The organism is Microbacterium sp. WHRI 7836 (assembly GCF_040223885.2).
In the GTDB taxonomy this organism is placed as follows: domain Bacteria; phylum Actinomycetota; class Actinomycetes; order Actinomycetales; family Microbacteriaceae; genus Microbacterium; species Microbacterium oxydans.
This window is the reverse complement of the sequence record NZ_CP168171.1, coordinates 3314357-3371227: the sequence shown is the minus strand read 5'-3', so window position 1 is coordinate 3371227 and position 56871 is coordinate 3314357. Positions and strand designations below refer to the sequence as shown.

Sequence of the window (56871 nt, the reverse complement as noted above, 5' to 3'; positions counted from 1 at the left end):
GATGACAACGACCGACGGCACCCAGTACTACTTCGGTCTCAATCAGCTCCCCGGGTGGTCCGCGGGCAAGGCGACGACGAACTCGACCTGGACGGTGCCGGTGTTCGGCAACGATGCGGGGGAGCCGTGTCATGCCTCGACGTTCGCGGCGTCTTCCTGCTCGCAGGCGTGGCGGTGGAACCTGGACTACGTCGTCGACGTGCACGGCAATGCGCAGACGATGTACTACACGGCGGAGACGAACAAGTATGCCAAGGGCGGTTCGGGAGCGACCGCGTACCAGCGTGGCGGTGCCCTCACGCGCATCGAGTACGGGCTGCGGGCCACGGACCTCTTCGCATCGAAGGCCGCGGGGTACCGCGTTCTCTTCAGCTACGACGGGAAGGGCCGATGCAACGACGCCACCGGGTCATCGTGCACGGCTGCGGCCCTCGACAGCGCGGTGATGCCGGCGAATCCGGCCAAGTATCCCGACGTGCCGTTCGATCAGCTGTGCACCGGAACCTCGTGCAGTGCTTCGCAGATCGCACCCTCGTTCTTCACGAACGCGAGCCTCGTGAAGGTGGAGTCGCAGGCGAAGGTCTCGGGCGAGTACTCGACCGTCGACTCCTGGGCGCTCGGGCACTCGTACCCTGATCCCGGCGACGGGACATCGGCCGCGCTCTGGCTCACGCAGGTTCAGCGGACGGGCACAGCGGCAGGGCAAGCGGCGATCGTGGAGCCGGCGACGGTGTTCTCCGGCGTCACGATGCAGAACCGGGTGTGGGTCGTCGATGGTCTGGCCCCGCTCGACAAGTGGCGGTTGAGCTCGATCAAGACGAGTCTCGGCGGCGTGATCAGCGTGAATTACCAGGGCCAGCAGTGCACGCCGGCTCAGGCTGCAGGAATCCTCGGCGACCTGCCGAACAACACGAACTGGTGCTTCCCGGAGTGGTGGGTGCCGCAGTCGACCATCCCGCTCGGCGGACGGCAGGACCTGTTCCACAAGTACCCGGTCTCCTCGATCCTCGTCAACGGTGTGACGGGGGGCCCGCTGAGCCAAGTGCAGCAGACGCAGTACTTCTACGGCACGCCGAAGTGGCGGTACAACGATTCGCCCCTGACAGTGGCGAACTCGCGCACGTGGAACGTGTTCGCGGGGGTGAACACCGTGGAGGTGCGTGAGGGCGACCCGGCCGTACCCGCGGCCCAGAAGGTGTCGAAGTACACGTACTACCAGGGCATGAACGGAGACAGGGCGGCTGCCGGCGGAGGCACGAAGACGGTGAACGTCACCGGCACCAGCATCCCGGACGACCGCTGGTTCGCCGGACAGCCGTATCAGCAGCAGACGTTCAACGGTGTCGGCGGAGCTCTGGTGTCGACGCAGGTCAGCACGCCGTGGGCCTCGAACGTCACCTCCAACGACGGCGCGCGGCAGGCGCGGATGGGTGGCGTGCAGAGGACAGTCGTCACCGAGCCACTGTCGACCGGTGGTAACCGCACGCTCGAGACCCGTACGACGTTCGACGGAACCTACGGCTATCCATTGACGGTGTCGACGATCCCGTCGGATGCCACGGGCAAGTGCGTCACGACGACATACGCCGCCGCGAACACCTCCGCCTGGATCATCGGTCTCCCGAGCGAGGTGCGCACGGTCAACGTCGCGTGCGACGGCGTGGCCGGCGCGCAGTTCCCGCGCGACCTGGTCAGCGACGTGAAGACCAGCTACGACGGCCTGGCCTGGGGTGCGGCCGCAACGAAGGGGCTGCCGACGTCCGTGCAGGTGGTGGACAAGTACGACAACGGTCAGCCGCATTGGGTCACGAAGGAGTCGTCGACCTATGACTCCCTCGGACGCCTGCTCACGAAGACGGATCCGCTGGGGCGTTCGACGTCGACGGCCTACACTCCGGCGACGGCCCTACCGCTGCTGTCCACGACCGAGACGAACGCGGCGCCGTTCTCCTGGCAGACTGTGACGACGCTCGAGCCGACGACCGGCGCGAAGACGAAGATCGTCGACCCCAACGGGTCGACCACGACGATCGCGATCGACGGTCTCGGGCGTTCGACGAAGGTCTGGCTGCCGCTGCAGCCGCAGGCCGCGAACCCTGCGGCGCCATCGATGTCGTTCTCGTACACGTTGTCGCAGACCGCTCCGAACGCGATCAAGACCGACACCCTGACCGGTGGTGGCATCGTGTCGAAGTACCAGCTCTTCGACGGTCTCGGGCGAGAGACCCAGACGCAGAGCCTCGCCGTCGGAGGCGGCACGGTCGTGAAGACCACGAACTACGACAACCAGGGTCGGGTGCACTTCGTCGACAACGACTACTGGACGGCATCCATCACTCCGGGAACAGCGTTCTTCACGCCGGTGACGGAGAACAACATCCCCTCGCAGGTCATCACGGCGTACGACGCCGTCGGGCGCGCGCTGACGTCGACCCTCAACACCACGGGGTCCGTGCACTCGCAGACGGTCAACGCCTACCCCGGTGCAGATCGGGTCGACACGGTTCCGCCGGTCGGGGGCACCTCGACGAGCACGTTCACGAACTCCCTCGGGCAGAAGACCAAGCTCATCCAGTACCTCGCGGCCGGCATCACCGGCACCGGACAAGCGACGACGTTCGCCTACGACGGTGGCGATCGGATGACGAAGATGACCGATCCGGCTGGCAACGATTGGACCTGGACGTTCGACCTGCTCGGCAACCGTATCGGCCAGGACGACGCCGACTCGGGCGTATCGACTGCGACATACGACCTCGCCGGGAACATGACCTCGACGACGGATGCCCGTGGCAAGACCGTGACGACGACCTACGACGAGCTCAACCGCAAGACGGCCTCGTACGCCGGTACATCTTCGGGGTCGATGCTCTCATCGTGGACGTACGACACGGTCAAGAAGGGTCTCGTCACGACGTCGACCGCCTACACGGGGTCGACTCCGGGCACCCCGGGGCTTGCGTACAAGACCACGGTCGGCTCGTACGACGCGGCGGGCAATCCGCTCGATTCGACGCTGTCGATCCCGGCAGGTGCACCCGCGTTCGCGGGCACGAGCTACAAGACGACGCTCTACTACAACGCGGACTCGTCGTTGCTGGCGAAGCAGATGCCCGCCATGGGCGGCCTTCCGGCGGAGACGATCCGCTACAGCTACGACTCCTGGGGCAAGCTGAGCGGAGTCCGTGGCACCTCGATCATCCTCGCGAACACCGTGTACTCTCCGATCGGGCAACTGTCGCAGTTCAACCGGGTCAACGGCTCCACGAGCACCGCATACTCGACCTACGGCTACGACGCCGCGACGGGGGCGGTGCTGTCGATCAAGGACAACGCGGTGTTCGGCGATCTGGGGCACTATGTGGCCGATCGGGCGTATACCCGCGACGCGGTCGGCAATGTGACCTCGGCGACGATGAGCTCCGTGCTGCCGACGGAGGGGACGCAGAAGGCCTGCTATTCCTACGATTCGTTGCGGCAGCTGACGCGGGCCTGGACTCCGAACGCATCGACGGAGTGCGGGGCCACGCCGTCGGCGAGCGGGATGGGTGGGCTCGAGCCGTATTGGCACGAGTACACGTACGACAACGCCACCGGAAACCGCACGGGGCTCGTGAAGCGTTCCTCGATGGGGACGGCCACGACCGCGACCTACACCTACGCGGCAGCGGGCGGCGACCGTCCGCACGCGGTCAACGCTGTGACAGGCCCGGCCGGAGTGGGGCCGGGTTCGTACTCGTACGACGCGGCCGGCAACATGACCGGGCGCCCCGGCCAGACGATCACGTTCAACGACGCGGGCAAGGTGTCGAAGGTCGTGGCCGGGTCCACGACGCAGGACACGGTCTACAACGTCGACGGCAGCATCCTGCTGCGCACCAACACGACGGAAGGTTCAACGCTGTTCGTAGGTGACACCGTGCTGAAGCAGGCGACGGGATCGACGGTAATGGCGGGCGTACGGACGTACAGTGGTGCCGAGGGCAAGCCGATCGCGGAGAAGTCCGCGAAGACCGTAACCGCCGGCACAACGCTGACGTGGTTGTTCTCGAACCTGGAGGGGACGGTGGACGTGCAGACGGTGGCGAACGCGACGGGTACGACCACGCGCATGCTCCGTGATCCGTACGGTGCCCCGATCGGATCGTCCGGAGTGTGGGGCAGTGGGACCGGGTACATGAACAAGCCCGTGACCGCGTCGACGGGCCTGACCACGGTCGGTGCGCGCACCTACGACCCCGTGCTAGGGAAGTTTCTGTCCGTGGACCCTGTGATCGACACGAACCTGCCGCAGCAGAACACCGGTTACACGTACTCGGGCAACAACCCCACCACGTACATGGACCCGAGCGGGATGAAGTTCGCCTTTGAGATGGCTTCTTCGAGCCCGAGCGCTTGGAAATACGACGCCGGATTCAAACCTGGTTCAAAACTGAATGAGATGTTCGGCCAGCCGTGGACGTTCAAAAAGCCCAAACTGGCGACCTCGCCGAAGACGATGCTCGAGAAGAGAACGCGAGCCATCGTTCCTCCGTCGCCATGGGCTCCCCGAGGTGGCCCTTACATTGCCATCAATCCCGATTGGAAGCCGCCCACACCCGAGGTGGGCGTCGCCGGAACTGTTTGTGTGATCCTTTGCGTCGGGTACCAACGAGGGATCCGAGGGAGCCATGCGATTAACGTTTCAGCAGGCCTTCGGGTAGAGGCCAGCTTCGGAGTTCAGACCACTATGGAAGAGTCTGCGGGGCAAATCGGGCCCTACATCGTGGGTGAGTGCGGAGCCACTGGTGGGATCGGCCCGACTGCCTCCGTTGGTCTAGGTTTCACGACTCAGCAGGATAAGCCTGACGGGTTTCGTATGAACACCACGAGTTCGGGCGGTATAAGGTTCGGAGGTGGTGGTGGGTGTTCAGCTGGACTGAGTTTCCCCCTGCCTTGAGCGAGAGGGGCAACCACGGGGTTGTATCTGAGCGAGACGAAACTGCACGTGTCTGCTGAGTCAGTGATTGGGCCGATACTGATCGTGATCGGGCTTGCCCTGATGCTCTTTCGCGGTCCTGTTTCACAGATCTTCCATCACGGCATGGAGAGGATGTACGGAGAGCCGCTGGCGGATGATCTAACGTCGCCCGAGAGGACACCGCGGAGGATGCTCATCGTGGGGATACTCTTCATCGGCTTCGGCATTTTTACTCTCGTCGGCGCACTTCTGCGGTAGCGGTGGCTGCGATCGATATCGTTCAGGCAGCGCTGTGCCAGGCCCCTGCTCGGCATGCGAGCCAACGCGCGGCCGCTCCGGGTGCTTGGTGCCGTTTGTGGCGTCTTCCTAATCTGACTGTTCGTGTGAGCCTGACTTCAGGCCATTCGGTCGTCGTGGCGTCAACGGGAAAGCAAGGCACCCCGTGGGCCGCGCGTGCTGATTCCTAGGTGAGAAGACGCGTGCTGAATCATAGGTGAGAGAACTGAGAGCGCGAGAGCGTTTCCCTCCGAGAAGCGCTCTCGTGCTCAGTCGGTGAACGGCAGCTCGAAGGCGTTGAGCCGGGCGAGCTGGACGTGATTGATGACGCCGGGGACCATGACGGGGTTGGCGATGAGACCTTCGAATCGTCCTGTCATGGGGGCGGGGCCGAAGACGAGGGGTCCGCTGGCTGAGCGGTCGCCGGCTCCGTTGATGTGTGAGTTGACGGCGACCGGCGTGATCGAGTTGCCGACGAGGAGTCGGAGCTGCTTGTTCGTCGCATCCCAGATGCCGGTGAGCATCTGCCACGATCCGGGCGTCGCGGCTCCGCCGGTGGCGCAGTTGCTCGTCGGTGTCGTGCTGGCGGAGTTGACGGGGTAGTCGCCGAGGCAGAACGCGTAGGTGCCTGCACTGGTGACCTGAAGCTGGACGGAGCCGCTCGAGCCTCCTCCCTGCATCGCGATCTTCTGGGAACCTGTGGCAGGCAGATACCGGGTCTTCACCCACACGCTGAACGTGAAGCTGTTCATCGCGTTCACGGCGGGATACATCGTGCTCACCTCCATGGCGCTTCCCCCGGCGGTCGACAGCACCGGGGTCTCGATGGGCGGGTCGGGCAGATCCGTCGAGGTGGTGGAGCTGGTCTCGGGTATCAGCAGGTCGATGCCATCAGCGCCGATCCACGGGTTGGAGTCCGGGATCGTGTTCGGCAGCGGGGTGGACATCTGCGTGACCTGCCACGCGTGTCCCGCGTCGAGGTTCGCCGCAGCAGCGGGGGTTCCGGTGTTGCCGCCAGGGTAGAGCGGCCGGCCGACCGCGGCGGACTGATTACCTGCCTTGTCGTAGGCCGACACCCAGACGGTGGACAGTGCGTCCGTCGGCGCGACGGTCAGAGTGGTCGCTCCGGACGGGGCTTTGCATGCCCAGCGCACGTTTCGGGTGATCGCGGTGGCGCAGTCGGGGAGCGCGGCCGCGATGGAGACCGTCCCGTCGGCGGGTACGGGCGGGGCGGGCGCGACGAGCTGGGTGGGAGTCACCCAATAGACGTATCCGGCGACGTCGGCCGCCCCGGTCACGGCCAGGTTGAGGCCCGTCCCGACGGTGTAGGAGGCGTTGGTCGGCGCGGTGACGGTGGGAGTGGCCGGCTTCGTCTTGTCGACGGTGAAGTAGCACCAGGCTGTCGGGGCGACGCCGTTGCTGCGGTGATCGCTGCCCCAGGCGCGCCACGCGTATGTCTCACCATCGGTCAGTGTGGTGAACGTGACCGACTTGTACCCCTGCGCACCGAGCCCTCCGGGCTTGTCCTGAACGGCAGCGTTCAGGTTGGAAGCCTTCATGAGGTGGAAGTTGGTGTCGACATTGCCGGGGTCGGGGTCGGTCTGGTGCACGCGAACGGTGACGTCGCTCTGCCCGATCGGGGTGGGGGCCGCGGCGGTTCCGCACTGTCGGCTCGGCGACGTGAAGACCGGGTCGGTCGGGGCGTTGGGGCGTGTGTTGTAAGACACGGTCAAGGTCGCGGCGCGGCTGAAGTGGCGTCGCGAGACGACCGTCTCGTTCTGGGGCGCGAGCCCGAGCTGGAACCAGGTCTGTCCGACGTAGGCCTGAACGCCTGCCGTGACGTTCCAGCCGACGGCCTCTGGTCCGCTGCTGCACGATCCCGGGTTCTGAGTGTCCAGAACCGGTCCCCACAGCGAGTGGTTCTGCTGGTTCCACGTGAACCCTCCGGCCTGTGGGCCGAAAGCACGCACCTGGACGGGGCTGTTCGGGCAGGAGGCCCATCTGATCTGCGTCGCGCCGAGCTGGGCCCCGAGGATGTCCTTGCCGGCGAGCGGGCTGATGATGAACTGGTAGAAGATGTTGCCTCGGAAGTTCTGGTACCGGCCCATGCGGAGCACATCCGACGTGCTCGCGTTGAGGTACAGCTGGTCGGGATAGGCGGCGTCCGTGTACCAGGATGCCTGAGCGCCGGCCGACCAGTCGGGGTCGATGAAGATCGGGTAGGTCACGTCCTGGCCCGAGTCCTTCTCATGAGTAGCGACGGAAGCTCCGACGTCGAGCATCACGCGATCCTCACCGACGTCGTGCGTGACCGGCAGCACCGGCTCGGTCGCTCCGGGCTCGCGGAAGTCGCCTCCCGAGGAGGAATCCCACCAGAGGGGCTGCCCCGCGACGATCTGCGAACCGTCGGCCGCCTCTGCTTCGACGGAGCCGTTCTTCTTGGTGGTCAACGCGGCGTCCTGGATCACGACATGAAGATCGTCGAGCGCCGCCGACCGCGCGGCTTTCTCCGTCTTGACTACGTAGACCGATGCCTGCCCGGTCTTGGTGGCCACCATCTTCAGGTCAACGTCGGGCAGCACGTTCGCGTAGGTGGCCGTGTCGCGGTCGACAGTCGGGGCGGGGAGGGTGCCGTAGGGCCAGGTCTCGGTGACCCACTCTCCGGAGGCGGTCTGCACCTGTGCGAGTTCGTTGTTCCCGCCGGCGGAGAAGCGGACGGGTGCGGCCGACGCGATCGGTTCCCACCACCCATCCGTGCGAGCGAGTGTCGTGTCCACCGGGACCCACGTGGAATCCTGCTCCACTCTGACGGGCACTGTCGACGTCTCGTAGCGCATCGTCCCATCGGGCATCGCCACGTGCTGCTGGGTGGGGGTGATCATCCCGTCCACGGGGACGGGCTCGCCGGTCGCCTGCGCGGTGGAGATCGCCGCCGTGACCGCAGCCTGTTGGGCAGCTCGGAACGACGTGGCGGACAGGGCCTTCCCCACTCCCGGCCCCACTGCCGGGGGTGCCGCACTCGCGGAGAGCGACCCGCCGCCGAAGACGATCGCGGCAGCGCACACGCCGCCGAGGAGAGCCAGGCCTCTGCTGCGGCGGTCTCTGGCGGGAATGGATGCGGGATAGCGGGTGCGCGCGGCGCGGGGGAGCTTCACAACCGCAAACTATGGGCGTCGTCTGCCGCCCCGCAATATCGATTCACTCGATGAATCCGATTGTCAGGTATTCGCTCGACGTGCAATAGCGGCTCAGCCGAGCAGGCGCTCGATCACCCGCGCCACACCGTCCTCGTCGTTCGAGGCGGTCGTGTCGTCGGCCGCATCCTGCACCAGGGGTTCGGCGCCTGCCATCGCGACGCCGTGCCCTGCCCAGCGGAGCATCTCGACATCGTTGAGCGCATCGCCGAAGGCCACCACGTCAGCGCGGTCGATGTCGAGATGCTCGCAGAGTCGCGCGAGGCCGGTGGCCTTGGTGACGCCCTCCGCCATGACCTCGACGAACGGGGCGCCCGACAGCGTCGCCTCGAAGCCGGTGAGTCCGAGCGAGCGCAGGGTGTCGAACAGGGCGGCGGGGGCGAGCTCGGGGTGGCGGATCACGAACTTCAGGCTCGGCGCGGACAGCACCTGCTCCAGGGGAACGCCTCCCATCGCGGCGGGGTCGCGCTTGTGGTCGGAGAGGGCGGCGATCGCGGCGTAGCCGTCCTGGGCCACGAACGTCTCTCCGGCATCGCGCACACTCGCGAACAGCAGGCCGGGGATGCTCGCGCGCAGAGCTTCGGCGAGCGCGCGGATCGTCTGGGGCGGCAGCTCCTCGGCGAACAGCATCCGCCCGTCGTCGAGGCGCACGGCATAGGCGCCGTTGCTGCACAGCGCCCACCCGTCGAACCCCGCGTCCGCAGCGATGGCACGCAGGCCGATCGGCTGGCGCGCGGTGACCGGGACCACGTGGATCCCGCGGGCTCGGGCGGCGTCGAGCGCGGCGCGGGTGCGCGGAGTGACGGCCGACGACGAATCGAGCAGGGTGCCGTCGAGATCGGTGGCGATCAGCCGCACGCGCACGTGATCGGCCCTCAGGAGAAGATCATCGGCATGTCGTCGTCGTCATCGGCGCCGCCCGTCCCGAGACGACGGCTGTCGAGGTCGACGACCACTGGGACATGGTCGCTGGGCTGCTCGCCCTTGCGCTCGTCGCGGTGGATGGACGCGCCCTGCACGGCCTCGGCCAGGGTGCGCGAACCGAGTACGAAGTCGATGCGCACACCCTCGTTGCGCGGGAACTTCAGGCGCTGGTAGTCCCAGTAGGTGAAGCCCTCCGGGATCAGCGGGCGCACCACGTCGGTGACCCCGGCATCCTGGAACGCGAAGAACGCGTCGCGCTCCTGCGGGGACACGTGGGTCGAACGGCCGACCACGATGTCGGGGTCGCCGTTGTCGACGTCGAACGGGATGATGTTGAAGTCGCCCACCAGCGCGAGGGGCAGATCGGGGTTCGCCGACAGCTCGGCCGCCGTCGAGTTCTTGAGCTGCTCGAGCCAGTGCAGCTTGTAGAGGTAGTGCGGGTCTTCCAGCGAGCGGCCGTTCGGCACGTACAGGCTCCACACCCGCACGCCGTCGACCATCACGCCGAGCGCACGTGCTTCGAGCGGCGCATCCGGCCCCTCATGCCCCTTCGCGAAGCCCGGCATGCCGTCGAACGAGGTGCGCACGTCGGTGACCGGGAGGCGGCTCGCGATCGCCACGCCGTTCCACTGGTTCAGCCCGTGCACCTCGACGTGGTACCCGGCCTCCTCGAACGGTCCGTAGGGGAACTGTTCCGGCTTACACTTGATCTCCTGCATCGCCAGCACGTCGATGTCCTCTCGGACGGCGAACTCGACGGTGCGGGTGACACGGGTGCGGATGGAGTTGACGTTCCAGGTGGCCAAGCGCATGCGTCAAGCCTAGTTGCGTCATCCGACACCCGAGCCCGCGCTGGGTCCGTCGCCCGCGACCTGTGTGGCGGCCACCTGCATGGCCACCACCTGCATGGCCACCACCTGCATGGCCACCGAACGGATGCATGAGCCGCATGGCCGGACGTTCATGCATACGGTCAAACCTCATGCATCCGCGCAGTGCGCCCCAGGCTCCTACACTGGATGCCGTGACCGCACTCGACGCAGACCGCCAGACGCTCCTCGACCTCATCAAGGACGAGGCGGTGTTCCACGGCGACTTCACCCTTTCCAGCGGCAAGAAGGCGACGTACTACGTCGACATGCGAAAGCTCACGCTGGACCACCGCGCCGCTCCCGCGATCGGTCGCATCATGCTCGACCTGATCGGCGACCTCGACGTCGTGGCCGTCGGTGGCCTCACGCTCGGTGCCGATCCGATCGCGAACTCGGTGCTGCACGCTTCGGTCGCAACCGGCACCCCGCTCGACGCGTTCGTCGTGCGCAAGGAGCCCAAGGACCATGGGCGCGGCCGCCAGATCGAAGGCGCCGACGTCAAGGGCAAGCGTGTCGTCGTGCTCGAAGACACCTCGACCACGGGGCAGTCGGCGCTCAAGGCCGTCGAGGCCCTGCGCAAGGAAGGTGCAGAGATCGTTGCCGTTGCCGTGATCGTCGACCGCAAGACCGGGGCGCAGGCCGCGATCGAAGCCGAGGGTCTCGAGTGGCGCGCCGCCTTCGACCTCGACGACCTCGGACTCGACCCGCAGTGACGCGCTACGCCCTGGCCGTCGACGTCGGCGGAACGAAGATGGAAGCCGCGCTCGTCGGCGAAGACGGCCGGCTCGTCGAGGGAAGCCGGAGTCGACAGGCGACGGGTCGCGAAGCCACTCTCGATTCACTCGATGCGTCGGTGGTCGCGATCGTCGAGCACGCGCTGGCGGCTCTACCCGCGGACGCCGAACTCGTCGGGGCCGGCGTCGGCAGCGCCGGACCGATCGACCGCACGGTCGGGGCGATCATGCCCGTGAACATGCCCCTGGCACGCGGGTTCCGTCTCGAGGACTCGGTGCGCGCGGCGGCGTCCACGGTGCTGGGGCGCGACGTGCGCACTCTGCTCGGTCACGACGGCGGTGCGCTCGCCCTCGCCGAATCCTGGCTCGGGGCCACGCAGGGCGCCGGTGCCTCGCTGTCGATCGTCGTCTCGACCGGCGTCGGCGGCGGGTTCGTCGCGAACGGCGCCTATATCCCCGGGGCCACCGGCAACGCCGGCCACCTGGGTCAGGTGCGTCGCGAGGGTGGTCTGACCCTGGAGGAGATCGCCTCCGGGCCGGCGAGCGCCGCCTGGGCGCAGACGCAGGGCTGGAGCGGTGCCACCGGGGAGGATCTGGCCCGTGACGCAGCCGCCGGAGACACTGTCGCTCGTGCGGCGATCGAGCGCTCCGCCCGCGAAGTAGGCGGTGCGTTGGCGGATGCCGCGACCCTCGTCGACCTCGACGTCGTCGCGATCGGCGGCGGATTCTCGCGGGTGTCCGAGGACTACATCGACCTCGTGCAGACAGCGCTCACTGCCAGCGCGGCGCACGAATACTCGCGGCGCGCCCGAGTCGTGCGCTCTGGGCTGGGCGACGAGGGGCCGCTCATCGGCGCCGCCGCGCTCGTGCTGCGGTAGCCGCCGCCCTCGTGCTGCTGTAGCTCCCTCCGACTGCGCAGCTCAGCTCAGCTCAGCTCAGCGGTGGGCGCTGAGCAGGTGCCGGGGTGGCCCTTCGAGGCGGGCCACGGAGATCTTGAGATCGGTGACGTCGGCGGCAACGGCGTCGATGCGGGTGCTGAGCTTCTCCTCGACGGCGTCGATACGGTCGTCGATGCGGCGGACCATCCAGGCGCCCGCGGCGAACAGGCTCGTACCGAGGGTGAGCACGACGCCGATCGCGCTGAGGACGATGGTGACGGTCTCCGTGCTCACTGTCTCATCCTCGTCCCGCGGTGAGCAGGTGCCGGGGTGGCCCTTCGAGGCGGGCCACGGAGATCTTGAGATCGGTGACGTCGGCGGCGACGGCGTCGATGCGGGTGCTGAGCTTCTCGTCGACGGCGTCGATGCGGCGGACCATCCAGGCGGCGCCGACGAACATGCTCGTGCCGAGCGTCACCACGACGCCGACGGCGCTCATGATGGTCGCGAGGGTCTCCGTGGACACGCGTGCTCTCCTTGCTCGGCCGGGTACATCGACGACGTTACGCCGCTCATCCCGGTGTGCGCGCCGGTATTCCAGCATCTGTGACGATGTCGCGGAGGTTGCGCGATGTGGAGAAGAGGTCAGTGCGCCGCAGGCGTCTTCCGCGGCGCCCGGCCGGCGACGAGCATCAGCACCGGCACCAGCGCGCACAGCACCGCCGACACGAAGAACGTCGCGCTCGACGCGGGGTCGCGTCCGATCAGGAGGATCGCCGTCGGCACGAACGTGCCGCCGACGGCGCCGCATGCGACGAGAGCACCGGTCGCGGCGGCGCTGCGAGCGGGATCGAGGCGGTCGAGCGCGAGGCCGAGGATGAGCCCGTAGCTGGGGGCCAGCAGCACGACCACCACAGCCAGCGCGATGAGCGCGCCCCCGGCGGCGGACTCCACCAGCATCCCGGTGACGGCCATCAGCACCGCAGCGGTGCTCGTCGCGGCGACCAGGATCACCACCGGCGACACCGCGAGTCGGCGCAGGGTGGCGGCACCGAAGCGCCCGATCGCCATGAGCGCCCAGAACGCCGAGGTCCCCAGGGCCGCCACACCGGGGTCGAGCGCGAGCGTCCGTGCCGGGATCACGGCCGACCACCCCGAGAGCACGGTCTCCACGCCGACGTAGAGCGGCAGCGCCACCGCGAACGGGAGCAGCGCGAGCAGGCCACGCGCATCGCGATGGGTCGGCTTCTCGGAGCGCGTGAAGGCGGTCGCCGGCCCTGCGAGCATCACGACGGTCAGGAGGGGTACGAGTGCCAGCACTCCGAGCACCGGCCGGATGTCGGATCCGGCGGCGACAAGCAGTGGCGTGACGGCCGCGCTCACGGCGACCGTGCCGAGGAGGGCGCTGAGCAGACCCGTCGCGCTGCCGACCGCCGCGGACTTCGCCGCCACGGATCCCGAGGCCTCCACCAGCCCGAAGCCGAACCCGGCGACGGCGGCTGCGGTGATGAACATCACCGGCGTGCCGGCCAGAGCCACCACGACGATGGCAGCGGCCTGGAGCGCGCTGCCGAACATCAGAGCGCTGCGCGGCGGCCGGTGCATCAGCAACGGCCCGGACACCAGCACTCCGACGAGGAGCCCGGCGAACAGTGCGGGCACCGCGACGCTGAGGTCGGCCGCCATCGCCCGTTCGGCGGAAGGCAGGATCGCCGGCAGGAAGGCGGCCGTGACGCCGAGTCCCGCGAAGGCGGTGAACAGCCCGGCCCGTGCGCGTCGGGCGTCGTCGATCACGCCCCGGTCGTCCGCACGCGGTGCACGGCGGCGAAGGTGTCGCGCAGCGCCTCCATCGAGCGATCGTAGTTCGACTGGGCGACACCGATGAAGATGCAGTCGACCACCATCAGCTGGGCGATCCTGCTGCCGAGAGCTCCGGAGCGGAAGCCGGTCTCGCGCGCGGCGGTCGTGAGCACGATGTCGGCCTGATCGGCCAGCGGAGCGCCGGCGTGGTTGGTGATCGCGATGGTGGTCGCTCCCGCCTGACGGGCCAGCAGCAGGAACTCGATGGTGTCGGTCGTGGCACCGGTGTGGGAGACCGCGATCGCGACGTTGCCCGGCCCGAGCGTCGCCGCCGAGGTCCAGGCGGCATGCGGGTCAGACCACTCCAGAGCGGTGCGCCCGATGCGGGTGAGCTTGCGCTGCAGGTCGAGCCCCACGATGGAGCTGGCGCCGACACCGAAGATGTCGACCCTGGTCGACGAGGTGATGGCGTCGACGGATGCGCGCAGCGATTCGGTGTCGAGCACCTTGGCGGTGTCGGCGAGGGAGAGGGTCTCGGCGAGAGAGACCTTCGCGACGATGTCGGTCAGGGTGTCGTTGCGATCGATGTCTCCGGAGACGGCGGGCAGCGCGGCCGTGTCGAAGGTCTCGCGCTCGACGTCGCGCAGCACGTGATTGCGGAGTTCCCGCACGTGCTCGTAGCCGAGGCGCTTGCAGAACCGGACGACCGAGGTGGTGGACGTGTCGCAGCGCTGGGCGAGCTCGGCGACCGAGAGGCCCGCGGTTCCCGCGGGGTCGGAGAGGAAGAGATCGGCGATGCGCTGCTCGCTCGGACGCAACTCGGGGCGGATCGCCCGCATGCGGACGAGCACGGGGTGTGCGCCGGCTTCGTCGCGGGCGGCTTCATGAGGCATGGGGTCTCCGATCACTGTTCATAACAGTAGAGGAACTTCTGTTACATCTGTAGTGACGTTCGTGTACTTTTGGTACCAACCAAGACCGACGACGTTCACGGGGCGGCAGGCAACAGCGCCTGACCCGACGCCACGGCGGCCGTCACACTCAGGAGGATCCAGCAATGAGCACAGCACGCTGGGCGTCACTCGGCGCTCTCACGGCGACGGGCCTCGCCTTCGCCCTCGTCATCACCGGGTGCTCCGCACCCGCATCCGACCCGAAGCCCTCAGAAGGCGCTGCCGGAGGCGACCTCGTCATCGGCGTCACCAGCGACCCCGACACCCTGTTCCCCTGGAAAGCCACCCAGTTCCAGGCCGTCAACGTGCTGCAGAACCTCTACGGCACGCTGACCGAGTTCGACGAGGACCTGAACGTGGTTCCCGGCCTGGCCGAGTCGTGGGACGTCTCCGAAGACGGCCTCACCCTGACCTTCCACCTGCGCGAGGGCGTCACGTTCGCCGACGGCAGCACGTTCGGTTCGGAAGACGTGAAGTACTCGCTCGATGCGATCGCGGCCGAGGCCACGGCTGCCGTCGCGCGCAGCTCTCTCGCCTCCGTCGCCGCGGTCGAGGCCACGGACGAGAACACCGTCACCCTCACGCTCAGCGCTCCGGACGCCGCCCTGCCCGCCAACCTCGCCGTGATCAACATGGCGATGCTGTCCTCGGACGACACCGAGGAGGGTCTGAACACCACGCCCAACGGCACCGGGCCCTTCATCCTGGATGACCGCAAGGCGAGCCAGTCGCTCACGCTCGCCAAGAACGAGGACTACTGGGGTGACGCCGCACTGCTCGACACCGTCGAGTTCCGCGTGATCCCCGACGAGTCGTCGATCGTCTCGGCGATGCAGTCCGGCAATGTGCAGCTGGCCGTGTTCGACGACCCGCTCGTCGCACAGACCGCCGAGGGCGCCAACGTCGAGGTCGCCACGACCCCGCAGCTGAGCTACCACGCCCTGCAGCTGAACGCGCAGCGCGGCGACCTCGCCGACGTGAACGTGCGCCTCGCCATCCAGTGCGCGATCGACCGCCAGGAGGTGCTCGACACCGCGGCCCTCGGCGAGGGCGAGGTCACCGGCCCCATCACCTCTCCCGCATACAAGTCCGACCCCGATGCACGCCCCTGCCCGGAGCGCGACCTCGACAAGGCCGCCGAGTACCTGAAGAAGGCGGGCAAGGAGGACGGCGTCACCATCAAGACGATCGTCTCCCAGGGCGAGTACGCCACCTCGGTGAACGAGGCGCAGAACCTGAAGGCGCAGTTGGCCGACGCCGACATCACCCTCGACCTCGAGGTGCTCGAGTCCGGTGCGTTCGTCGACCGCTGGATCGCGGCCGACTTCGATGCCGCGGTCGCCCTCAACGGCGGTCGTCCCGACCCCGACGGCATGTACGGCCGCTACTTCACCAGCACCGGAAACCTGAACAAGGTCGCCGGCTACTCCTCGCCCGAGCTCGACGCGCTGTTCGCGGAGGGACGCCAGACGGCCGACCCCGACAAGCGCAAGGACATCTACGCGCAGGTCTCCGAGAACCTCGAGGACAACGCGGCGTGGATCTGGCTGTTCACGAGCTACACCTACACGGCGACCGCGTCGACCGTCGACGGCTTCGTCCCGATGGTGAACGGCTCGCTGCAGTACCTGCGGACCACCTCCATCAAGTAGCGGATCGAGGGGGCGCGGCCGCCCCGCGCCCCCTCCTTCCCCGACGACAGGCACCCACACACGCGCATGTTCAGACAGCTCCTCCGCAACAGCGTGCTGCGACGCATCCTCGCAGCCCTCGGCACGCTCCTCGGCGTCGCCATCTTCGTCTTCCTGATGCTGCGCGCCATCCCCGGCGACCAGATCAGCTCCGGCCTCGGCACCGAGGCAGCCGCGCTCACGCCCTCGCAGCGCGCCGCCCTCGAGGCGTACTACGGCCTCGACCAGCCGCTCATCGTGCAGTTCTTCTCCTGGCTCGGCAACATCTTCACGGGCAACCTCGGATTCTCCTCCCGGGCACAGACGAGCGTCCTCGACCTCACGGCTGCAGCCCTGCCCGTGACGTTCGAGCTCGCGATCATCTCGATCGTGATCGCGCTGGCCATCGGCATCCCGCTCGGCATGCTCTCCGCCTCGAAGCCCGACTCGTTCCGCGACGGCGTCGGACAGGTGGTGGGTCTCGCCGGTCTCTCGATCCCCGCGTTCCTGCTCGGCACCGCGTTGCTCGCCATCCTCGCCCAGTCGTTCGGATTCAACCCCAACGGGCAGGCGTACGCGACGCTCTTCGAGGACCCGCTGCTGAACCTGCAGCAGATGCTGCTGCCCTCGATCGTGCTCGGCTTCGGCATCGCCGCGCCGATCATGCGCACGACCCGCACCGCGGTGCTCGAGATCCGCTCCAACGACTTCATCCGCACCGCCAGGGCGAAGGGCGTGCCCCCGCGTCGACTGCAGGTGCGCCATGTGCTCGGCAATGCCCTGGTGCCGATCGTCACGATGACGGGTCTGCAGTTCGGCTACCTCCTCGGAGGTGCGGTCGTGGTGGAGCAGATCTTCTCGCTCCCCGGTATCGGACGCCAGGTGCTGCTGGGCATCCAGCAGAAGGAGTACGCGCTCGTGCAGAGCACCGTGCTCGTGATCGCCCTCGCCTTCGTCATCGTCAACCTGCTCACCGACCTGCTCTACCGGGTCATCGATCCTCGGGTGCGTGCCGCATGACCGACATCTCTCAGACTCCGACCATCGCGCCCGGCGGCGGGCGCACCATGGAGCGCGTGCGTCTCCTGCTGCGCAGCCGGAGCGGTCTCGCCGGCCTCATCATCGTCGTGCTGCTCGCGGTGCTGAGCCTCGTCTCGGCGTTCGGCCTGCTGCCGTTCGATCCGCTCGCGCAGGATCCGCCGTCCCGTCTGCAGCCGCCGTCCGCCGTGCATTGGTTCGGCACCGACCAGTTCGGCCGTGACGTGTTCTCGCGCGTCGCAGCCGGCGTCGCCAACTCGGCGCTCATCTCCGTGGTCGCCGTGGCGTTCGCGACCGTCGTCGGCACGGTCTGCGGACTCATCGCCGGGTTCTACCGCGGCTTCTCCGACGGCGCGATCACCGCGATCACCAACGTGCTGTTCGCCTTCCCGCCACTGCTGCTCGCCCTGTCGCTGGCGTCCGTCTTCGACCGCAACTGGTTCACCATCGCCGTGGCCATCGCGATCGTCTACGTGCCGATCTTCATCCGCGTCACGCGCGGACCCGTGCTGTCGCTGCGCGAGGTGGAGTACGTCAAGGCGGCCAAGAGCACGGGGCAGAGCCGCATGGCCACCATGTTCCGACACGTGCTGCCGAACATCACCTCGATCATCATCGTGCAGGTCACCCTCTCCCTCTCGTGGGCTGTGCTGACCGAGGCCTCGCTGAGCTTCCTCGGACTCGGCACGCCGCCGCCGGCGCCCTCGCTCGGGTCGATGATCTTCGAGGCGCGGACGCTCGTCACGATCGCCCCGTGGACGATGATCGCGCCGGGCGTGATCGTCGTGCTCCTCGTGGTCGGTCTGAACCTGCTCGGCGACGGCCTGCGCGACAGCCTCGACCCTCGGAACAGAGGAAAGCGATGACCATGGAGGATCTCGGCGCACTGGCCACCGAGGCCAGCGACCCCCGTTACGCGGAGCTCGACCGGATGAGCGTCGCCGAGCTCGCGCAGACCATGAACGAGGCGGATGCCACGGTGCCGGCCGCGGTGCAACGCGCTCTGCCGCAGATCGTGCCGGCGATCGAGGCGACGGCCGCCCGCATGGCGCAGGGCGGACGCCTGGTCTACGTCGGCGCAGGAACTCCCGGACGCATCGGCGTGCTCGATGCCTCCGAGTGCCCACCCACGTTCAGCACCCCGCCTGAGCTCGTGTTCGCGATCATGGCCGGCGGTCCGGGTGCGATCGTGAACCCGGTCGAGGGTGCGGAAGACGACGCGGAGGCGGGAGCTGCGGCCATCGACGCGGCGGGGATCGGTCCGCTCGACACCGTGATCGGCATCGCCTCCAGCGGACGCACGCCGTACGTGATCGCGGCAGTGCGCCGGGCACGCGAGCGCGGAGCACTCAGCATCGGCCTTTCGTGCAACGTCGACACCGCGCTGAGTGCCGCCGCCGAACACGGCATCGAGGTCGAGGTCGGTCCGGAGGTGCTCTCCGGCTCCACCCGTCTCAAGTCGGGTACCGCGCAGAAGCTCGTGCTCAACATGTTCTCGACCATCTCGATGGTCCGGAACGGCAAGGCCTACGGCAACCTGATGGTGGATGTGAAGGCCACCAACCACAAGCTGCGCGAGAGGGCGATCCGGATGGTGCAGACCATCGCGGACGTCGACCGCCCCGCCGCCGTCGCCGCCCTCGAGGCCGCGGCCTACGACGTGAAGCTCGCGTCGATCATGATCCGCCGCGGTGAGGACCTCGCCGCGGCCACCGCACGACTGGACGCGGCCGATGGTCGGCTGCGCACCGCACTGGAGGAGAACTGATGCGCGTCCTCGGACTGATCTCCGGCACCTCGCACGACGGGATCGATGCCGCCGTCGTCGACTTCACGACCAGCGGAGGGTTCACCGACCACGGCGTGGATCTGCGCGGGAGAGTGCTCGCGGCGACGAGCGTGCCCTACGCGCCCGAGCTGCGGGCACGGCTGATCGCGGCACTGCCGCCGGCGCAGACCACCCTTGCCGAGGTCGCCGAGCTCGACACGCTCATCGGCCAGGCGTTCGCCGAGGTCGCCGCCGACATCGCCGCAGAGGTCGGCGGCGTCGATGCGGTCTGTTCGCACGGTCAGACCGTGTACCACTGGGTCGACGGCGCCCACGCGCTCGGCACCCTGCAGATCGGTCAGCCCGCCTGGATCGCCGAGAAGGTCGGCGTGCCCGTGGTGTCCGACATCCGCATCCGCGACATCACCGCGGGCGGACACGGAGCTCCGCTGGTGTCGTTCCTGGACGAGCTGCTGCTGCGCGGCCGCGCCGGCGTCTCGGCGGCGCTGAACCTGGGTGGCATCTCGAACATGACCGTGGTGCGGCCCGACGGCCTGGTCGCCTATGACATCGGACCGGCGAACGCGCTGGTCGACGCGGTCATCGTGGAGCACGGCCTCAATCCGCTCGGCTACGACGACGACGCCGCGATCGCCCGCACCGGACAGGTCGATGAGGCGCTCCTGGCCGCGCTGCTCGACGACCCGTACTACGCGCTCACGCCGCCGAAGAGCACCGGCAAGGAGCACTTCCACCTCGGCTACGTGCACGAGCACCTGGCAGCGCAGGGCCGCGAGATCGCGGTCGCCGATGTCGTGCGCACGCTCACCGAGCTGACCGTGCGCACCGTCGCGCGCGACGTGGAAGCCGCCGGGATCGGATTCCTCGCCGTGTCAGGTGGCGGCTGCCGCAACCCGCTGATCCTCGAGGGGCTGCGCGCCGCGCTCCCCGGGACCGAGGTCGTGCTGGCGGACGAGCTGGGGGCTGCGGCCGACAGCAAGGAGGCGATCCTCCTGGCGCTGATCGGCTGGTCCACGATGCACGGCGTGCCCGCGATCGTCCCCGGCGGCACGGGAGCGCGCGAGCCCCGGATCCTCGGCACCATCACGCCGGGCGTCGGCCCGCTGCAGATGCCGGAGCCCGTCGCCGCCATCGACTCCCTCGTGCTCACGGAGGCCCCGGCATCGTGAGTCTCCAGGTGCGCCCCGCCACCCCGGATGACCTGTCCGGGGTGCTCGGCGTGTTCCTCGCCTGTTGGCGGGAGAGCTATCGCGGCGTGCTCTCGGATGCGGCGATCTACGCGATGACCGACGAGCGGGCGGAAGCGCTGTGGCGTCGGGTGCTCGCCGACCCGCGGGGCGTCGTGCTGCTGGCCGAACGCGAGGGCGAGATCGTCGGGATCACCCGCTACGCCGCCCCCACCGGTGACGCCACCACCGGTGATGACACCACCGCAGACGACGACCGTGTGGACGGGGCCGTGCACTCGCTGTACGTCTCGCCCCGAGCCCACGGCGGCGGGATCGGCGGCGCACTGCTGGCACGCGCGTCCGACGACCTGAGGGCGGCGGGGGCCGAGGCGGCGACGCTCTGGGTGTTCGCGGCCAATGCCCCCTCGATCGGGTTCTACGAGTCGAAGGGCTGGCACGCAGACGGGGCCACCCGCACGCAGCCGGAGTTCGGCGAGCCGGAGCAGCGTATGCGCAAGGAGTGGGCATGAGTGCGGGATCGAACGCCGTGGTGGGCCTCCGCGTGCTCCGGGTCTCGTCGCCCCTGGTGCGCCCCTTCGTCACGGCCGTGCGCCGCACCGACCACCTCGACGTCGTGCTCGTCGAGGTCACGGATGCCGACGGTCGCCACGGATACGGGGAGGCCGCCACGAGCTGGCGTGTCACGGGGGAGAGCCCGCCGAGCGTGGCCGCTGCCGTGGCGGGGCCGCTCTCCGAGGTCGTCCTCGGCCGTCGCGCCGATGACGCAGGGATCGCAGCCGACATCGCACGGTGCGTCTGGGGCAATGCCGCCGCCCGCAGCGCGATCGAGTGCGCCGTCGCCGACCTCGCCGCCCGGCAGCGGGGATCGTCGCTCGTCGCCGACCTCTCTCGCAGCCCCGCTGCCGTGCACAACTCCTCAAGACCGTCGCGCATCCGCACCGACATGACCCTGTCCGCGGGGGAGCCGTCGGCGTTGGCGCTGCTTTCCGAGGAGCACGTCATCGCCGGCTTCGGCTGCCTCAAGATCAAGGCCTCCGCCGCGCACGACACCGTCGCCGGACTCCGTGCCGTCCGCGCCGCGGTCGGGCCCGAGATCACGCTGCGCGTCGACGCGAACCAGGCCTGGGACGCCGAGACGGCGATCCGCATCATCCGTGCCGGAGAGGACGCGGGGCTCGGGGTCGAGCTGGTCGAGCAGCCGGTCGCCGCGCACGACCTGGACGCGCTCGCCGCCGTGACCGACGCGGTGGACACCCCGATCATGGCCGACGAGTCGGTGCGTACGGCGCGCGATGTGCGTCGGATCTCCGACCGCGGTGCCGCCGACCTCGTGAACATCAAGCTCGCCAAGACCGGCGGTCTCGCCGAGGCGCTCGCTGCCGCTGAGGCTGCGCGTGCGGCCGGGCTCGGCCTCGTGATCGGCTGCATGATGGAGTCGCACGTCGGAGTGAGCGCCGCCGCCCATCTCGCGGCCGCCGTCGCCCCGGATGTCGTGCACGATCTGGACGCGGCGTTCTGGCTGCAGAGCTCGCCGGTGACCGGCGGAGTCGCGCTGACCCGGGATGAGCTCGACCTCGGCATCGAACTCGGCAGGGGGAACGGCATCGGCATCACGGGTCTCGTCGCCGAAGAGTCGGAGATCCTCCTCGACCTCTCCGCGGGAGCAGGGGTGAGTGCATGAGCGCCGACGCAGCGGTCTCCGTGGTCCTGGCCGCACCCTCCGCCCCGCGCGGCGTCGTCGCGGGTGTCATCACGGACGCCGGGCGGGATGTCGCCGCCGGCGGTCTGGCCGACCTCGCCGGGACCGCCATGACCACCGGCACCGCCTTCGACATCGCCTCGGTGTCGAAGGTCGCCGCGACCACCACCGCGGTCCTCCGGCTGGTGAGCGGCGGCGAGCTGGGCTTCGACGACCCGGTCGACCGCTTCGTCCCCGGCACCGCCTGCGCGCCCGGGACGACCGTCCGCCACCTGCTGCAGCACCGTGCCGGTCTCTGGGAGTGGCAGCCGCTGTACCTCGACCGCGAGCATGCCGGGGATCCGGCGAGGGCGATCGACGCGATCCCGCTCCGATACGCCCTCGACGAAGGTCGACACTACTCCGACCTGGGGTTCATGCTGCTCGGTCGAATCATCGCCGCGATCGCCGGACAGCCCCTGGACGCCGCAGTGCGGGAACTCGTCACCGCGCCGCTCGGTCTCGCCCGTACCGGCTACGGTCCCGTCGGTCAGCCCGTCGCCTCCTCCGCTGTCGGCGATGCCGCCGAGCGCCGGATGGTCGCGACCGGAGTGCCGTACCCCGTGCTCACCGCGGACACCGACTTCGCCTGGCGCACCGACGAGATCAGCGGTGTCGTGAACGACGGGAACTGCTTCCACGCCCTCGGTGGCGTGTCCGGGCATGCGGGGTTCTTCAGCACCGCCGACGACCTGTTGACCCTCGGTGCCGCGCTCGCCGCACCCGAACGACACCCGGAGCTCTGGGAGCCGGATGCCGTGGCCGAGCTGTTCCGAGACGGCCCCGACACCGGCCAGGCACTGGGGTGGCGCAGCGACACGGTGGCCGTCGCCGGTCGGCCCACCCGGATGCTCTGGCATCCCGGCTTCACCGGATGCGCGCTCGGGATCGTGCCGGGGACCGGTACGTCCGCGGTGCTGCTGACCAACCGACTCTTCGCCTCCGAACCCGTGCCGACCGAGACGCTGTGGCGCGCAGCGCTCCCCGCGCTCCTGCCCGGCGGCACCGACCCCGGCAACAACGCTTCTGACAACGCTTTCGACACTGAAGGAACGAGTACCCCATGAGCACCACCGAGCCCGTGCTGAGCATCAGCGGCCTCGCCGTCGCCTTCCGGACCGGTTCCGAGCTGGTCACCGCGGTCAGCGACGTCACCATCGACATCGCCGCAGGTGAGACCGTCGCGGTCGTGGGGGAGTCGGGGTCGGGCAAGTCGACCACTGCGGCCGCGGTCAACCGTCTGCTGCCGGAGAACGGCGTGATCACGGCCGGCAGCATCCGCTTCGACGGTCGTGAGCTGACCGATCTGCCCGAGAACACGATGATCTCGCTGAGGGGCGCCGGGATCGGGCTCGTGCCGCAGGATCCGATGTCGAACCTCAACCCGCTCATGCGCGTGGGCGAGCAGATCGGCGAAGCGCTCGAGGTGCACGGGTACACGCGCGGCGACGCCACCAAGGCACGGGTCGTCGAGCTGCTGGAGATGGTGGGGATCGCCGATGCCGCGCAGCGCGCGCACCAGTATCCGCACGAGTTCTCCGGCGGCATGCGTCAGCGTGTCCTGATCGCGATGGGCCTGGCCTGCAAGCCGCGCCTGCTGATCGCCGACGAGCCCACCTCCGCGCTCGACGTGACCGTGCAGCGCCGCATCCTCGACCAGCTCGATTCGCTCACCGACGAACTCGGCACTGCGGTCTTCCTGATCACGCACGATCTCGCCCTCGCCGCCGAGCGCGCCGACCGCATCGTGGTGATGTTCCGCGGTCGTGTGGTCGAGGAGGGCACCTCCGCCCAGGTGCTCGGCGCCCCGCAGCACGAGTACACCAAGCAGCTGCTCGCCGCGGCTCCGAGCCTCGCCTCGCACCGTGACGCCCTGCCGCAGCGCGAGACCTCAACGGGTACGCCGTTCGTCGAGATCCGCGACCTCCGCAAGGAGTTCGCCCTGCGCGCGCCCAAGCCGGGGGAGCCCGAGACGTTCACCGCCGTCGACGGGGTCAGCTTCGAGATCCGCCGCGGCACGACGGTCTCGATCGTGGGCGAGTCGGGATCCGGCAAGTCGACCACGGCGAACATGGTGCTCGGCCTCGAGGATGCCACGTCGGGGTCGATCCTGTTCGACGGGCTCGACCTGACCACGCTCCGGCGCAAAGAGCTGTTCGCCCTGCGCCGTCGCGTGCAGCCCGTGTTCCAGAACCCCTACGCCTCGCTCGACCCGCGTTACACGGTCGAGCAGTCGATCGCCGAGCCCCTGCGCGTGCACCGCATCGGCACCGCGGCCACCCGGCACTCGCGCGTGCTCGAGCTGCTCGAGCAGGTGGCCCTGCCCGCGGCCATGGCCGAACGACTGCCGCATGAGCTCTCCGGAGGGCAGCGTCAGCGCGTGGCGATCGCCCGGGCACTCGCGCTCGAACCCGAGCTGGTGGTGCTGGACGAGGCGGTGTCGGCCCTCGACGTGCTGGTGCAGGCGCAGATCCTCGACCTGCTCGCCGACCTGCAGAAGCGGCTCGGGCTCAGCTACCTCTTCATCAGCCACGACCTCGCGGTGGTGCGCATGATCTCCGACGAGGTGCACGTCATGCAGCGCGGTGTCGTGGTCGAGAGCGGCACCCCCGAGCGCATCTTCGACGCCCCGCAGCACCCGTACACGCGAGAGCTCCTCGCCGCGATTCCCGGGGCGTCTCTGGCGTCCTGATCGCGCTCGGTCGTCGACCACCGCCGTCGTCGACGACCGCAGGTTCAGCGCTTGCGGTCGTCGTCGTCCCAGGGGCCTTCCCACCAGCCGGCGCGGTCGTCGTCGCCGGGGCCGCGCCGACGGGAGCGGACGAACTGCACGATGAAGACCGTCAGTGTCGACAGCAGGATCACGAACATCACGAGGAACAGCAGGTCGCTCTGGTTCATGGGCGTCTCCCTTCCGCAGCGTCCGCCACGATCTTTGCGATGCGCGCCGCCCGGGTCTCCGGTCTCTTGGCCATCGCGATGTGGGTGAGTCCGAACTTCTTCACCGACTTCGGGAATGCGTCCCAGTTCGCGCGCGCGATGGGCAGAGCATCGAGCGCGGTGGTGAGTTCGTCCGGCTCGATACCCGCCTCCGGTCCGTCGAGCACGGTCCACGAGCCGTTGGCCTTCGCCGTCTCCAGCGCTCGGATGCCGGCGGGTGCGAGCATTCCTGCCGCTTCCAGTTCGGCGATGCGCGCCTTGTTGGTGGCCGCCCACCCGCTGCCGGGACGCCGCGGCGAGAACCACTGCCCGTTGGCGCGGTCGTCCGTCCCGTCGCCGAACACGCGCACGGGGCCGTCGATCCATCCGAAGCAGAGCGCCTGACGGACGGCATCCTCGTAGCCGACGCCGTCCGACGCCCCGCGCACGCTCAGCAGCCAGACCCCCGCCGTACGCTCGTGATTCTCCTCGAGCCAGGCGCGCCACGCCGCCGCATCAGCGGCCCGGAACCGTTCCCCCTCGTCCAGCGCGCCCACGGGCTACTTCTTCGTCTTGCCCGGCTTCACCGTCGTGATCGTCTCGGTGATCCGCGGCAGCAGGTCGGCCACCGACTGCACGATCTCGTCGGGGCGGAACGGGTACTTCTCGATCTCGGCCTGGTCGCTGATCCCGGTGAGCACCAGCACGGTGTGCAGGCCCGCCTCGATGCCGGCGACGACGTCGGTGTCCATGCGGTCGCCGATCATGCCCGTTCGCTTCGAGTGCGCGCCGATCTTGTTCAGCGCCGAGCGGAACATCATGGGGTTCGGCTTGCCGACGACGTAGGGCTCCTTGCCCGTGGCCTTCGTGATGAGGGCGGCGATGGCTCCGGTGGCCGGCAGTGGACCGTCGGTGCTCGGGCCCGTGGCGTCGGGGTTCGTCACGATGAAGCGTGCGCCGCCGATGATGAGCCGGATCGCCTTCGTGATCGCCTCGAAGGAGTAGTTGCGCGTCTCGCCGACCACCACGAAGTCCGGGTTCGTCTCGGTCATGATGAAGCCGGCGTCGTGCAGGGCGGTGAGGATGCCGGCCTCGCCGATCACGAAGGCCGAGCCGCCGGGGAGCTGCTGCTTCAGGAAGTCGGCTGTCGCGAGCGCCGAGGTCCAGATGCGCTCCTCCGGCACATGCAGACCACTGATGCGCAGGCGTGCGGACAGGTCGCGTGCGGTGAAGATCGAGTTGTTGGTGAGCACCAGGTACGGGATGCCGGCGCTCTCCCATCCGGCGAGCAGTTCGGATGCTCCGGGGATGGCGTCGTTCTCATGGACGAGCACGCCGTCCATGTCGGTGAGCCAGCATTCGATGTCGTCACGTTTTGCCATGTGCACAGCCTAGGGGCCGCACCTTTCCGGCGTCAGGCCGTGAGCCAGATCGCGTCGGCGGCGTGCGCGACCTCGGCCTCCGCGCCACCGACGGAGAAGCCGCCGTCGGTCACCTCGACCTCGACGCCCACGGCGATCCCGGCAGCTTCGACGGCGCGGAGCACCTCGGGGTCCTGGTCGCTCACCCGCAGCACGCGGCCGACGTGTCCGACAGGGGCATCGGCGAGCAGCACGAACGGAGCGCGTTCGATGCGGCCCTCGGCGTCCGGGATCGCGTCGCCGTGCGGGTCGAAGCGGGGGCGTCCCAGGCGCGCATCGATGCCCTCCAGCAGCCGGTCGCTGATGGTGTGCTCGAGCACCTCGGCCTCGTCGTGCACCTCGTCCCAGCCGTAGTCGAACTCCTGCACCAGCCAGGTCTCGACCAGGCGGTGCCGGCGCACCATGGCCAGCGCGCGCTTCGTCCCTGCCTCGGTCAATCGCACCGCTCCGTAGGGCACGTGCGAGACGAGTCCGGCGGCGGCGAGCTTCTTCACCATCTCGGTGACCGACGATGGCGCGATACCGAGCTTCGCGGCCAGCACCGAGGGGGTGATCGGTGCGTCCTGCCACTCGGTATGCGCGTAGACGGTCTTCAGATAGTCGTCAGCTGCAGGGGATGCCACCCGCCCAGCCTACGTGGTGCTCTCGCGCGCCCATGCGGTGAGTCCGTGGATGAGCGCCCGCACCCCGATCTCGAACGTGCGGCGGGCGGGGTCGGTGCTGAGCCGGGCCCTGGCGGCCTCGGCCTCGGCGAAGGTCGGGAAATGCGGGGCGAGCTCTCCCGGTGCCATGTTGTCGGCGGGGGCGAGGGCGTCCAGCGCGGAGCCGATGATGAACGACTCCAGTGCCACGATGGCGTCCACGATGGTCTCGGTGGGCCACCCGTCGTGCGCGAGCAGGCGTGCGATCTGGTCGTAGTCGGCGAACGAGCCTTCGTCGGCGTCGATCGGCGATGTCGCGAGCATCACCATGGCCTCCGGTGCCGCGATCGCGGCGTCGCGGTAGCTGTGCGCCCAGGTGAGCAGTGCGTCCTCGACGGGCAGCTCGTGGAGGACGGGGGAGACGAGCGCACGGCTGACCTGCCCGCGCATGGCCCGGATCACGGCGTCCCGGTTGGCGAAGTGGTGATAGAGCGCGGAGGTGCGCACACCGAGCGATTCCGCGAGTGCGGTCATGGTGAACTGTCGCGGCGTGCGCTGGGCGCTCAGCCGGAACGCGGCCTTGAGGATGCGCTCCTCGGTGAGCACCTGGGTCGACGGCCGCCCGACGCTGCGCGGAGATTTCGTCATCGTGCTCGATTCTGCTCAGGTGTCTGATATTTTATTGAAACTCTTTCAATACTGAACTCTTCAACGGACGAAGGCACAGTCATGACCGGTTTCGACGCCGACACCATTGTCACCGGCGCACGCGTGGTGACGATGGACCCGCGCCGCCCGTTCGCCACAGCCTTCGCCGTGCGCGAAGGGCGCTTCCTCGCGGTCGGGGACGATGCGCTGGTCCGAGAGCTGCGCGGACCTCGCACCCGCGTACGCGATCTCGGTGGAGCGGCCGTCACGCCTGGCCTCATCGACGCGCACCTGCATCCGATCCAGGGGATCGAGCTGACGGCGGGCATCGACCTCGGGGGTCTGACCACCGGGGCGGCGCTGCTCGCCGCCCTTCGCGTCGAGGCCGACCGCGCGCTCGCCGAAGATGCGGACCCGTGGGTGCGCGGCTGGAATCTCGACTACGACGTGTTCCACGACCTGCCGATGACCGCCGCCGCGATCGAGGACGCGGTGCGCGGACTCCCGGCGCTGCTCATCGTGTTCGACGGGCACACCGCTCTCGCCAGCCGCGCCGGCCTGGCCCGGGCGGGCATCACCGGCGCACGCGCGTTCGAGGATTCGTCGTGCGTGGTCGTCGATGCCGACGGCCACCCCACAGGGGAGCTGCGCGAACTCGGCGCCTACGAGCCGGTACGTCTGAGCGCGCCCGCCCGGACCCGTGAGCAGACCCTTGCCATCGGGCACGACCTGCTGCGCGGACTGCGCGACTCCGGACTCACCGGCGGCACGATCATGGACGGCGGCTTCGCCACGCTCGATCTGCTCGATGCTCTGGAGCAGGGTCCGGGTCTTCCCATCCGCATCGTCTCGGCGATCGACCACGAGCCCGGCTTCGACGAGGAACGGACGATCGAGAACCTGCGGATGCGGGACCGACGCGGCGAGCGCTGGCGGGGCGGATCGGTCAAGCTCTACGCCGACGGCGTGGTCGAGACGGGGACCGCCTGGCTGCACGCGCCCGATTCCGCCGGCGAGGGACTGGAGCCGTTCTGGAAGGACGTGGCCGCGTACGGCCGCACCGTGCGCCGATACACCGAGGCCGGGTTCCAGGTCGCGACGCACGCGATCGGCGACCGGGCGGTGGGCGAGGTCGTCGACGCGTACCTCGCGGCCGGCGTACGCAGCGCTTCCGGCGCCCCGCATCGTATCGAGCACCTCGAGACGACGACCGACCGCGATGTCGCTCGCATCGCCGCCGCCGGGATCACCGCCTCGATGCAGCCCCTGCACATGCAGTGGCGCAAGGCGGACGGCTCGGACGACTGGTCGCACCGGCTCGGACCCGAGCGTGCCGCGCGCGCGTGGCGGGTGCGCGACTACTGGGATGCGGGAGCCCCTCTCGCCCTCGGGTCGGACTGGCCCATCGCGCAGAACGATGCTCGTATCGGCCTCGCATGGTCGATGCTGCGCCGACGGCCCGGTGACCCTGATGCGCCCGTGTTCGAGCCCGACCAGGTGCTCACCCCGTACCAGGCGCTGCACGGCTACACCGTGGGCGCCGCCCTGGCTCAGGGAGATGCCGACCTCGGCCGCATCGCCCCCGGGTTCAAGGCCGACTACGCCGTGTGGGCGGAGAACCCGCTGCACGTCTCCCCGGACGACCTCCCCGACCTTCCCGTACAGGGGACGGTCGTCGGCGGCGTCGAGCCCTGACCCCGGCTCGCCGCCCCCTCGCGCCCGCATCCTCCACACTCCTTCACACTGAGGTGACCCCCATGCCCGAATTCGGCGCTCTCGCGCTCCTGCCCATCGTGGTGATCCTGATCGTCGCGGTCGCCACCAGACGCACCCTGTTCGCCCTCTTCTGCGGCACCGTCGCCGGGGCGCTGATCCTCGGCGGCTGGGGCGGCTTCGACGTCTGGGTCGAGTACACCGGCACAGCCCTCTCCAACGAGACGGCGCAGTGGCTGCTGCTGATCGTCGCGCTGTTCGGCATGCTGATGATGCTGTTCGAGAAGTCGGGCATCGTCACCGATTTCGCCGACTGGGCCGAGCGGTTCGTCACCTCCCGGCGCAAGTCGCTGGTGCTGACCTTCCTGCTCTCGATCGTGCTGTTCGTCGACGACTACCTCAACGTGCTCACCACCGGCACATCGATGAAGCGGGTCACCGACCGCTACCGGGTTCCGCGCACCCAGCTCGGCGCGATCATGAAGATGACGGCCGCGCCGATCGCCGTCCTCATCCCCGTCTCGACGTGGGCTCTGTTCTTCTCCGGGCTCTTCGAGGCGCAGGGGGTGACCGTCGGCGGCACCGGCTTCGGGGCGTACCTGCAGGCGATCCCGTTCGTCTTCTTCGGCTGGGCAGCCCTGGCCGTCGCCCTCCTGATGAGCGTCGGCTGGCTGCCGAGGTTCGGCGCGATCAAGCGCGATGCGATCCGTGCCGAGCGCGATGGCGACGTCTTCCCGGTCGGCACGACCGACGAGGAGCGCAGGGCCGAGGGGGCGGCTCTCCTCGCCGAGCTGAAGGCGGACGACCCGGACGGCTCGACCGCGCAGCGCGTGGCGACAGCCCTCGCGACGTCGAACGAGACCGGGAGAAAGCCGCAGCCGTGGGGATTCCTGATCGCCATGGCCGTGCTCGTCGGAGTGACGATCGCGACGAACGCCAACGTGGTCGCCGGCACCGCCGCGTCTCTCGCGGTGACGATCGTGATCGTGCTCGTGCAGCGCCGACTCCGCATCCGCGGGGTGCTGGACGCCGCGCTCGAGGGCATCGAGAGCATGCTGTTCGTGATGGTGCTCACCGTGCTCGCGTTCATGGTGCAGGAGATGAACATCACCCTGCAGCTGGCGGAGTTCGTGATCCAGGTCACCGAGCCCGTGCTCACTCCGGCCCTGCTGCCGGCGATCGTGTTCGCGGTGTGCGGCGTCTACGCCTACGCGACGGGATCGTTCTGGGACCTGGCCGCCGTCATCACCCCGGTCGTCCTCCCTCTCGCGATCGCGCTCGGAGCGGATCCGATCCTCGCGGGTGCCGCCGTGTTCTCCGGTGCGGCGCTCGGCAGCACCACGTGCCTGTACGGCGACGGCATCATCCTCGCGTCGCGGTCGATCGGCATCAAGCCGATCAATCTGATGCTCGCGATCCTGCCCTACGCGGGGATCGCGGCCGGATTGTCGTTCGTGCTCTACCTGGTGACGGGATTCGTCACGGCGTAGTGCCGTCAGCGCGGGTCAGTTCGCGACGGCGACCAGGATGCCGAACGCGGCCTGACCCGCGAAGAAAACGACGAGGAACCCGAGGAGCGCGGCGGCCAGAGACAGGCGGCCGTCGAACTCCTCGATGTCGGCCATGCCGATCTTGCGTGCCCGGAACGCCAGCACGAGCGTGGCGATTCCGAGGGCGAGCTGCACCCACGGGCTCGCGAGGTCGATGACCTTCGGGAAAGCGATCAGCACGGCGCCGATCACGCCCGTCGCGAAGCCGGTCCAGGTGAGGATGCGGACGTTGCGGCGGGCGTTCTCGGCAGACATGTGTCGAGCCTATCCGGGCTCAGGCGCCCGTCAGCACCAGCCAGAGCAGGGCGCCGTTGAGCGCGATCAGGAGCACGGAGGCGATCACACCTGCCGCCGTCGTCCAGCGGCTGTTCACCCAGGAGCCGAGGGTGCGTCGCTGCGCGGTCAGGGCGACCAGGGGGATCAGTGCGAACGGGATCCCGAACGACAGCACCACCTGGCTGAGGACCAGCGCGAGCGTCGGGTCGAAGCCGATGCCGAGGATCACGAGCGCCGGGATCAACGTGACCAGTCGACGGGCGAGCAGGGGGATGCGCACATGCAGCAGGCCGTGCATGATCTCCGCCCCGGCGTAGGCGCCCACCGAGGTCGACGCCAGCCCTGAGGCGAGCAGACCCACGGCGAAGAAGGTCGCCACGACCGGCCCGAGTCCGGCAGCGAGCGCGGCGTGCGCGCCCTCCAGGGAGTCGGTGCCCTCGACTCCCTGGAGGTTCGCGGCGGCGAGCAACAGGATGCACAGGTTCACGGAGCCGGCGACCACCATGGCGATCGACACGTCCCAGCGGGTGGCCGTGAGCAGGCGGCGGATGCGCGACGCCTCGGTGCGCACGGCCTCGTCGCCGATGTGGTCGGTCGCGGCGCCGAAGCGGTCGCGGGCCAGGGAGGAGTGTGCGTAGATCGCATGCGGCATGATCGTCGCGCCGAGGATGGAGGCGGCGAGCAGGACCGAGCCGGTGTCTTCGAACCGGGGCACCATGCCGCCGATGACGCCCGCCGGGTCGGGGGGCGCGACGAACACGCCTGCGACGAAGCCGATCGTGATGATCGCCATGAGCGCGATGATGACGAACTCGAACGGACGGGCACCGCGACGGCTCTGCACCGTGAGCAGGATCATCGAGACCGCGCCGGTGATGAGGCCGCCGAGCAGCAGCGGCACGTCGAACAGCAGGTTGAGGGCGACCGCGCCTCCGATGACCTCGGCCAGGTCGGTCGCCATCGCGACCAGCTCCGCCTGCAGCCAGTATGCACGGCGGGCCCAGGGGCGCGTGAGCCGTGAGCCCAGCAGCTCCGGGAGGCTCTGCCCGGTGACGACCCCGAGCTTGGCCGACAGGTACTGGATCAGCCAGGCCATCACGTTGCCCGCGACCACGACCCACACCAGCAGGTAGCCGTACTGCGCCCCCGCGGTCATGTTGCTGGCGACGTTGCCGGGGTCCAGGTAAGCGACGCCCGCGACGAGGGCCGGCCCGAGCAGCCACAGACTGCGCGGAGCCCTGGCCGGGGGAACGGTCGGGTTCGTCATCGGAGCGGAAGCATTTTTAGGCACACCGAAACCGTAGCGTATTTTTCGGTGGACCTAAATATCCCCGGACGTGTGGCGGCGCTAGCCTGGCGGGATGGATGACGCGAGCACAGGATCGATCGCCCAACCCGGGTACGGCGTGGGCCCGTGGCCCGGAGGCGAGACGGCCTGGCCGGAGGGCGAGCAGTACGACCCTGAGCTCCTGGCGGCGGGGGACACCCGCAACGTGATCGACCGCTACCGCTACTGGCGGATGGAGGCGATCGTCGCCGACCTCGACACCCGGCGGCATCCGTTCCACGTCGCGATCGAGAACTGGCAGCACGACATGAACATCGGGTCGATCGTGCGCAGCGCCAATGCGTTCCTCGCCGACACCGTGCACATCATCGGTCGCCGCCGCTGGAACAAGCGCGGTGCGATGGTCACCGACCGCTACCAGCACGTCGTGCACCACGAAGACGTCGAGACGTTCGCCGCCTGGGCTGCGGCCGAAGGAGTCCCGATCATCGCGGTCGACAACGTCGAGGGAGCGGTACCCGTCGACAAGGCCGATCTGCCGCAGCGCTGCGTGCTGCTGTTCGGGCAGGAGGGTCCCGGCCTCTCGGCCGAGGCGCTCGCCGCTGCGTCCGCCCACATCGAGATCACCCAGTACGGATCCACGCGCTCGATCAACGCCAGCGCCGCGGCCGCCGTGATCATGTACGAGTGGTGCCGGAGACACGCGGCCTGAACCCGGCTCGTGTGATCGGTCAGCCGCGGTCGATGCCGAAGATGTGGCGATAGATCGCGCTCACGTCGCGATCGAGATGATCCATGCGCTCATGCACCGCCCGGATCTCCGTGCGCACGCCGGCGAACTCGCTGCCCGTCTCGGTGCGCACGCTCGCGAACTCGCTCCGGAACTCGGTGCGCACGCTCGCGAACTCGTTCCGCATCTCCGTGCGCACGCCATCGAACCCGTTCTGCATCGTGCGCAGGAACATCGTCGAGATCAGTGTGATCGTGCCGAACATCCCCGCGGCGAAGACGCCGATCAGAGTCCATACCTGTGGCTCCGTCATCCCCAACATCCCTTCAGTGTCCCTCGATCCTCGTCGAGGGCGCCAGGGGTCGGAGACGTAGTATTCCGCGGATTCCGGGCGTTGTGGAGAAGTCGTGATCGCCGGGTTCGGTGCAGTGTCAGGCTGTGGCGGAGAGCCAGCGCCCCGAGCGCACCCGCCAACCCAGAGTCCCGAGTCGCGCGAGCAGGTACACGCCGAAGAAGGCGACCGCGAGCCACACGAGTCCCGCGGTGCCGTCGACCCCCGTCGCCGTGACGATCCACAGCGCGGGGAGGAACGGCACGAGGTTCAGGCCGCCGGCGATCGCGAGGTATCGGGCGTCGTTCGCGCCCATGAGCACCCCGTCGAGCACGAAGACCACACCGGCGATCGGCTGGGCGACGGCGAGCACGAGCAGCGCCGGTTGCACGAGGGAGGCGATCTCCGCTGATCCGGTGAAGACGATGCCGAGCACCCCCGACAGCGCGGCGATCAGCGCGCCGACGATCACGCCGAACCATGCGCCCCAAGCGACGGTGCGGGCCAGCACACGGTGCACCTGCTGCTCGTCTCCGGCTCCGAGTTCCTTGCCGATGAGCGCTTGCGCTGCGATCGCGAGGGCGTCGAGCGCGAACGCGGCGGCCGAGAAGATCGTGAAGACGATCTGCCATCCGGCCAGCTCGTCCGTGCCGATTCCGGTGGCGACGCCCACGGTCGCGAGCAGTGCGACGCGCAGGCTCACGGTGCGCAGGAACAGCCAGCCGCCCGATGTCGCGGTGCTGCGAAGACCCGCGCCCTGTGCGCGCAGCGAGGCGCTGTGCCGGGTGGCGAGACGACGGACGACCAGCACGTAGGCGGCGACCATCCCCCATTGCGCGGTCACGGTGCCGGCGGCGGAGCCCGCGATGCCCCAGCCGAGTCCGTAGATGAAGAGCCAGTTGAGCAGGGCGTTCGCGCCGAACCCGAGGCCCGCGATCCACAGCGGCGTCATGGTGTCCTGCATTCCGCGCAGGAGTCCGGTCGCGGCGAACACGATGAGCATGGCGGGAAGACCCCACATCGAGATCACGAGGTACTCGTTCGCCTGGGCGGCCACGGCTTCGCTGGCACCGAACAGCGAGACCAGCCACGGCGAGGAGACCGCTCCGATGACCGCGAGCACGGCGCCGAGCCCGAGGGCCAGCCACATGCCGTTGACTCCCACCGAGACGGCCTCTCCCGGCTGCCCCGCTCCGAAGCGCCGGGCGACGGCCGGCGTCGTGGAGTAGGCGAGGAAGACCATGAGTCCCACGATCGTCTGGAGCACGGCTCCTGCGATGCCGAGCCCGGCGAGCGGTGTGGTCCCGAGGTGCCCGACGAGCGCGGCATCCACGATCAGGAACGCGGGCTCCGCGATCAGCGCGCCGAGAGCGGGGATAGCCAGCCTCAGGATCTCTCGGTTGAGGGAGGCGCGCGCGGTCATCCTCCGAGCCTATGACCTGGCGCCGACCTCGCCCGCTGCCATGGACGTAGGGTGAAGGAGACCCGGATGTCACGGAGGTGCATCATGACGGACCCCAGAGACGCGGCGGCGCGGTACCTCGCACGCAGGAGCGAGCGTGCGGACGCCGACGGGAGCGCGGACGGCGACGCGAGCGAGGAGTCGGGGGCCGCACCGGGTTTCGCCGCTGCCGTCGATCCTGCGGCGTTCATCGAGACGGCGATCCAGGTGGCGATCCGTCGCGGAGAGTTCGACGATCTCCCCGGCGCGGGCAAGCCTCTCGAAGGGCTCGGGACCCACCACGATCCCGACTGGTGGATCCGCCGCAAGATCCAGACCGAGAACCTGACCGGCCTCGGGCCGCCCGCGATCCTGCTGCGCACCGAGGACAGGGAGTTGGACGACCAGCTCGACCTGCTCGGGCGCGAGTCCGATGTGCGCGACGTGCTGGAGGACTTCAACCGTCGCGTGCGGGAGGCGCGTCGCCAGCTTCAGGGCGGTCCGCCGGTCGTGACACCCCTCCGTGACGTGGATCACGAGGTGGCCGCCTGGGCCGAGCGCCGTGCCGCACGCCCGGCCCCCGCCCCTGCCGAGCAGCCGCGTCGCCGACGCTTCCGCGCGCGACGACGCGACTGACCCGGACGCCCGCCCCTCCGCGACGCGATCCGGTCCCCTCTCGGCAGGTTCAGCCCTCCCGTCGCTTCAGCCCTCCCACAGGCCTGAAGCCGTCTCGGTGCCTTGTGCGCGACGCGCACGAAGCCATCCATCCACTCCGAGCCGTGCAGCGGCCGGGACGAGGAGCACGACGGCGGAGAGCATGACCATCGCCGGATACTGGGCGATCAGCTGATCGGCGCTCCAGTAGAGCATCAGTGTTCCGATCGACAGGAAGGCGGTGATCCTGGTCAGCAGGCCCGCGACCAGCAGCACGCCGAGGGCGACCTCGAGGGCGGGCATCACCACGCCGAACAGCTCGGGCGCCGCCCCCATGAACGACCCGAGCGGGGCGAAGAACCACGGCACCCGAGGGTTCCCCTCCGTGCTCTGTGCCACCAGCTCGATGTCGGCCGCCCCGAACCCCGCGCGGTACTTGAGGATGCCCTCGATCAGCCAGAGCACCCCGACCGCCACCCTGGCCCCGCCGCCGAGCAGCGAGAGGACCAGGGCGCGTGCCGGCCGCGCTCCGCTCATGAGAGCTCGGCTGCCCCGAACACGGCCTTCGCCTTGTCGCAGTGGATCACGACGTAGGAGTACTCGGACGTGTCGATGCCGTCGAGGGCGAAGGTCTGCGTCGCGGTGTCGAACGAGACCGCATCGACGAGCATGCCGGCGGAGACCGCGGCCTCGTCGGTGCCGTTCGTGAGGTACACGTGCAGGTCGGGTCCCTCGTCGGACGAGAACCCGGACAGGGCGATCTCGTCGTCGGACACGGTCACGGTGCCCGAAACCTTCTTCTCGTTCAGACCCATGAAAGTGCCGGTCTTCTCGGACATCTTCATCTCGGTCGTCGACGTGCCGGGATCCGCGCTCTGCGACGCCGACGACGAGGGCTTGGTGTCCTCGGTGGCGGCGGGGGAGCTGCACGCCGCGAGGGCGAGAGCGAGGGTGACGGCCGCGGTGGCGGCGAAGGCGGTCTTGCGCATGAGGTTCTCCTGTTCACGGTGTGTGCGACTGTGTGTCCGGAGCGACGGAGGCCGCGGCGGATCGCACTTCGAAGAACGCTACGAACGCGCGGAGGGCGATGGGGGAGACCTTTCAGAACCGTAAGGAACCGCCCGACGGCGCTGAGCCCGCGACTAGTGTCGACCCCATGCAGCAGGAGACCCCCAGGGGGCAGGAGGCACCCGGGCAGCAGACGACCGAGGTGGTGGTCGTCGAGGACGACCCCACCGTCAGAGCGGCCGTCGGCGCGTACCTGCGGGCCAACGGCTACGAGGTGTCGAGTTTCGGAGACGGTGTCTCGGCGCGCACAGCCCTGCGCGAGAGGACGCCGGACGTGGTGATCGTCGACCGCATGCTGCCGGGGATCAGCGGGGACGAGCTCTGCCGCGACCTGCGCTCGTTCTCCGATGTGCCGATCATGATGCTGACCGCTCTCGGGCAGGTGGACGACCGCATCGAAGGGTTCGAGTTCGGCGTCGACGACTACCTTGCCAAGCCCTTCTCGCTGCGGGAGCTGTCGATGCGCGTCGGCGCCCTGGTCCGCCGCGCGCAGGCCGTCCAGGCCGCGGCGGGCGAGGTGCGCGCCGGAGTGTTCGCGATCGATCCGCTGCGTCGCCGTGTCTGGGTGCGTGGCGAGGAGATCGCCCTCACCGGCCGGGAGTACGATCTGCTGCTCTTCCTCGCGCGCAACGAGGGGCGAGCACTCGGGCGGGAGGAGATCCTGCGCGAGGCGTGGGGGTGGAGCTTCGGCGAGGCATCGACCGTCACGGTGCATGTGCGCCGGCTCCGGGAGAAGATCGAACAGGATCCGCGCGACCCCGTCCACCTGCGCACGGAGTGGGGCGTCGGCTACCGGTTCTCGACCGACGGGGACCGATCATGATCGTGCTCGCCGCACCCGATGTGCTGCTGATCGTGCTGACGTGCCTGCTGGCGGCCGTGGTCGTCGCGGCGCTCACCCTCGCCCTGTTGCGAAAGCTCCGGCGCCGGTCGGTCCGTGCGCAGCTCATGCTGGTCGCCAGCGCAGGGGTCGTCACGATGGCGGCTTCGGTCGTCGCGATCGCGGTGGAGATGTACATCTCCACACACGACCTCACGGTGCTGCTCGCCGTGATCGGGGTGTCCCTCGTCCTGGGGCTGGCGACCGCCTGGGTCGCGGCGAGAGCGATGAGGGCGTCGTTCGACCGTTTCTCGGCATCGCTCGAGGAGATGGGCCGCGGCGGAGTGATCGTCGCGGGAGCCGGCGGATCCCGCGAACTGGACGGCCTGTCGATGCAGCTGGCCGAGGTCTCGGCGAAGGTGGATGCCGCCAACGCCGAGCTGGAGCGTCTCGATTCGGCCCGGCGGCGCTTCTTCGCCTGGATCTCTCACGACCTCCGCACTCCCCTGACGGCGGTGCGCGCGCTCGCCGAGTCGATCGAGGACGGGGCTGCCGACGCACCGGAGCGCTTCGCCGGGCAGGTGCGGGCGCAGGTGGAGACGATGAGCCGCATGGTCGACGAGCTGTTCGAGCTGTCGAAGCTGACATCCGGCGCCGTGCAGCTGCAGACGCAGCAGGTCGAGCTGCTCGATGTGGTCTCCGACGCGGTCGCCGACGTCGCGGTCGCGGCTGCCGCACACGACGTGCGCATCGTCGAGCGCGGGGTGGGTGGGCACGTGCTCTGGGCCGATCCGCATCAGCTCGGGCGCATCATCGTCAATCTGCTGACGAACGCGATCCGGCACGCGCCACGCGGCACGGAGATCGTCATCTCCGCCACCGAGGCGGACCGGAACAGACTCGTGCTCGGCATCCTCGATCACGGAGCCGGAGTGGCGGTGGAAGACCTCGACCGCATGTTCGACGTGGGCTGGCGCGAGGACGCCGCCCGCACCTCGGCCGGCGATCAGGGCGGTGTCGCTTCCGGAGCGGGGCTCGGACTGTCGATCGCCCGCGGCCTCGCCCGTGCCCACGGCGGCGAGGTGTTCGCCGAGCGCACCGACGAGGGATTCCGCATGAACGTGCTCCTGCCGTTCGGGGGAGGCGGGTCATAGGCTGGAGCGCATGACTGACGTTCTTCCCGTGGGCCTCGCCCTTGATGAGTTCAGCTCCGACATCCGCCCCCAGGACGACCTGTATCGCCACGTGAACGGCGCCTGGCTCGCCCGTACCGAGATCCCGGGCGACAAGGCGCGCTGGGGCTCGTTCCACCTTCTCGCCGAGCAGGCGGAGAAGGATGTGCGCGCCATCATCGAGGAGTCGCAGGACGCCGCGGAAGGCACGCTCGCCCGCAAGATCGGCGACCTGTTCGCGAGCTTCATGGACACCGAGCGCATCGATGCCGCCGGTGTCGCCCCGCTCGCCGAGACGCTCGCCGAGATCGATGCGATCGCCGACGTTCCGACGTTCCTGCGCACGGTGGGCGCCTACGACCGCGACGGCCGCGCCTCGATCATCGGTCTCTACGTCGACGGCGACCCCGGCAACCCCGAGCGCTACCTCCCCGTGCTCGTGCAGGCGGGTCTGTCGCTTCCCGACGAGAGCTACTTCCGGCTCGACACCTTCGCCGACACGAGGACCGCGTACCGCGCGCACCTCGAGCGTCTGCTGACCCTGGCCGGCGTGGGCGATGCCGCGGCGAACGCCGACCGCGCGATCGCTCTCGAGACCGAGTTGGCGGGCCACCATTGGGACAACGTGCGCAGCCGTGACGCCGTGGCGACGTACAACCTCAAGACCTGGGACGAGCTGCAGGCACTCGCGGGCGTCGACCTGGCTCCGTGGCGCGAGGCGGTCTCGCCGTCGAACCCCACCGCTTTCGACGAGGTCGTCGTCGCGCAGCCCAGCTTCTTCGAGGGGCTCGGTTCGCTGCTGACCCCCGAGCGGCTGGACGACTGGAAGGCCTGGCTGCGGGCGAAGGCCGTGCACGCCGCCGCCCCGTACCTGACCGACGACCTCGTGCAGGAGAACTTCTCGTTCTACGGCACCGAGCTCACCGGAGTGCCGACGATCCGGGAGCGCTGGAAGCGTGGCGTCTCGCTCACCGAGGGGGCGCTCGGCGAGGCCATCGGCAAGGTCTACGTCGAGCGGCACTACCCGCCGACGGCGAAGGCCGCCATGGACGAGCTGGTCGCGAACCTGATCGAGGCGTATCGGCGGAGCATCACCGACCTCGAGTGGATGACGGCCGAGACCCGCGAGCGCGCGCTCGCCAAGCTCGACTCGTTCACCCCGAAGATCGGGCATCCCGAGGTGTGGCGCGACTACTCCAGCCTCGAGATCGACAGGGGAGACCTGTTCGGCAACGTGCGCCGGGCGTCGATCTTCGAGCACGACCGCAACGTCGACAAGGTGGGCAAGCCCATCGATCGCGACGAGTGGCACATGCCGCCGCAGATGGTCAACGCGTACTACAACCCGTCGATGAACGAGATCGTCTTCCCCGCGGCCATCCTGCAGTACCCGTTCTTCGACGCAGGGCGTGACGCCGCGGCGAACTACGGCGGCATCGGCGCGGTCATCGGTCACGAGATCGGGCACGGCTTCGACGACCAGGGCAGCCGCTACGACGGCGATGGACGCCTGCAGGACTGGTGGACCGATGCCGACCGCTCGGCGTTCGAGGAGCGCACCAAGGCGCTCATCGCGCAGTACGACGCGCTCGTCCCGGAGGGCCTCGATGCCGAGCACCACGTGAACGGCGCGCTCACCATCGGCGAGAACATCGGCGACCTCGGCGGTCTCGGCATCGCGTTGAAAGCATACGAGCTGTCGCTGGACGGCCAGGAGGCCCCGGTCATCGACGGGTACACGGGGGTGCAGCGCCTGCTGCTGTCATGGGCGCAGGTGTGGCAGCAGAAGAGCCGTGACGCCGAGACGCTGCGCCTGCTCACGATCGACCCGCACTCGCCCAACGAGTTCCGCTGCAACCAGATCGTGCGCAACATCGACGCCTTCTACGAGGCGTTCGGCGTGACCGAGTCCGACGCGCTGTGGTTGCCTGCGCCGTCGCGTGTGACCATCTGGTGACAGATCGTCGCACTCTGTGAATCATCCCCCGGCGGTGGGGTTACGATAGCCCTGCCGCCGGGGATCGCCTTCCCGCGGTATCCCGCACATCCACCCCCCTAAGGATCAGCGTGGGCGCTCTCGAGCCTGGTGAAGGCTTCCGCAACTCCTCGGCCCCCGAGTCTCTCGACGGTGCCCAGGAGGCCTCGGGTGCTGGGCGCCGTTCGCAGCGCACCAGCCGCCGGCTTCCGCGCCGCGCGGCAGCGGGACGACGCTCGTTCACGGCCACGCTCCGTGCGCTGGAGGGGCTGGTCGATTCCGGAGCGCAGGTCTCGGTGCACGTGGTCGACCTCGACAACCATGTGCATGTGCTGGCCGGCGACGACCACGTGACGATGCCGATCGCCGGTCTCGGCGTGGTGCCGCTTCTGATCGAGGTCGCTGCGGGCTTCCAGAGCGGTGCTCTCGATCCGTTCGAGATCGTCGAGCGCGAGAGTGTCGACGCCGTGGAGACCTCGGGGTTGTGGCGGCATCTGCACGCGCCGGCGCTGCCCCTGGAAGACCTCGCGGTGATGGCGGCGACCGCGGGCGATCCGATCGCGGTGAACGCCCTGCTGCAGCGGGTGGGGCATGATCGCGTGCGTGAGCGCATCGAGTCCCTCGGACTGCGCCGCACGGCTCTGCTCGATCGCTTCCGCGACCGCCGCGGCCCCGACGACGCCCCGCAGGTGGCCGTGGGGTCGGCGCGCGAGCTCGCCGGGCTGTTCTCCGCCCTCGTGAACTCGCAGGTGGTCGATGTCGCCGTCAGTGCACAGGTGTCCGAGTGGCTCAGCCTCAACCAGGATCTGAGTCTGGTCGCGGCCTCCACCGGCCTCGACCCTTTCGCACACGATCACGATGCGCACGGCCTGCTGTTCGTGAACAAGACCGGGAGGGATCGCGGAGTGCGGGCCGAGGCGGGTGTGCTGGCCGGGCCCCGAGCCGGTGTCGCGTACTCGCTCATCGTGTGCTTCGACGACCTCTCGATCACCCACCGTCTGCGCGCGCACGACGCCTTCCGCGTGCTCGGCGTCGAACTCATGGAGTACACGCACTGACGTCGACGCGGGCGAGCTCACCCGCACCGCTAGCATCGGGGGATGCCTCGATCTGACTGGACCCCGCATCGCCGCGACGACGGCGAGCTGCTCGGGTGGATCCATCCCGAGGGTGAGGGCTGGGTGGCGGTCGACGTGCTCGGACGCCCCGCGTCGGTTCCCACCGAATGGCTCGACGCCGAAGCGGCACTCGAGGAGCACGGCATCGCCTGGCTCGCCGACCCCTGGATGCTCGAGGGCGAGGCGCTGTCGGACGGCGAGACCGACCGTCCGCTCCGGGTGCGCATCCTCGAGGTGACCCCCGACGAAGACGGTTCGCCCGGTCGAATCGTCGTGAAGATCGACGACTTCGGCGACATGACGCGTCCGGCTGCTGCGCAGTTCGTCCTGGCATGGCCGATCCCGGACCGCCTCCGCCCGCCGCGCGCCGACGACCCCGACCCCCGCACGATCGCCGGCTGACGCCGACGCGTCTCAGCCCGGCAGCGAGGGGCGCTGCTCGGAGCTCCGCTGCTTCGGGATGAACAGCGACAGCACCACCGCGATGATGCCGGCGGCGATGGCGAGCCAGAAGCACACCTCGAAGGCAGCGCGTGTCGGGACGGCGACTCCGCCGACGTCGACGCTCATCGCGGCGAGGACACCGCCCATCACCGCCGAGGCGCTGGATGTGCCGACCGATCGGAACAGGGCGTTCAGTCCGTTGGAGGCTCCGGTCTCGTTCGCCGGGACCGAGCGCATGATGATCATCGGCATGGCCGCGAACGTGAACCCGATGCCCACTCCGATGAAGATGTTGGCCACGAAGATGTGCCACACCTCGGAAGACCACAGCAGCACGAAGACATAGGCGAGCACGATCGCGCCGGCACCGACTGTGAACAGCGGACGCGGTCCGACGGTGCGCTCGAGCCAGCCGGAGAGGGGCGAGATGACCATCATCACGAGACCGGCCGGCATGATCACGAGGGAGGCGGCGAGCATGTCGAGGCCGAACCCCGCACCGCCGATCGTCGGCATCTCGAGCAGCTGTGGGAACGTGACGTTCGAGGCGAAGAGCGCGAAACCCATCCCGATCGCGGCGATGTTCGTGAACAGCACCGCGGGGCGGGCGGCGACACGCAGGTCGAGCAGCGGATCCTTCGTGCGCAGCTGATACCAGCCCCACACCAGCAGCACCACGAGTCCGCCGATGATGCAGGTGAGCGTCAGGGGAGACGTCCATCCCCATTGCGCACCCCGCGAGACGAAGAGCAGGATGCCCGTGAGGCCGATCGCGAGTCCGATGGCTCCGATCACGTCGAGCCGCCCGGGAGAGCGCAGCACATCTTCGGGGATCACCGCCAGCACCAGGGCGAGGCCGACGACACCGAGCGCCGCGGCGAGCCAGAAGAGCATGTGCCAGTCGGCGTTCTGGGCGAGGAGTGCAGCCACGGGCATCCCGATCGCGCCGCCGACGCCCATCGTGGCGCTCATGAGGGCGACCGCGGTGCCCAGCCGTTCAGGAGGGAGCACATCGCGCATGATCGCGATGCCGAGCGGGACGACGCCGGTCACCGCACCCTGCAGCGCGCGGCCGATGATCACGCCGACGATCGAGCCGGAGACGGCGGCGATCACAGACCCCAGGATCAGGATCGCGAGCAGGGCGATCACGACTCGACGCTTGCCGTACATGTCGCCGAGCCGGCCGGAGATCGGAGTGGCGACCGCGGCGACGAGCAGCGTGATCGTCACGACCCAGGTGGTGTCCTCACGGGAGGCGTTCAGCAGCTGCGGCAGCTCGGCCTGCAACGGCACGACCAGCGTGAACATGAACGACGAGCACAGCCCCGCGAAGGCGAGGACTGCTACGATCGCCCAACGGGGAGGAGTGCGGGAGAGACGCTTCCTCGCTCTGTCATCGCTCGCGCCCATCGGCTCAGGCTATCGCCGAATCCTCGTGCCGGATTCCTCGAACGGGCCGAGGAGGGGCAGACTGGGTGCGTGCGAACCATCCGTGATCTCGACACCGTTGAACTCATCCTCGACGCCCAGGGCCTGCTCGACTCCATCAGGGGTCCGCAGCGCGTGGTGGATGCCGGAACCCTGCGCGCCCTGCAGCAGTCGGGCAACTACGTCGTCGGCTTCTTCGACGGCGAGGGCGAAGACGAGCGCATGGTCGGCGCGTCCATCGCCTTCTTCGGCGAGCCGGCCCGACGTGCGATGCACTCCCACATCACCGCCCTGCTGCCCGAGTACCGCGGGCGGGGCTGGGGCCGCGAGCTCAAGGAGCATCAGCGACAGTGGGCGTTCTCCCGCGACGTCGGCCGCATCACGTGGGTGTTCGATCCGCTGGTGGCGCGCAATGCGCACTTCTTCTTCACGGTGCTGGGTGCCCGTGCCACCGGATACTCGGTCAACCGCTACGGCATCTTCGGCGGCGGTGACGCGGGCGACGAGAGCGACCGACTCGACGTCGAATGGGCACTCGCCGACATCGCCAAGCCCCCGGCCGACGACGCGGTCGTGGAGACCCTCGAGATCCCGGCCGACATCGAGGCGCTGCGCGTCTCCGATCCTGCGGCCGCCCACGAGTGGCGCCTGCGCCTGCGTGCGCAGATGGAGGGCCTGCTCGGCAGCGGCCTCCGGATCGCCGGGTACGACACCGAACGCGGCTACCTCTTCACGGCGTGATGCGGGATGCGCGGAGTGCTCAGCGCACCCCGCGCATCAGCTTCAGCACGGGCTTCACGCTGAGCAGCAGTCCGATGCCGACGACGATCGCGATGCCGCCGAGGATCGAGAAGAACGGCACCTCGTCGTCGGGGTTGTAGAACCGCACGAGCTCGCCTGAGATCGCCGTGCCGAGCGCGATCGACAGGAAGAACAGCGCGACCATCTGGGTGCGGAAGACGGTCGGTGCGAGCTTGGTGGCCGCCGACAGGCCGACGGGGGAGATGAGCAGCTCCGCCACGGTGAACACGAAGAGGATCCCGACGATCGCGAGCAGCGGTGTGGAGTTCTCCCCGCCACCGGCGAACGGCAGGAAGAGCAGGAACGCCGACCCCATGATGATCGCCGCCAGGGCGAACTTGACCGGCGTCGAGGGCTGACGCTTCCCCAGACGGGTCCAGATCGCCGCGAAGACGCCCGACAGGATGATGATGAAGACCGGGTTGATCGACTGCACCCACGACACGGGCATCTCCCAGCCGAACAGGTTCCGGTCCAGGCGCTGGTCGGAGTAAATCGTCAGCACCGTGAACTGCTGCTGGTACAGCGACCAGAACGCGACGCTGGTGATGAAGAGCGGCAGGAAGGCCCACACGCGCGAGCGTTCGGTGGCGTCGATCCGACGGCTGCCGAGGATCACCGAGAAGTAGGCGACGGCGGCGATGATCGTGACGCCGATAACCAGGGCGGCCAGGTTGTCCGGGCGGATCACCCCGGTCAGCACCAGGACGGCGATGACCACCACCGCGGCTCCGGCGATGACTCCGACCAGGAGGTACCGGGACTTCGGGAGCGGATTCGGCACCTCACGCGCTGAGGCGGGGAGCGACTTGCGGCCGAACGAGTACTGGATGAGTCCCAGCGTCATGCCGATGGCCGCGAGGCCGAAGCCGTAGTGGAAGCCCAGCGACGACTGCAGGATGCCGGTGAGGATCGGGCCCAGGAACGCGCCGAGGTTGATCCCGAGATAGAAGAGCGAGAAGCCCGCGTCGCGTCGAGGATCGTCTTCGCTGTAGAGAGTGCCGACGACGGACGACGCATTCGCCTTGAGTCCACCGGATCCGACGGCCACGAGCACGAGACCGACGCCCACACCGACCGCGCCGGGGAGCAGCGCGAGGGCGAGGTGTCCCGCGACGATGACCATCGCGCTGACGAACAGCACCCGCTCGGCGCCGAAGAGGCGATCCGCGAGCCAGGCTCCCAGGATCGTCGACAGGTAGACCGATCCTCCATAGGCGCCAACGATGCCGCCGGCGACCGCCTTGGGGATGCCGAGGCCGCCCTCGGTCACCTCGAAGTACAGGTAGATGAGCAGGATGCCCTGCATGCCGTAGAAGCTGAAGCGCTCCCACATCTCGACGCCGAAGATGTGCACCAGTGCCCACGGCTGCCCGAAGAAGCGGGTGTCGTCGTCGCGGGTCCGCGGTGTTCGCGCTGCAGTGCTCATCCCCAGGACGCTACTCCGGCGCAGCCGCGGAGGCCAGGGAGCGCGCGGGAACGACGGATAGAATGGGATGCCCGTGTTCGCGGGTTCTCCTCCCGCATCCGACCATTGGAGCCACCATGGCCGAACAGTCCCGCCTCGACAAGGTCATCGCCCTCGCCCGCCACCGCGGGTTCGTGTTCCAAGCGGGTGAGATCTACGGCGGTTCCCGGTCGGCCTGGGACTACGGCCCCCTGGGCACGGAGCTCAAGGAGAACATCCGCCGCCAGTGGTGGCAGACCTTCGTGCGGGGTCGCGGCGACATGGTGGGCCTGGACTCCAGCATCATCCTCCCCAAGCGCGTGTGGGAGGCGTCGGGCCATGTCGCGACCTTCACCGACCCGCTGGTCGAGTGCCTGCAGTGCCACAAGCGCTTCCGTGCCGACAACCTCATCGAGGACTTCGAGGCGCGCAAGGGCCGCAAGGCCGAGAACGGTCTGGCCGACATCCCCTGCCCGAACTGCGGCACCAAGGGGCAGTACACCGAGCCGAAGGCCTTCTCCGGTCTGGTGAAGACGTATCTCGGCGTGGTCGACGACGAGTCCGGCCTCTACTACCTGCGCCCCGAGACCGCGCAGGGCATCTTCGTGAACTTCTCGAACGTGCTCACCGCGAGCCGCAAGAAGCCTCCGTTCGGCATCGGCCAGGTCGGCAAGGCCTTCCGCAACGAGATCACCCCCGGCAACTTCATCTTCCGCACGCGCGAGTTCGAGCAGATGGAGATCGAGTTCTTCACGCCGCCGGCTGAGGCCCAGGAGTGGTTCGAGCACTGGGTCGAGGCCTGCTGGAACTGGTTCATCGACCTCGGCATCGATCCGGAGAACATGCGTCAGTTCGACGTGCCGGAAGACGACCGCGCGCACTACTCGGCCGGCACGATCGACGTCGAGTACAAGTTCGGCTTCGCGGGCAAGGAGTGGGGCGAGCTCATGGGCGTCGCCAACCGCACCGACTACGACCTCTCCAGCCACAGCGAGGCATCCGGCCAGAGCCTGACGTACTTCGACCAGGCCACGGGCGAGCGCTACACCCCGTACGTGATCGAGCCGTCGTTCGGCCTCACCCGCGCGATGATGGCGTTCCTCGTCGACGCCTATGTTGAGGAGCAGGTGCCCAACGCCAAGGGCGGCACCGACGTGCGCACGGTGCTCAAGCTCGACCCGCGCCTCGCTCCGGTCAAGGCCGCGGTGCTGCCGCTGTCGCGCAATGAGAAGCTGTCGCCGCTCGCCCGCGAGGTCGCCGACACGCTCCGCAGCTCGTGGGCCGTCGACTTCGACGACGCGGGTGCCATCGGCCGCCGCTACCGTCGCCAGGACGAGATCGGCACCCCGTTCTGCGTCACGGTCGACTTCGACTCTCTCGACGACCGTGCGGTCACCGTGCGCGACCGCGACACCATGGCGCAGGAGCGAGTCTCGATCGACGAGCTGCACGCCTACCTCGCGGAGCGTCTGCGCGGCGCCTGAGCGCTCTCAGCTCTCTCTCCCTCTCGCTCCCTCTCGCCCACCGCCGAGACCCATCCCCACCGCCGAGACCCATCGTGATCGGAGCACGTAGGAGTGGGTCTCGAAGGGGAGGGTGGGTTTCGATCCCCGTCATGATCCCCGCACGGCGCGCGCGTAGCGCTCGGAGAGGAGCTGCAGGCGGGGGAGCAGCTCGGGCGGACTCTCGACCGTGAAATCCATCATCAGCATCCCGATGTAGGCGGCGATGGTGTCGAGGCTGTCGGCACCGGTGACGAGGATGCAGTGCTCGTCGTCGACGGGTTCGACCACCCCGACCGCGGCGTGGATGCGGTCGAGCACGGCCTCCGCCGGCGCGTCGATGCGCAGTCGGGCGTGCACGATCCACCCGCTCACCGCGATGGTCCGCATCGCGAAGGCCGTGTAGTCGCCACCCGGGAGCGGTCGCGAGTCGAAGCGGCGGTGCGTCGGCATCCGCAGGTCCATCCAGTCGACCCGGTACGTTCCCCACTCGTCGGCGTCGGGGTCGCGTGCCACGAGGTACCAGCGCCGCACCCAGGTGAGCAGCCGATACGGCTCGACCAGCCGGGGAGCCCCCTCGTAGTCGAAGCGCAGCCACTCCTGGTCGCGGATGGCGCGCGCGATGGCCTGCAGCGACGCGGCGTCGACTTCGGGGTCGGGCGCGTCGGTGTCGTTGTTCTCCGGGGCGCGGTCGACGCTGGAGCGGAGCGCGTCGACGGTGGGGCGCAGGTGCGACGGCAGCACCTGCTCCAGCTTGGCGAGCGCTCTCGCCCCCGACTCTTCGACCCCCGCGATGCCGGCGGCGGCGCGGAGTCCGACCGTGACCGCCACGGCCTCCTCATCGTCGAGGAGGAGCGGAGGGAGGGTGCCGCCCGCCCCGAGACGATATCCGCCGACGGATCCGCGCGTGGCATCGACGGGATACCCGAGCTCGCGCAGTCTCTCGATGTCGTGCCGCACGGTGCGCGAGGAGACACCGAGTCGGACGGCGAGGTCGGTGCCGGAACGCCCGGGGCCGGTCTGCAACAGGGCCAGCAGCGCGAGCAGTCGAGCGGTCGGATCGGCCATCGGAGCTCCTCGAAAAGTCGTGCATCCATTAGGAACGAATCCAACCTAATGCGCTCCTATCTTCGAGCTATGGACAACACGACGCTCAGCTTCCGCCCCTTCACCGTCTCGGTCTCCCCTGCCGAGGTCGCCGATCTTCAGGATCGCCTCGCCCGCACCCGCCTTCCGCAGCCCTCGCCGACGGACGACTGGGATGCGGGCACCCCCAACTCCTACCTGCGTGAAGCCGTCGCCGCCTGGCGCGACTTCGACTGGGCAGCCGCTCAGGAGCGGATCAACGCCGTCCCGCACTTCACCACCGAGATCGACGGCCAGACCATCCATTTCCTCCACGTGCGTTCGGCTCACGAAGGTGCGACCCCACTGCTGCTCGCCCACACCTACCCCGGCTCCTCGATCGACTACCTCGACCTGATCGATCGGCTGGTCGATCCCGTGGCGCACGGCGGCCGTGCCGAGGACGCGTTCGACCTCGTGATCCCGGATGCACCGGGCTACGGGTTCTCGCAGCCTCTGGCGTCGGCGGGGTGGACGACGGCGCGGGTCGCGGAGGCGTACGACCGTCTCATGCGCGGTCTCGGTTACGAGAGCTACGGCATCCACGGTTCCGACAACGGCGCCATGGTCGCTCGGGAACTCGGACTGCGGGAGCCCGAGGGCTTCCTCGGACTGCACGTGCTGCAGCTGTTCTCGTTCCCCTCGGGTGACCCCGCGGAGTTCGAGAAGCTCGAGCCTGCGGACTACGCCGGCCTGGAGCACATGCAGTGGTTCCAGTCGGTGGGCGGGTACAACACGATGAACTCGTCGCGTCCGCAGACAGTCTCGGTCGGGATCAGCGATTCCCCGGTGGGGCTGCTGGCCTACAGCGAGCTGTTCAACTCGTTCGGCAACGGTACGTCCTTGGTGCCGCTGGAGAAGATCCTGCTCGAAGTCAGCGTGAACTGGTTCGCGAACGCGGCATCGGGCATGAGCCGCAGCTACCTCGAGAACGCCAGGGCGGATGCCGCTGCCGAGGGTGCAGAGCCGCAGATCAACGCCGCGCGCACCGGGGTCGCGGTGTTCGCTGACGACTTCCAGACGATCCGGGTCTTCGCCGAGCGCGACAACTCGAACATCGTGCACTGGAGCCGCTTCGAGGAGGGAGGGCACTTCGCCGCCCTGGAGCGCCCCGACCTGCTGGCCGGCGACATCCGCGCGTTCTTCGCCCCGCAGCACTGACTCCTGTCACGTCGGGCCAGACCCACGCTCCTCGCCGAGACCCATCCGCGCAAACGCTGTTGCGGATGGGTCTCGGCGCGCAGCATGGGTCTCGAACCTCGCGACCTCGAACCTCGAACCTCGCGAGCATGCTCGTGGCGCGACTCTTCGCCCGGACTCAGCCCGTGACCGTGAGGCGCACGCCCTCGCTGCCGCCGGCCTCGACCCAGGCCAGCGAGCGCTCCAGGATGCCGCGCAGGACGTCCAGATCGACCTGCTCCAGGTCTTTGATGTACAGGCAGCCGACACCGGTCGTGTGGGGGCCGAGTTCCGCCAGAGCTTCGGCGTGCGCGTCCACTCCGTCGAACAGGTAGATCGTCGTCGCGGCCTTGCGCGGGGCGAAGCCGAGCAGCCCGCTGTCGCCCTCCGTGCCGGTGGGGTAGCGGTAGTGGCAGGAGCCGAATCCGATGATGGTGCCCCAGGTCTGCGGCTCGCGACCGGTGATCTCCTGCATGAGCGCGGTCAGCGTCTCGGCGTCCCTGCGGCGCACTGCGGGGGAGGATCGGGCGATGAGCCCGGCTACGTCATCCCCCGTCGGCTTCACTTCGTGGCCTTCGCCGCCGCCTTCATGGCCTTCTTGTGCTCGCGCACCTTGGCGAGGGAGTCGGGCGAGACGATGTCGGCCACGCTGCGGTACGACCCGTCCTCGCCGTAGGGGGCTGATGCCTCGCGCCAGCCCTCGCCGGTGAAGCCGTACTGCTTGCCGAGGAGGGCGAGGAAGATCTTGGCCTTCTGCTCTCCGAACCCGGGGAGTGCCTTGAGCCGCTTGAGCACCTCGGGTCCCGACGGGTCGCCCTGGGTCCACAGCGCGGACGCGTCGCCGCCCCAGTCGTCGACCAGGGTCTGGCACAGCGTCTGAACGCGCGTCGCCATCGACCCGGGGAACCGGTGTACGGCGGGGGTCTGCTTGAAGGCCTCGAGGAACTCGTCCGGCGCCATGCCGGCAATGGTGGCGGCATCAGCCGCTCCGGTGCGCTGCTCGATCTTGAGCGGACCGGCGAACGCGGTCTCCATCGGCACCTGCTGGTCGAGCAGCATCCCCACCAGCAGAGCCAGCGGGTTGTCGGTCAGCAGCTCGTCGGCGGCGGTGTCTCCGGTGATGTGAAGGGCCATGCCTCCAGTCTGCCACCGCGTGGGCTGAGCGTGTCAGGCGCTGGCGGCGTCGTCCACGGAGTCGGCCTCCGGCGCGATGCCGTACAGGGCGGCCAGCGCGGCGGTGAACTCGTCGGCGCGGCCCGCGGCAGCGAGTTCGTGCGCACGCACGGTCGGGGTGTGCAGCAGCACGCCGGAGAGGTGTCGCAGGGCCTGCTCGACCTTGCCGTCCTCGTCGCCGCGTGCGCGGGCCCGGGCGATCTCCCGCTCGAGCAGCTCGAAGATGTGCGAGCGGAAGGCCACGACCGACGGGGTCACGCTCTGGCGCGCGCCCACCACGTGGAAGGTCTCGGCGGCCTCGCGGACGACGCTGCGAGCGGCATCCGTCGCCTGCAGCTCTTCGAGGGGCGCGTGCAGTCGGATGGTCTCGAGGTCGAGCAGTGCGACGCCCTCGAGCGACGCGACGGCGGGGTCGACGTTGCGGGGCATGCCGAGGTCGACCACGAGCTGACTGTGCGTGCCGACGGGGCAGCCCGCCGCGGCGGGGCCGGTCGGCAGCTGCAGGTGCTCAGGGCCGAGGACCGGTTCCGTGGCGGTGGTGCAGGTGATGAGAAGGCTCGACCGTGCCGCGGTGCGGGCGTACTCGTCGGCGGTGATCGGCCGGATGCCGTGCTTCGCGGCGAAGACCTCGGCACGGCCGGAGGGCGAGTACACCGAGATGTTCACGGCGCCGCGCTCGCGGAGCGTCGCGAGGGTAACGGCCGCGTAGGCGCCGGTTCCGACCAGCAGCACACGCTCCGCAGACCAGTCGGCGATGCGGCTGTCGGCGAGTTCGAGCGCGAGGCGCACCAGCGAACGACCGGCGCGGCCGAGGGCGGTCACGTTCTTGACCTTGCGCTGAGCCTGGCTGGCGCGCTGGAAGAGGCGCTCGAGCTCGGGCGAGGTGGTGCCGTCCTTGCGAGCGGACTTGAGGGCGCGGCGCACCTGACCGGCGATCTCGCCCTCTCCGGAGACGACGGACTCGAGCCCGGATGCCACGGAGAACAGGTGCTCGGCGACGCGGCGTCCGGCGTGGACGGTGTAGGCGCCGTCGAGGTCGGCGGCGGGGATGCCGGTGGCGGACTCGACCGCTTCGATCACGGCTTCGACGCCGATGGCGCCTGCGGCGGTGACCGGTTCGTCCATTTCCACGTACGCCTCGAAGCGGTTGCACGTCGCCAGCACGACCGCACCCTGCACACACGGCGTCATGCCCACGATGGTGGGAGCGACGTCGTCGGGGGTGCGGCTCAGGCGTTCGAGCAATTCGAAGGAGGCGGTCTTGTGACTCGCCGTGACACACAGCAGCACAGATCGATTGTACCGGAGCGTCTGCGGGCGAAGGGTCGGCAGCTCGAACTCGGCGGCTCCATAAGGGGTGGATGGGAGGATGGGAGTATGGCCCTCTCCGATGCCCCGCTCCTGCGCGCCCTCGCCGGCGACCGTCCCGCACACGCCCCCGTGTGGTTCATGCGGCAGGCCGGCCGCTCCCTCCCGGAGTACCGTGAGCTGCGTGTGGGCACCCGGATGCTCGACGCCTGCCTGACTCCCGACCTCGCCGCGGAGATCACCCTGCAGCCGGTGCGCCGTCACGGTGTGGACGCGGCCGTCTTCTTCAGCGACATCGTCATCCCGCTGCGGCTCGCCGGGGTCGAGGTGGAGATCGAGCCGGGTCGCGGTCCGGTGTTCGCGAACCCGGTGCGCACGGCGGCCGACGTCGAGCGCGTCACCGCGATCGATCCGGACGATCTGGACGGCACGGCCATCGCCGAGGCCGTGCGGCTCGTCACGGCCGAGCTCGGCGACACCCCGCTGATCGGATTCGCGGGCGCCCCGTTCACCCTCGCCGCCTACCTCGTCGAGGGTGGGCCCTCCAAGGAGCACCTGCGGGCCAGGGCCATGATGCATTCCGACCCGGAGTCGTGGAACCGCCTCGCGGGCTGGTTGGCGCGTGTCTCCCGTCGCTTCCTCGAGACCCAGCGCGACGCCGGGGCATCCGTCGTCCAGCTCTTCGACAGCTGGGCCGGTTCCCTCAGCACGGCGGACTACCGCGCCTTCGTTGCCCCGCACTCGCACGCCGCCCTGTCCGGCATCGGCCTGCCGACGATCCACTTCGGGGTCGGGACAGGTCCCTTCCTCGCCGACATGCGCCTCGACGGTGTGGCCGACGGCGTGGGTGTCGACTGGCGGCTGCCCCTCGACGAGGCCGCTGCGATCCTGGGGCCGGATGTCACGGTGCAGGGCAACATCGACCCCGCGCTGCTCTCCGCACCGTGGTCGGTCCTGGAGGCCCATGTGCGTGACGTCGTCGAGCGGGGTCGCGCGGCGCGCGGGCACATCCTGAACCTCGGCCACGGCGTGCCGCCGGAGACCGACCCGGATCAGCTCACCCGCATCGTCGAGCTGGCGCACACGATCTGACCGTCACCGCCCCCTGCGGAATCGTGCGCCTGATCCGTAGATCCGTGACGGTGAAGCGTCCGGGCGGGAGAACGGGGCGGTGCGAGAATTGACGGCATGAGCCCTGAGTCCTCGTCCGCCGAGCCCTTCGACCTGGCCGCCCGCGCGGCCGAGAAGCACGTGGTGGTCGTCGGTGGGGGCATCGGAGGGCTCGTCGCCGCGCGCGAATGCGCCAAGGTCGGGATGCGCGTCACCGTCCTCGAGGCCGAAGCGGTGCTCGGGGGCGCGATCCGCAGGGTCGACCTCGACGGTGTCACGGTCGATGCCGGGGCGGAGAGCTACGCCACCAGGGGCGGCCTCGTCCGCGCCCTCGTCGAGGAGCTCGATCTCGCCGATCGCATCGTGGTGCCGCAGGCCGGTGGCGCCTGGCTGGCCGGCATCCCCGGTGTCGGAGCTGCGCCGCTTCCGGCGGGCGGCATCCTCGGCATCCCTTCGAATCCGTTCCAGCCCGACGTCCGTCGCATCATCGGGTGGTCGGGTGTCTGGCGCGCATACCTCGATCGGGTGCGTCCGCCCCTCACGATCGGGCACCAGCTGAGCCTCGGGAAGCTCGTCGCGTCGCGCATGGGGGCGAAGGTGCGGGATCGACTCGTCGCCCCCGTGACGACGGGCGTCTACTCCGCGTCTCCGGACGACGTCGACATCGACGTCGCGGCCCCGGGGCTCAATGCCGCCCTGACCAGGGTCGGCTCGCTCTCCGGCGCGGTGCAGACCCTCCGCGACGAAGCCGCGGCGAAAGCTGCGGCGACAGCGCCGGAGGCCGACGGTACCGCCCCAGTCGTGGCGAAGACTCCTGGAGCTGCCGTCGAGGGCCTCTCCGGGGGGATGAGCACCCTCATCGATGCGCTCGCCGCCGACCTGAAGCGCCTCGACGCCGACGTGCGCACGGGCGTTCGGGTGCGCAGTCTCCGCAGGACGGGTGCGACGTGGTCTGTCGAGACCGAGTCCGCGGCGGATGCGGAGCACGGCGGTGAACCGGCGCTCGAGGGTGCACCGGCCGATGAGGACGTCGCGGCGGAATCCGCGCCACCGGTGATCGAGGAGCTCGACGCGGACGCCGTCATCATCGCGACGCCCGAGTCGACGGCGCGAGGACTCCTCGCCGCGGTGATACCGGACCTCCAGAAGACGCAGGCCGCGGCCTCGCCGGAGATCGAGATCGTCACGCTTCTCCTCGACGCCCCCGAGATCGCGTCCGCCCCACGGGGAACAGGTGTGCTCACCGTTCCGGGGAGCCACACGGCCAAGGCCCTGACGCACTCGACCGCGAAGTGGGGCTGGGTGGGGACTGCGGCGGGTTCCCGGGAGATCGTCCGCGTGTCGTTCGGAGCTCAGGGCGAGCCGGCCGCCACCGCTCGGCTGACCGACGACGCGGCGGCTGCGCTGGCGCGGAGCGAGGCGGCCGCCCTGCTCGGAGTCGCCATCGCTCCCGAAGCCGTGATCGCCTCGCATCGCGGTCGGTTCGTCCAATCGCAGCCCGCATCGATCATCGGATCCGGCGAACGGCGCACGGCCGCGCGCGCGGCGATCGAGGCGGTGCCCGGCATGGCCGTGGTCGGCGCCTGGCTTGCGGGGACAGGGCTCGCCCAGGTGATCCCCGACGCCAGGGATGAGGCCGACCGCCTCCGGCGCTTCCTTCTGTGGGACTGAGCGCTTCGACGGACTGAGCGCCATGACGGAGAGAGCGCTCCGTGTCAACCCTCTGACCCATAGATGCCGAAATCGGCATACGGGGTTACGCTGGGTACCTGGCCGCGGGGTGCGAGAGCCTGCGACCGATCCCAACCGGGCGAATCTGGCCGGACTACCGGAACAAGGTGAGGAGACCCCATGAAGGGGAAGATCGGACTCGTCGTCGGACTCGGCGTGGGCTACGTCCTCGGCACCCGTGCCGGACGTGAGCGCTACGAGCAGATCAAGACGCAGTGGCTCAAGGTGTGGCACCTCGATCCCGTGCAGGAGCAGGTCACCAAGGTCAAGGGCTTCGTCGGCGACAAAGCCGCAGCCGTCCCCGGTGCGCTCTGGACCGGCGTCGTGAAGGTCGCGAAGTCCGTCAGCGGCAACGGCACGCCGGGTCAGCGCCTCGACTCCGCGATCGCCACCGGTCGTGAGGCCGCAGAAGACCTGGCCGAGGCGACGGAGGAAGCGGTCGAGGCGGCGAAGGCCACGGCTTCGTCCAGCAAGACCTCGACGTCCGCCTCTTCCAAGCCCGCCGCGAAGAAGCCGGCTGCCAAGAAGCCCGCCGCGAAGTCGGCCACCAAGAAGTCCGGCGCCTGACATGCCCCGCGGATACCGTGATCGTGCCGACGACAGTCTGCTGACTCTCCTCGGGGATCTGCCGGAACTCGTCACGAATCTGGTCAAGGCCGAGATCGACGCGGCGAAGGCGTGGATCTCGCGCACCTCGAAGGACGCCGGCATCGGTTCCGTGTGGTTCCTCGTCGCGCTGTTCTTCCTGTTCTGGGCCGTGCCGGTGATCCTGGTCTTCGCGATCGCGGGTCTGTCGTCATGGTGGCCCGTATGGCTGTCCGCGATCGCGGTGTTCGGCATCCTGATCCTCGCGGTGCTGCTGTTCGCTCTGCTGGGCGTCCTCAAGTTCCGCAAGGTGCTCGCGCGCCAGAATCCGGCTCAGGCCGTAGCCGAAGACATCCGAATCGTGAAGGAGGCCGGCGATGACGAATTCTGAGTCGCTGCCGCGCACCGCCGTCCCCGGCGGGATCGCCGACCCGGTCGCCTCGGCTCGTGCGGAGCTGAAGGCCGCCCTCGCCGCGATCGAGATCAAGGGGAACATCCCGCGCCGGGTCGAGAAGGCGTCGACGCGTGCGGTGGCCAGGGCGCGCGTGTTCGCCGACCGCAACCCGATCGGGGCGGTCGCCGCCACCGTCGGCATCGCGGCGGCGGTCGGCGGCGCGGTCTGGGCGATCGCACGCTTCATCTCGCGCTGACACGCATCTCGCACTGACACGCATCTCGCACTGGTGCGCAGCATTCCAGGATGTCGTGAGGCACCCGTCCGGGTGATTAGCGGCTCCTGCGTAAACGAGGCAGACTGGGGAGCATGATGTCCGAAGAGCGCGATGAGAACCCGTCCGGCTTCACCCTCTGGGCCGTCTGGCGACGAAACCCCGACGTCCCCGTGACGGAGAACGACTCGACCGAGCTCGAGACGATCGTCTCCTACATCGAGGATTCGGGCGTGACCGTCCGCGGCTTCTACGACGTCTCCGGGCTCAAGGCCGACGCCGACCTCATGGTGTGGCTGCACGGTGACACGGCGGAGGAGCTGCAGAAGGCGCTGCGCCGCCTGCGTCGCACCGAGCTGCTGCGCTCCCTCCTCCCGGTGTGGAACGTGATGGGCGTGCATCGCGACGCCGAGTTCAACCGTTCGCATGTGCCGGGCTTCCTCCGCGGCATCGGCCCCAAGGACTGGCTCTGCCTCTACCCGTTCGTGCGCACGCCGGAGTGGTACCTCGCCCCGGAGGAGGAGCGTCGCACGATGCTCGCCGACCACGGACGCAAGGGCGCGGCATTCAAGGGCGTGCTCGCCAA

The 56871-nt window shown here is 69.2% G+C and carries 55 protein-coding genes (2 of these 55 only partly in view); 31 read left to right on the top strand and 24 right to left on the bottom strand.

The features are described 5' to 3' along the window. Both ABRP18_RS16355 and ABRP18_RS16350 read left to right on the top strand, forming a co-directional pair. Positions 1-4939: the 3' portion of an RHS repeat-associated core domain-containing protein gene (locus ABRP18_RS16355; RefSeq protein WP_349885038.1), read on the top strand. 1298 nt of this gene lie to the left of the window's left edge; only the last 4939 of its 6237 coding nucleotides appear in the window; its start codon lies beyond the left edge, outside the window; its stop codon occupies positions 4937-4939. A gap of 48 nt (positions 4940-4987) precedes the next feature. Beyond that, a complete protein-coding gene (locus ABRP18_RS16350; protein ID WP_061015049.1) occupies positions 4988-5218 on the top strand; it encodes a hypothetical protein in 231 nt (76 codons plus the stop codon). A gap of 287 nt (positions 5219-5505) precedes the next feature. On the opposite strand, the gene ABRP18_RS16345 is transcribed toward ABRP18_RS16350, so the two are convergent. The 3 genes from ABRP18_RS16345 to ABRP18_RS16335 form a co-directional block, all read right to left on the bottom strand. Then, the gene (locus ABRP18_RS16345) at positions 5506-8391 is read right to left on the bottom strand and encodes a LamG-like jellyroll fold domain-containing protein (protein ID WP_349885037.1); all 2886 of its coding nucleotides are present in this window, start codon (positions 8389-8391) and stop codon (positions 5506-5508) included. A 93-nt stretch (positions 8392-8484) separates the two neighbouring features. Further along, positions 8485-9294 (bottom strand): Cof-type HAD-IIB family hydrolase, encoded by an 810-nt coding sequence (locus ABRP18_RS16340; RefSeq protein WP_061015383.1) that lies wholly within the window; start codon positions 9292-9294, stop codon positions 8485-8487. Between the two features lie 11 nt (positions 9295-9305). Beyond that, complete coding sequence (locus ABRP18_RS16335; protein WP_193761223.1) at positions 9306-10166, bottom strand: exodeoxyribonuclease III; 861 nt, start codon at positions 10164-10166, stop codon at positions 9306-9308. Between the two features lie 212 nt (positions 10167-10378). Between ABRP18_RS16335 and pyrE the strand changes: the two genes are divergently transcribed. Next, a complete protein-coding gene (gene pyrE / locus ABRP18_RS16330; protein ID WP_349885036.1) occupies positions 10379-10939 on the top strand; it encodes an orotate phosphoribosyltransferase in 561 nt (186 codons plus the stop codon). Further along, positions 10936-11838: an ROK family protein gene (locus tag ABRP18_RS16325; RefSeq protein ID WP_046746377.1), complete on the top strand. Its 903-nt coding sequence runs from the start codon at positions 10936-10938 to the stop codon at positions 11836-11838. The genes pyrE and ABRP18_RS16325 overlap by 4 nt, the downstream gene beginning before the upstream one ends. A gap of 57 nt (positions 11839-11895) precedes the next feature. Here the strand turns inward: ABRP18_RS16325 and ABRP18_RS16320 are convergent, their stop codons facing one another. The 4 genes from ABRP18_RS16320 to ABRP18_RS16305 all read right to left on the bottom strand — a co-directional run bounded on the left by ABRP18_RS16320 (position 11896) and on the right by ABRP18_RS16305 (position 14531). After that, positions 11896-12132: a hypothetical protein gene (locus tag ABRP18_RS16320; protein WP_113681204.1), complete on the bottom strand. Its 237-nt coding sequence runs from the start codon at positions 12130-12132 to the stop codon at positions 11896-11898. Between the two features lie 4 nt (positions 12133-12136). Next, positions 12137-12364: a hypothetical protein gene (locus ABRP18_RS16315; RefSeq protein ID WP_113681205.1), complete on the bottom strand. Its 228-nt coding sequence runs from the start codon at positions 12362-12364 to the stop codon at positions 12137-12139. A 119-nt stretch (positions 12365-12483) separates the two neighbouring features. Next, complete coding sequence (locus ABRP18_RS16310; protein ID WP_349885035.1) at positions 12484-13632, bottom strand: hypothetical protein; 1149 nt, start codon at positions 13630-13632, stop codon at positions 12484-12486. Further along, entirely contained in the window at positions 13629-14531 is a 903-nt protein-coding gene (locus ABRP18_RS16305; RefSeq protein WP_058631721.1) for a MurR/RpiR family transcriptional regulator, read from the bottom strand. Before ABRP18_RS16305 ends, ABRP18_RS16310 begins: the two co-directional genes overlap by 4 nt. Positions 14532-14695: 164 nt before the next feature. On the opposite strand from ABRP18_RS16305, the gene ABRP18_RS16300 reads away from it, so the two are divergent. The 9 genes from ABRP18_RS16300 to ABRP18_RS16260 all read left to right on the top strand — a co-directional run bounded on the left by ABRP18_RS16300 (position 14696) and on the right by ABRP18_RS16260 (position 24708). Then, the gene (locus ABRP18_RS16300) at positions 14696-16243 is read left to right on the top strand and encodes an ABC transporter substrate-binding protein (protein WP_349885034.1); all 1548 of its coding nucleotides are present in this window, start codon (positions 14696-14698) and stop codon (positions 16241-16243) included. A gap of 66 nt (positions 16244-16309) precedes the next feature. Next, positions 16310-17281, top strand: a complete 972-nt coding sequence (locus ABRP18_RS16295; protein WP_046747453.1) for an ABC transporter permease — start codon at positions 16310-16312, stop codon at positions 17279-17281. After that, entirely contained in the window at positions 17278-18165 is an 888-nt protein-coding gene (locus tag ABRP18_RS16290) for an ABC transporter permease (RefSeq protein WP_058631719.1), read from the top strand. The genes ABRP18_RS16295 and ABRP18_RS16290 overlap by 4 nt, the downstream gene beginning before the upstream one ends. Next, positions 18162-19067 carry an N-acetylmuramic acid 6-phosphate etherase gene (gene murQ / locus ABRP18_RS16285; RefSeq protein ID WP_061015761.1) on the top strand — a complete coding sequence of 302 codons (906 nt, stop codon included), beginning with the start codon at positions 18162-18164 and terminating at the stop codon, positions 19065-19067. The genes ABRP18_RS16290 and murQ overlap by 4 nt, the downstream gene beginning before the upstream one ends. Continuing rightward, positions 19067-20257: an anhydro-N-acetylmuramic acid kinase gene (locus ABRP18_RS16280; protein ID WP_141368362.1), complete on the top strand. Its 1191-nt coding sequence runs from the start codon at positions 19067-19069 to the stop codon at positions 20255-20257. Before murQ ends, ABRP18_RS16280 begins: the two co-directional genes overlap by 1 nt. Further along, a complete protein-coding gene (locus ABRP18_RS16275) occupies positions 20254-20787 on the top strand; it encodes a GNAT family N-acetyltransferase (protein WP_349885033.1) in 534 nt (177 codons plus the stop codon). Before ABRP18_RS16280 ends, ABRP18_RS16275 begins: the two co-directional genes overlap by 4 nt. After that, positions 20784-21959, top strand: coding sequence for an enolase C-terminal domain-like protein (locus tag ABRP18_RS16270; protein WP_349885032.1), 1176 nt, complete (start codon positions 20784-20786; stop codon positions 21957-21959). The genes ABRP18_RS16275 and ABRP18_RS16270 overlap by 4 nt, the downstream gene beginning before the upstream one ends. Next, entirely contained in the window at positions 21956-23083 is a 1128-nt protein-coding gene (locus ABRP18_RS16265) for a serine hydrolase (protein ID WP_179515755.1), read from the top strand. Before ABRP18_RS16270 ends, ABRP18_RS16265 begins: the two co-directional genes overlap by 4 nt. After that, positions 23080-24708, top strand: coding sequence for an ABC transporter ATP-binding protein (locus tag ABRP18_RS16260; protein WP_349885031.1), 1629 nt, complete (start codon positions 23080-23082; stop codon positions 24706-24708). Before ABRP18_RS16265 ends, ABRP18_RS16260 begins: the two co-directional genes overlap by 4 nt. A gap of 44 nt (positions 24709-24752) precedes the next feature. On the opposite strand, the gene ABRP18_RS16255 is transcribed toward ABRP18_RS16260, so the two are convergent. The 5 genes from ABRP18_RS16255 to ABRP18_RS16235 are packed head-to-tail and all read right to left on the bottom strand — an operon-like array spanning position 24753 to position 27645. Continuing rightward, positions 24753-24917, bottom strand: coding sequence for a hypothetical protein (locus ABRP18_RS16255; RefSeq protein ID WP_164734122.1), 165 nt, complete (start codon positions 24915-24917; stop codon positions 24753-24755). After that, positions 24914-25492 carry a YdeI/OmpD-associated family protein gene (locus ABRP18_RS16250; RefSeq protein WP_349885030.1) on the bottom strand — a complete coding sequence of 193 codons (579 nt, stop codon included), beginning with the start codon at positions 25490-25492 and terminating at the stop codon, positions 24914-24916. Before ABRP18_RS16250 ends, ABRP18_RS16255 begins: the two co-directional genes overlap by 4 nt. 3 nt (positions 25493-25495) lie before the next feature. After that, a complete protein-coding gene (locus ABRP18_RS16245) occupies positions 25496-26317 on the bottom strand; it encodes an HAD-IIA family hydrolase (RefSeq protein ID WP_046747460.1) in 822 nt (273 codons plus the stop codon). Positions 26318-26349: 32 nt separating this feature from the next. Further along, positions 26350-26979, bottom strand: coding sequence for a metal-dependent transcriptional regulator (locus ABRP18_RS16240; RefSeq protein WP_046747461.1), 630 nt, complete (start codon positions 26977-26979; stop codon positions 26350-26352). Between the two features lie 9 nt (positions 26980-26988). Beyond that, positions 26989-27645, bottom strand: a complete 657-nt coding sequence (locus ABRP18_RS16235; protein ID WP_082682592.1) for a TetR/AcrR family transcriptional regulator — start codon at positions 27643-27645, stop codon at positions 26989-26991. 81 nt (positions 27646-27726) lie between these two features. Here ABRP18_RS16235 and ABRP18_RS16230 point away from each other — a divergent pair, with 81 nt between their 5' ends. Together ABRP18_RS16230 and ABRP18_RS16225 are read left to right on the top strand one after the other, a co-directional pair. Continuing rightward, a complete protein-coding gene (locus tag ABRP18_RS16230; protein ID WP_349885029.1) occupies positions 27727-29340 on the top strand; it encodes an amidohydrolase in 1614 nt (537 codons plus the stop codon). Between the two features lie 62 nt (positions 29341-29402). Beyond that, a complete protein-coding gene (locus tag ABRP18_RS16225) occupies positions 29403-30848 on the top strand; it encodes a Na+/H+ antiporter NhaC family protein (protein WP_349885028.1) in 1446 nt (481 codons plus the stop codon). Positions 30849-30863: 15 nt separating this feature from the next. Here the strand turns inward: ABRP18_RS16225 and ABRP18_RS16220 are convergent, their stop codons facing one another. Then, positions 30864-31163, bottom strand: coding sequence for a hypothetical protein (locus tag ABRP18_RS16220; RefSeq protein ID WP_349885027.1), 300 nt, complete (start codon positions 31161-31163; stop codon positions 30864-30866). 19 nt (positions 31164-31182) lie between these two features. Then, positions 31183-32451, bottom strand: a complete 1269-nt coding sequence (locus ABRP18_RS16215; protein ID WP_349885026.1) for an Nramp family divalent metal transporter — start codon at positions 32449-32451, stop codon at positions 31183-31185. A 94-nt stretch (positions 32452-32545) separates the two neighbouring features. Here ABRP18_RS16215 and ABRP18_RS16210 point away from each other — a divergent pair, with 94 nt between their 5' ends. Continuing rightward, positions 32546-33184 (top strand): TrmH family RNA methyltransferase, encoded by a 639-nt coding sequence (locus ABRP18_RS16210; protein WP_113680366.1) that lies wholly within the window; start codon positions 32546-32548, stop codon positions 33182-33184. 19 nt (positions 33185-33203) lie between these two features. Here ABRP18_RS16210 and ABRP18_RS16205 read toward each other — a convergent pair whose 3' ends face one another. Beyond that, positions 33204-33515 carry a hypothetical protein gene (locus ABRP18_RS16205; RefSeq protein WP_113680365.1) on the bottom strand — a complete coding sequence of 104 codons (312 nt, stop codon included), beginning with the start codon at positions 33513-33515 and terminating at the stop codon, positions 33204-33206. 118 nt (positions 33516-33633) lie between these two features. Continuing rightward, positions 33634-34956, bottom strand: a complete 1323-nt coding sequence (locus ABRP18_RS16200; RefSeq protein ID WP_058631709.1) for an MATE family efflux transporter — start codon at positions 34954-34956, stop codon at positions 33634-33636. Positions 34957-35040: 84 nt separating this feature from the next. Here ABRP18_RS16200 and ABRP18_RS16195 point away from each other — a divergent pair, with 84 nt between their 5' ends. After that, the gene (locus tag ABRP18_RS16195) at positions 35041-35610 is read left to right on the top strand and encodes a DUF1992 domain-containing protein (protein WP_061017836.1); all 570 of its coding nucleotides are present in this window, start codon (positions 35041-35043) and stop codon (positions 35608-35610) included. A 66-nt stretch (positions 35611-35676) separates the two neighbouring features. Here ABRP18_RS16195 and ABRP18_RS16190 read toward each other — a convergent pair whose 3' ends face one another. Then, positions 35677-36165: a DoxX family membrane protein gene (locus ABRP18_RS16190; RefSeq protein WP_061017834.1), complete on the bottom strand. Its 489-nt coding sequence runs from the start codon at positions 36163-36165 to the stop codon at positions 35677-35679. After that, complete coding sequence (locus ABRP18_RS16185) at positions 36162-36617, bottom strand: DM13 domain-containing protein (protein ID WP_061017832.1); 456 nt, start codon at positions 36615-36617, stop codon at positions 36162-36164. Before ABRP18_RS16185 ends, ABRP18_RS16190 begins: the two co-directional genes overlap by 4 nt. A 167-nt stretch (positions 36618-36784) precedes the next feature. Between ABRP18_RS16185 and ABRP18_RS16180 the strand changes: the two genes are divergently transcribed. The 5 genes from ABRP18_RS16180 to ABRP18_RS16160 all read left to right on the top strand — a co-directional run bounded on the left by ABRP18_RS16180 (position 36785) and on the right by ABRP18_RS16160 (position 42183). Then, complete coding sequence (locus ABRP18_RS16180; protein ID WP_058631705.1) at positions 36785-37519, top strand: response regulator transcription factor; 735 nt, start codon at positions 36785-36787, stop codon at positions 37517-37519. Then, the gene (locus ABRP18_RS16175) at positions 37516-38670 is read left to right on the top strand and encodes a HAMP domain-containing sensor histidine kinase (protein ID WP_349885025.1); all 1155 of its coding nucleotides are present in this window, start codon (positions 37516-37518) and stop codon (positions 38668-38670) included. Before ABRP18_RS16180 ends, ABRP18_RS16175 begins: the two co-directional genes overlap by 4 nt. Before the next feature lie 10 nt (positions 38671-38680). After that, positions 38681-40645, top strand: a complete 1965-nt coding sequence (locus ABRP18_RS16170; RefSeq protein ID WP_113680643.1) for a M13 family metallopeptidase — start codon at positions 38681-38683, stop codon at positions 40643-40645. 110 nt (positions 40646-40755) lie between these two features. Beyond that, the gene (locus ABRP18_RS16165; RefSeq protein WP_046747475.1) at positions 40756-41721 is read left to right on the top strand and encodes a serine hydrolase; all 966 of its coding nucleotides are present in this window, start codon (positions 40756-40758) and stop codon (positions 41719-41721) included. 42 nt (positions 41722-41763) lie between these two features. After that, positions 41764-42183, top strand: a complete 420-nt coding sequence (locus ABRP18_RS16160; protein ID WP_349885024.1) for a hypothetical protein — start codon at positions 41764-41766, stop codon at positions 42181-42183. A gap of 12 nt (positions 42184-42195) precedes the next feature. On the opposite strand, the gene ABRP18_RS16155 is transcribed toward ABRP18_RS16160, so the two are convergent. Further along, positions 42196-43638, bottom strand: a complete 1443-nt coding sequence (locus tag ABRP18_RS16155; RefSeq protein ID WP_058631700.1) for an MFS transporter — start codon at positions 43636-43638, stop codon at positions 42196-42198. A gap of 69 nt (positions 43639-43707) precedes the next feature. On the opposite strand from ABRP18_RS16155, the gene ABRP18_RS16150 reads away from it, so the two are divergent. Beyond that, positions 43708-44397: a GNAT family N-acetyltransferase gene (locus ABRP18_RS16150; RefSeq protein ID WP_058631699.1), complete on the top strand. Its 690-nt coding sequence runs from the start codon at positions 43708-43710 to the stop codon at positions 44395-44397. Positions 44398-44416: 19 nt separating this feature from the next. Here ABRP18_RS16150 and ABRP18_RS16145 read toward each other — a convergent pair whose 3' ends face one another. Then, on the bottom strand, positions 44417-45886 hold the full coding sequence (locus ABRP18_RS16145) for a peptide MFS transporter (RefSeq protein ID WP_058631698.1): 1470 nt from the start codon (positions 45884-45886) through the stop codon (positions 44417-44419). Positions 45887-46002: 116 nt separating this feature from the next. Between ABRP18_RS16145 and ABRP18_RS16140 the strand changes: the two genes are divergently transcribed. After that, positions 46003-47388 (top strand): glycine--tRNA ligase, encoded by a 1386-nt coding sequence (locus ABRP18_RS16140; protein WP_046747479.1) that lies wholly within the window; start codon positions 46003-46005, stop codon positions 47386-47388. A 129-nt stretch (positions 47389-47517) separates the two neighbouring features. On the opposite strand, the gene ABRP18_RS16135 is transcribed toward ABRP18_RS16140, so the two are convergent. Beyond that, positions 47518-48474, bottom strand: a complete 957-nt coding sequence (locus ABRP18_RS16135; RefSeq protein ID WP_349885023.1) for a WYL domain-containing protein — start codon at positions 48472-48474, stop codon at positions 47518-47520. 69 nt (positions 48475-48543) lie between these two features. Here ABRP18_RS16135 and ABRP18_RS16130 point away from each other — a divergent pair, with 69 nt between their 5' ends. Continuing rightward, positions 48544-49692 carry an epoxide hydrolase family protein gene (locus ABRP18_RS16130; protein ID WP_349885022.1) on the top strand — a complete coding sequence of 383 codons (1149 nt, stop codon included), beginning with the start codon at positions 48544-48546 and terminating at the stop codon, positions 49690-49692. Positions 49693-49849: 157 nt separating this feature from the next. On the opposite strand, the gene ABRP18_RS16125 is transcribed toward ABRP18_RS16130, so the two are convergent. From ABRP18_RS16125 to ABRP18_RS16115, 3 genes are read right to left on the bottom strand one after another with little or no spacing between them, the layout of a single operon-like run. After that, on the bottom strand, positions 49850-50275 hold the full coding sequence (locus tag ABRP18_RS16125) for a DUF1801 domain-containing protein (protein ID WP_349885021.1): 426 nt from the start codon (positions 50273-50275) through the stop codon (positions 49850-49852). Then, positions 50272-50844, bottom strand: a complete 573-nt coding sequence (locus tag ABRP18_RS16120; RefSeq protein ID WP_058631694.1) for an HhH-GPD-type base excision DNA repair protein — start codon at positions 50842-50844, stop codon at positions 50272-50274. The genes ABRP18_RS16125 and ABRP18_RS16120 overlap by 4 nt, the downstream gene beginning before the upstream one ends. Before the next feature lie 33 nt (positions 50845-50877). Further along, positions 50878-52173, bottom strand: a complete 1296-nt coding sequence (locus tag ABRP18_RS16115; protein ID WP_061017813.1) for a glutamyl-tRNA reductase — start codon at positions 52171-52173, stop codon at positions 50878-50880. An 87-nt stretch (positions 52174-52260) separates the two neighbouring features. Between ABRP18_RS16115 and hemE the strand changes: the two genes are divergently transcribed. The 6 genes from hemE to hemQ form a co-directional block, all read left to right on the top strand. Next, positions 52261-53283, top strand: a complete 1023-nt coding sequence (gene hemE, locus ABRP18_RS16110) for a uroporphyrinogen decarboxylase (protein WP_141368386.1) — start codon at positions 52261-52263, stop codon at positions 53281-53283. Positions 53284-53379: 96 nt separating this feature from the next. Further along, positions 53380-54972, top strand: coding sequence for an FAD-dependent oxidoreductase (locus ABRP18_RS16105; RefSeq protein ID WP_349885020.1), 1593 nt, complete (start codon positions 53380-53382; stop codon positions 54970-54972). A gap of 180 nt (positions 54973-55152) precedes the next feature. Continuing rightward, positions 55153-55599 carry a hypothetical protein gene (locus tag ABRP18_RS16100; RefSeq protein ID WP_046747488.1) on the top strand — a complete coding sequence of 149 codons (447 nt, stop codon included), beginning with the start codon at positions 55153-55155 and terminating at the stop codon, positions 55597-55599. A gap of 1 nt (position 55600) precedes the next feature. After that, positions 55601-56008: a phage holin family protein gene (locus ABRP18_RS16095; protein ID WP_046747489.1), complete on the top strand. Its 408-nt coding sequence runs from the start codon at positions 55601-55603 to the stop codon at positions 56006-56008. Then, on the top strand, positions 55995-56267 hold the full coding sequence (locus ABRP18_RS16090) for a hypothetical protein (protein ID WP_349885019.1): 273 nt from the start codon (positions 55995-55997) through the stop codon (positions 56265-56267). Before ABRP18_RS16095 ends, ABRP18_RS16090 begins: the two co-directional genes overlap by 14 nt. A 113-nt stretch (positions 56268-56380) precedes the next feature. After that, positions 56381-56871, top strand: the 5' portion of a protein-coding gene (gene hemQ / locus ABRP18_RS16085) for a hydrogen peroxide-dependent heme synthase (protein ID WP_046747491.1). The gene runs 190 nt beyond the window's last position; the window shows 491 of its 681 coding nt (coding positions 1-491); its start codon is at positions 56381-56383; the stop codon falls past the right edge of the window.

Coding starts and splice junctions, on each gene's coding strand:
- ABRP18_RS16335 (WP_193761223.1), bottom strand. CDS start 10,166: ATGCGCTTGGCCACCTGGAACGTCAACTCCATCCGCACCCGTGTCACC.
- ABRP18_RS16145 (WP_058631698.1), bottom strand. CDS start 45,886: ATGAGCACTGCAGCGCGAACACCGCGGACCCGCGACGACGACACCCGC.
- ABRP18_RS16105 (WP_349885020.1), top strand. CDS start 53,380: ATGAGCCCTGAGTCCTCGTCCGCCGAGCCCTTCGACCTGGCCGCCCGC.
- ABRP18_RS16260 (WP_349885031.1), top strand. CDS start 23,080: ATGAGCACCACCGAGCCCGTGCTGAGCATCAGCGGCCTCGCCGTCGCC.
- ABRP18_RS16140 (WP_046747479.1), top strand. CDS start 46,003: ATGGCCGAACAGTCCCGCCTCGACAAGGTCATCGCCCTCGCCCGCCAC.
- ABRP18_RS16215 (WP_349885026.1), bottom strand. CDS start 32,451: ATGACGAACCCGACCGTTCCCCCGGCCAGGGCTCCGCGCAGTCTGTGG.
- ABRP18_RS16100 (WP_046747488.1), top strand. CDS start 55,153: ATGAAGGGGAAGATCGGACTCGTCGTCGGACTCGGCGTGGGCTACGTC.
- ABRP18_RS16135 (WP_349885023.1), bottom strand. CDS start 48,474: ATGGCCGATCCGACCGCTCGACTGCTCGCGCTGCTGGCCCTGTTGCAG.
- ABRP18_RS16270 (WP_349885032.1), top strand. CDS start 20,784: ATGAGTGCGGGATCGAACGCCGTGGTGGGCCTCCGCGTGCTCCGGGTC.
- ABRP18_RS16235 (WP_082682592.1), bottom strand. CDS start 27,645: ATGACGAAATCTCCGCGCAGCGTCGGGCGGCCGTCGACCCAGGTGCTC.
- ABRP18_RS16295 (WP_046747453.1), top strand. CDS start 16,310: ATGTTCAGACAGCTCCTCCGCAACAGCGTGCTGCGACGCATCCTCGCA.
- ABRP18_RS16210 (WP_113680366.1), top strand. CDS start 32,546: ATGGATGACGCGAGCACAGGATCGATCGCCCAACCCGGGTACGGCGTG.
- ABRP18_RS16130 (WP_349885022.1), top strand. CDS start 48,544: ATGGACAACACGACGCTCAGCTTCCGCCCCTTCACCGTCTCGGTCTCC.
- ABRP18_RS16300 (WP_349885034.1), top strand. CDS start 14,696: ATGAGCACAGCACGCTGGGCGTCACTCGGCGCTCTCACGGCGACGGGC.
- ABRP18_RS16120 (WP_058631694.1), bottom strand. CDS start 50,844: ATGGCCCTTCACATCACCGGAGACACCGCCGCCGACGAGCTGCTGACC.
- ABRP18_RS16225 (WP_349885028.1), top strand. CDS start 29,403: ATGCCCGAATTCGGCGCTCTCGCGCTCCTGCCCATCGTGGTGATCCTG.
- ABRP18_RS16195 (WP_061017836.1), top strand. CDS start 35,041: ATGACGGACCCCAGAGACGCGGCGGCGCGGTACCTCGCACGCAGGAGC.
- ABRP18_RS16205 (WP_113680365.1), bottom strand. CDS start 33,515: ATGACGGAGCCACAGGTATGGACTCTGATCGGCGTCTTCGCCGCGGGG.
- ABRP18_RS16200 (WP_058631709.1), bottom strand. CDS start 34,956: ATGACCGCGCGCGCCTCCCTCAACCGAGAGATCCTGAGGCTGGCTATC.
- ABRP18_RS16180 (WP_058631705.1), top strand. CDS start 36,785: ATGCAGCAGGAGACCCCCAGGGGGCAGGAGGCACCCGGGCAGCAGACG.
- ABRP18_RS16190 (WP_061017834.1), bottom strand. CDS start 36,165: ATGAGCGGAGCGCGGCCGGCACGCGCCCTGGTCCTCTCGCTGCTCGGC.
- hemE (WP_141368386.1), top strand. CDS start 52,261: ATGGCCCTCTCCGATGCCCCGCTCCTGCGCGCCCTCGCCGGCGACCGT.
- ABRP18_RS16155 (WP_058631700.1), bottom strand. CDS start 43,638: ATGGGCGCGAGCGATGACAGAGCGAGGAAGCGTCTCTCCCGCACTCCT.
- ABRP18_RS16255 (WP_164734122.1), bottom strand. CDS start 24,917: ATGAACCAGAGCGACCTGCTGTTCCTCGTGATGTTCGTGATCCTGCTG.
- ABRP18_RS16095 (WP_046747489.1), top strand. CDS start 55,601: ATGCCCCGCGGATACCGTGATCGTGCCGACGACAGTCTGCTGACTCTC.
- ABRP18_RS16305 (WP_058631721.1), bottom strand. CDS start 14,531: ATGCCTCATGAAGCCGCCCGCGACGAAGCCGGCGCACACCCCGTGCTC.
- ABRP18_RS16090 (WP_349885019.1), top strand. CDS start 55,995: ATGACGAATTCTGAGTCGCTGCCGCGCACCGCCGTCCCCGGCGGGATC.
- ABRP18_RS16170 (WP_113680643.1), top strand. CDS start 38,681: ATGACTGACGTTCTTCCCGTGGGCCTCGCCCTTGATGAGTTCAGCTCC.
- murQ (WP_061015761.1), top strand. CDS start 18,162: ATGACCATGGAGGATCTCGGCGCACTGGCCACCGAGGCCAGCGACCCC.
- ABRP18_RS16175 (WP_349885025.1), top strand. CDS start 37,516: ATGATCGTGCTCGCCGCACCCGATGTGCTGCTGATCGTGCTGACGTGC.
- ABRP18_RS16265 (WP_179515755.1), top strand. CDS start 21,956: ATGAGCGCCGACGCAGCGGTCTCCGTGGTCCTGGCCGCACCCTCCGCC.
- ABRP18_RS16280 (WP_141368362.1), top strand. CDS start 19,067: ATGCGCGTCCTCGGACTGATCTCCGGCACCTCGCACGACGGGATCGAT.
- ABRP18_RS16230 (WP_349885029.1), top strand. CDS start 27,727: ATGACCGGTTTCGACGCCGACACCATTGTCACCGGCGCACGCGTGGTG.
- ABRP18_RS16185 (WP_061017832.1), bottom strand. CDS start 36,617: ATGCGCAAGACCGCCTTCGCCGCCACCGCGGCCGTCACCCTCGCTCTC.
- ABRP18_RS16245 (WP_046747460.1), bottom strand. CDS start 26,317: ATGGCAAAACGTGACGACATCGAATGCTGGCTCACCGACATGGACGGC.
- ABRP18_RS16220 (WP_349885027.1), bottom strand. CDS start 31,163: ATGTCTGCCGAGAACGCCCGCCGCAACGTCCGCATCCTCACCTGGACC.
- ABRP18_RS16290 (WP_058631719.1), top strand. CDS start 17,278: ATGACCGACATCTCTCAGACTCCGACCATCGCGCCCGGCGGCGGGCGC.
- ABRP18_RS16160 (WP_349885024.1), top strand. CDS start 41,764: ATGCCTCGATCTGACTGGACCCCGCATCGCCGCGACGACGGCGAGCTG.